This window comes from Promicromonospora xylanilytica, from assembly GCF_054782895.1.
In genome coordinates this window covers 284,661-338,512 of record NZ_BAAGRP010000075.1, presented here as the reverse complement: position 1 = coordinate 338,512, position 53,852 = coordinate 284,661, and the positions used below count along the sequence as shown (strand labels likewise).

The 53,852-nt window shown below is 71.7% G+C and carries 57 protein-coding genes (2 of these 57 cut by a window edge); 43 read left to right on the top strand and 14 right to left on the bottom strand.

Annotated elements, in window-relative coordinates; translation table 11 throughout:
• From rplO to rplQ, 11 genes are all read left to right on the top strand, one after another.
• Positions 1-48, top strand: partial view of a 50S ribosomal protein L15 gene (gene rplO, locus ACYVK7_RS25655; RefSeq protein ID WP_460890562.1) — the 3' portion only. It extends 405 nt beyond the left edge of the window; the window shows 48 of its 453 coding nt (coding positions 406-453); the start codon falls outside the window, past its left edge; it ends in the stop codon at positions 46-48.
• 213 nt (positions 49-261) lie between these two features.
• Positions 262-1,557, top strand: a complete 1,296-nt coding sequence (secY, locus tag ACYVK7_RS25650; RefSeq protein ID WP_460890561.1) for a preprotein translocase subunit SecY — start codon at positions 262-264, stop codon at positions 1,555-1,557.
• 80 nt (positions 1,558-1,637) lie between these two features.
• Positions 1,638-2,195 (top strand): adenylate kinase, encoded by a 558-nt coding sequence (locus ACYVK7_RS25645; RefSeq protein ID WP_460890625.1) that lies wholly within the window; start codon positions 1,638-1,640, stop codon positions 2,193-2,195.
• A gap of 3 nt (positions 2,196-2,198) precedes the next feature.
• Complete coding sequence (gene map / locus ACYVK7_RS25640; protein ID WP_460890560.1) at positions 2,199-3,086, top strand: type I methionyl aminopeptidase; 888 nt, start codon at positions 2,199-2,201, stop codon at positions 3,084-3,086.
• Between the two features lie 67 nt (positions 3,087-3,153).
• The gene (locus ACYVK7_RS25635) at positions 3,154-3,615 is read left to right on the top strand and encodes a hypothetical protein (RefSeq protein ID WP_460890559.1); all 462 of its coding nucleotides are present in this window, start codon (positions 3,154-3,156) and stop codon (positions 3,613-3,615) included.
• Between the two features lie 295 nt (positions 3,616-3,910).
• Complete coding sequence (gene infA, locus ACYVK7_RS25630; RefSeq protein WP_020016137.1) at positions 3,911-4,132, top strand: translation initiation factor IF-1; 222 nt, start codon at positions 3,911-3,913, stop codon at positions 4,130-4,132.
• Positions 4,133-4,261: 129 nt separating this feature from the next.
• A complete protein-coding gene (gene rpmJ / locus ACYVK7_RS25625; RefSeq protein WP_003956441.1) occupies positions 4,262-4,375 on the top strand; it encodes a 50S ribosomal protein L36 in 114 nt (37 codons plus the stop codon).
• 185 nt (positions 4,376-4,560) lie between these two features.
• Complete coding sequence (gene rpsM / locus ACYVK7_RS25620; RefSeq protein WP_253869160.1) at positions 4,561-4,935, top strand: 30S ribosomal protein S13; 375 nt, start codon at positions 4,561-4,563, stop codon at positions 4,933-4,935.
• 75 nt (positions 4,936-5,010) lie between these two features.
• Positions 5,011-5,415 carry a 30S ribosomal protein S11 gene (rpsK, locus tag ACYVK7_RS25615; RefSeq protein ID WP_460890558.1) on the top strand — a complete coding sequence of 135 codons (405 nt, stop codon included), beginning with the start codon at positions 5,011-5,013 and terminating at the stop codon, positions 5,413-5,415.
• Positions 5,416-5,600: 185 nt separating this feature from the next.
• On the top strand, positions 5,601-6,617 hold the full coding sequence (locus ACYVK7_RS25610; protein WP_116673607.1) for a DNA-directed RNA polymerase subunit alpha: 1,017 nt from the start codon (positions 5,601-5,603) through the stop codon (positions 6,615-6,617).
• Positions 6,618-6,672: 55 nt separating this feature from the next.
• Positions 6,673-7,203, top strand: coding sequence for a 50S ribosomal protein L17 (gene rplQ / locus ACYVK7_RS25605; RefSeq protein ID WP_460890557.1), 531 nt, complete (start codon positions 6,673-6,675; stop codon positions 7,201-7,203).
• An 87-nt stretch (positions 7,204-7,290) separates the two neighbouring features.
• Here the strand turns inward: rplQ and ACYVK7_RS25600 are convergent, their stop codons facing one another.
• Positions 7,291-8,049, bottom strand: coding sequence for an ROK family protein (locus tag ACYVK7_RS25600; protein ID WP_460890556.1), 759 nt, complete (start codon positions 8,047-8,049; stop codon positions 7,291-7,293).
• Between the two features lie 47 nt (positions 8,050-8,096).
• On the opposite strand from ACYVK7_RS25600, the gene ACYVK7_RS25595 reads away from it, so the two are divergent.
• On the top strand, positions 8,097-9,005 hold the full coding sequence (locus ACYVK7_RS25595) for a tRNA pseudouridine synthase A (protein ID WP_460890555.1): 909 nt from the start codon (positions 8,097-8,099) through the stop codon (positions 9,003-9,005).
• A 103-nt stretch (positions 9,006-9,108) separates the two neighbouring features.
• Here the strand turns inward: ACYVK7_RS25595 and ACYVK7_RS25590 are convergent, their stop codons facing one another.
• Positions 9,109-9,534 carry a DUF5709 domain-containing protein gene (locus ACYVK7_RS25590; RefSeq protein WP_460890554.1) on the bottom strand — a complete coding sequence of 142 codons (426 nt, stop codon included), beginning with the start codon at positions 9,532-9,534 and terminating at the stop codon, positions 9,109-9,111.
• A 280-nt stretch (positions 9,535-9,814) separates the two neighbouring features.
• Here ACYVK7_RS25590 and rplM point away from each other — a divergent pair, with 280 nt between their 5' ends.
• The 4 genes from rplM (at position 9,815) to ACYVK7_RS25570 (ending at position 13,203) form a co-directional block, all read left to right on the top strand.
• A complete protein-coding gene (gene rplM, locus ACYVK7_RS25585) occupies positions 9,815-10,264 on the top strand; it encodes a 50S ribosomal protein L13 (RefSeq protein ID WP_460890553.1) in 450 nt (149 codons plus the stop codon).
• Positions 10,265-10,307: 43 nt separating this feature from the next.
• Positions 10,308-10,793 carry a 30S ribosomal protein S9 gene (rpsI, locus tag ACYVK7_RS25580; RefSeq protein ID WP_460890552.1) on the top strand — a complete coding sequence of 162 codons (486 nt, stop codon included), beginning with the start codon at positions 10,308-10,310 and terminating at the stop codon, positions 10,791-10,793.
• A 124-nt stretch (positions 10,794-10,917) separates the two neighbouring features.
• Positions 10,918-12,282, top strand: coding sequence for a phosphoglucosamine mutase (glmM, locus tag ACYVK7_RS25575; RefSeq protein ID WP_460890551.1), 1,365 nt, complete (start codon positions 10,918-10,920; stop codon positions 12,280-12,282).
• Positions 12,283-12,513: 231 nt separating this feature from the next.
• The gene (locus ACYVK7_RS25570; RefSeq protein WP_460890550.1) at positions 12,514-13,203 is read left to right on the top strand and encodes a DedA family protein; all 690 of its coding nucleotides are present in this window, start codon (positions 12,514-12,516) and stop codon (positions 13,201-13,203) included.
• Between the two features lie 17 nt (positions 13,204-13,220).
• Here ACYVK7_RS25570 and coaA read toward each other — a convergent pair whose 3' ends face one another.
• Positions 13,221-14,216, bottom strand: a complete 996-nt coding sequence (gene coaA, locus ACYVK7_RS25565; RefSeq protein ID WP_460890549.1) for a type I pantothenate kinase — start codon at positions 14,214-14,216, stop codon at positions 13,221-13,223.
• 122 nt (positions 14,217-14,338) lie between these two features.
• Here coaA and glmS point away from each other — a divergent pair, with 122 nt between their 5' ends.
• The 4 genes from glmS to ACYVK7_RS25545 all read left to right on the top strand — a co-directional run bounded on the left by glmS (position 14,339) and on the right by ACYVK7_RS25545 (position 18,142).
• Positions 14,339-16,240, top strand: coding sequence for a glutamine--fructose-6-phosphate transaminase (isomerizing) (glmS, locus tag ACYVK7_RS25560; protein ID WP_460890548.1), 1,902 nt, complete (start codon positions 14,339-14,341; stop codon positions 16,238-16,240).
• A gap of 27 nt (positions 16,241-16,267) precedes the next feature.
• Entirely contained in the window at positions 16,268-16,624 is a 357-nt protein-coding gene (locus ACYVK7_RS25555) for a pyrophosphatase (protein ID WP_460890547.1), read from the top strand.
• A 26-nt stretch (positions 16,625-16,650) separates the two neighbouring features.
• Positions 16,651-17,499, top strand: a complete 849-nt coding sequence (locus ACYVK7_RS25550) for an alpha/beta fold hydrolase (protein ID WP_460890546.1) — start codon at positions 16,651-16,653, stop codon at positions 17,497-17,499.
• A 292-nt stretch (positions 17,500-17,791) separates the two neighbouring features.
• Positions 17,792-18,142: a holo-ACP synthase gene (locus ACYVK7_RS25545; protein WP_460890545.1), complete on the top strand. Its 351-nt coding sequence runs from the start codon at positions 17,792-17,794 to the stop codon at positions 18,140-18,142.
• Between the two features lie 18 nt (positions 18,143-18,160).
• Here ACYVK7_RS25545 and ACYVK7_RS25540 read toward each other — a convergent pair whose 3' ends face one another.
• Entirely contained in the window at positions 18,161-19,210 is a 1,050-nt protein-coding gene (locus tag ACYVK7_RS25540; RefSeq protein ID WP_460890544.1) for an LLM class F420-dependent oxidoreductase, read from the bottom strand.
• A 169-nt stretch (positions 19,211-19,379) separates the two neighbouring features.
• Between ACYVK7_RS25540 and ACYVK7_RS25535 the strand changes: the two genes are divergently transcribed.
• From ACYVK7_RS25535 to ACYVK7_RS25515, 5 genes are all read left to right on the top strand, one after another.
• Entirely contained in the window at positions 19,380-21,053 is a 1,674-nt protein-coding gene (locus ACYVK7_RS25535) for a bifunctional ADP-dependent NAD(P)H-hydrate dehydratase/NAD(P)H-hydrate epimerase (protein WP_460890543.1), read from the top strand.
• 33 nt (positions 21,054-21,086) lie between these two features.
• A complete protein-coding gene (locus tag ACYVK7_RS25530) occupies positions 21,087-21,551 on the top strand; it encodes a hemerythrin domain-containing protein (RefSeq protein WP_460890542.1) in 465 nt (154 codons plus the stop codon).
• A gap of 279 nt (positions 21,552-21,830) precedes the next feature.
• The gene (locus tag ACYVK7_RS25525) at positions 21,831-24,167 is read left to right on the top strand and encodes a helix-turn-helix domain-containing protein (RefSeq protein ID WP_460890541.1); all 2,337 of its coding nucleotides are present in this window, start codon (positions 21,831-21,833) and stop codon (positions 24,165-24,167) included.
• Positions 24,168-24,570: 403 nt separating this feature from the next.
• Positions 24,571-27,210 (top strand): choice-of-anchor G family protein, encoded by a 2,640-nt coding sequence (locus ACYVK7_RS25520; RefSeq protein ID WP_460890540.1) that lies wholly within the window; start codon positions 24,571-24,573, stop codon positions 27,208-27,210.
• Positions 27,211-27,336: 126 nt separating this feature from the next.
• Positions 27,337-28,701, top strand: a complete 1,365-nt coding sequence (locus ACYVK7_RS25515) for a copper amine oxidase (RefSeq protein ID WP_460890539.1) — start codon at positions 27,337-27,339, stop codon at positions 28,699-28,701.
• A 51-nt stretch (positions 28,702-28,752) separates the two neighbouring features.
• On the opposite strand, the gene ACYVK7_RS25510 is transcribed toward ACYVK7_RS25515, so the two are convergent.
• On the bottom strand, positions 28,753-29,511 hold the full coding sequence (locus ACYVK7_RS25510; protein WP_460890538.1) for a class I SAM-dependent methyltransferase: 759 nt from the start codon (positions 29,509-29,511) through the stop codon (positions 28,753-28,755).
• Positions 29,512-29,637: 126 nt separating this feature from the next.
• Here ACYVK7_RS25510 and ACYVK7_RS25505 point away from each other — a divergent pair, with 126 nt between their 5' ends.
• The 3 genes from ACYVK7_RS25505 to ACYVK7_RS25495 are packed head-to-tail and all read left to right on the top strand — an operon-like array spanning position 29,638 to position 32,712.
• On the top strand, positions 29,638-30,753 hold the full coding sequence (locus tag ACYVK7_RS25505) for a hypothetical protein (protein WP_460890537.1): 1,116 nt from the start codon (positions 29,638-29,640) through the stop codon (positions 30,751-30,753).
• 50 nt (positions 30,754-30,803) lie between these two features.
• The gene (locus tag ACYVK7_RS25500; protein WP_460890536.1) at positions 30,804-32,078 is read left to right on the top strand and encodes a sensor histidine kinase; all 1,275 of its coding nucleotides are present in this window, start codon (positions 30,804-30,806) and stop codon (positions 32,076-32,078) included.
• Positions 32,071-32,712 (top strand): response regulator, encoded by a 642-nt coding sequence (locus ACYVK7_RS25495; protein WP_460890535.1) that lies wholly within the window; start codon positions 32,071-32,073, stop codon positions 32,710-32,712. The genes ACYVK7_RS25500 and ACYVK7_RS25495 overlap by 8 nt, the downstream gene beginning before the upstream one ends.
• A 6-nt stretch (positions 32,713-32,718) precedes the next feature.
• Here ACYVK7_RS25495 and ACYVK7_RS25490 read toward each other — a convergent pair whose 3' ends face one another.
• Positions 32,719-33,192, bottom strand: a complete 474-nt coding sequence (locus ACYVK7_RS25490) for a GNAT family N-acetyltransferase (protein WP_460890534.1) — start codon at positions 33,190-33,192, stop codon at positions 32,719-32,721.
• A gap of 176 nt (positions 33,193-33,368) precedes the next feature.
• Between ACYVK7_RS25490 and ACYVK7_RS25485 the strand changes: the two genes are divergently transcribed.
• Positions 33,369-33,644: a hypothetical protein gene (locus ACYVK7_RS25485; RefSeq protein WP_460890533.1), complete on the top strand. Its 276-nt coding sequence runs from the start codon at positions 33,369-33,371 to the stop codon at positions 33,642-33,644.
• Positions 33,645-33,683: 39 nt separating this feature from the next.
• Here ACYVK7_RS25485 and ACYVK7_RS25480 read toward each other — a convergent pair whose 3' ends face one another.
• Complete coding sequence (locus ACYVK7_RS25480) at positions 33,684-34,166, bottom strand: glutathione peroxidase (RefSeq protein ID WP_460890532.1); 483 nt, start codon at positions 34,164-34,166, stop codon at positions 33,684-33,686.
• A 78-nt stretch (positions 34,167-34,244) separates the two neighbouring features.
• Between ACYVK7_RS25480 and ACYVK7_RS25475 the strand changes: the two genes are divergently transcribed.
• From ACYVK7_RS25475 to ACYVK7_RS25450, 6 genes are all read left to right on the top strand, one after another.
• On the top strand, positions 34,245-35,258 hold the full coding sequence (locus ACYVK7_RS25475) for a pseudouridine synthase (protein WP_460890531.1): 1,014 nt from the start codon (positions 34,245-34,247) through the stop codon (positions 35,256-35,258).
• Positions 35,259-35,314: 56 nt separating this feature from the next.
• Positions 35,315-36,550 carry an alanine racemase gene (gene alr, locus ACYVK7_RS25470; protein ID WP_460890530.1) on the top strand — a complete coding sequence of 412 codons (1,236 nt, stop codon included), beginning with the start codon at positions 35,315-35,317 and terminating at the stop codon, positions 36,548-36,550.
• A gap of 32 nt (positions 36,551-36,582) precedes the next feature.
• A complete protein-coding gene (gene tsaE / locus ACYVK7_RS25465) occupies positions 36,583-37,119 on the top strand; it encodes a tRNA (adenosine(37)-N6)-threonylcarbamoyltransferase complex ATPase subunit type 1 TsaE (protein ID WP_460890624.1) in 537 nt (178 codons plus the stop codon).
• Positions 37,120-37,187: 68 nt separating this feature from the next.
• Positions 37,188-37,913, top strand: coding sequence for a tRNA (adenosine(37)-N6)-threonylcarbamoyltransferase complex dimerization subunit type 1 TsaB (gene tsaB, locus ACYVK7_RS25460; RefSeq protein WP_460890529.1), 726 nt, complete (start codon positions 37,188-37,190; stop codon positions 37,911-37,913).
• Positions 37,910-38,455 (top strand): ribosomal protein S18-alanine N-acetyltransferase, encoded by a 546-nt coding sequence (gene rimI, locus ACYVK7_RS25455; protein ID WP_460890528.1) that lies wholly within the window; start codon positions 37,910-37,912, stop codon positions 38,453-38,455. Before tsaB ends, rimI begins: the two co-directional genes overlap by 4 nt.
• Entirely contained in the window at positions 38,452-39,309 is an 858-nt protein-coding gene (locus tag ACYVK7_RS25450; RefSeq protein WP_460890527.1) for a sulfurtransferase, read from the top strand. Before rimI ends, ACYVK7_RS25450 begins: the two co-directional genes overlap by 4 nt.
• 24 nt (positions 39,310-39,333) lie before the next feature.
• On the opposite strand, the gene ACYVK7_RS25445 is transcribed toward ACYVK7_RS25450, so the two are convergent.
• Positions 39,334-40,056, bottom strand: a complete 723-nt coding sequence (locus ACYVK7_RS25445; RefSeq protein ID WP_460890526.1) for a hypothetical protein — start codon at positions 40,054-40,056, stop codon at positions 39,334-39,336.
• 43 nt (positions 40,057-40,099) lie between these two features.
• Complete coding sequence (gene tsaD / locus ACYVK7_RS25440) at positions 40,100-41,143, bottom strand: tRNA (adenosine(37)-N6)-threonylcarbamoyltransferase complex transferase subunit TsaD (protein ID WP_460890525.1); 1,044 nt, start codon at positions 41,141-41,143, stop codon at positions 40,100-40,102.
• Positions 41,144-41,252: 109 nt separating this feature from the next.
• Between tsaD and ACYVK7_RS25435 the strand changes: the two genes are divergently transcribed.
• Positions 41,253-41,867 carry a malonic semialdehyde reductase gene (locus ACYVK7_RS25435; RefSeq protein ID WP_460890524.1) on the top strand — a complete coding sequence of 205 codons (615 nt, stop codon included), beginning with the start codon at positions 41,253-41,255 and terminating at the stop codon, positions 41,865-41,867.
• 11 nt (positions 41,868-41,878) lie between these two features.
• On the opposite strand, the gene ACYVK7_RS25430 is transcribed toward ACYVK7_RS25435, so the two are convergent.
• The gene (locus tag ACYVK7_RS25430) at positions 41,879-43,054 is read right to left on the bottom strand and encodes a glutamate--cysteine ligase (protein ID WP_460890523.1); all 1,176 of its coding nucleotides are present in this window, start codon (positions 43,052-43,054) and stop codon (positions 41,879-41,881) included.
• Positions 43,051-44,319 (bottom strand): class I SAM-dependent methyltransferase, encoded by a 1,269-nt coding sequence (locus ACYVK7_RS25425; RefSeq protein ID WP_460890522.1) that lies wholly within the window; start codon positions 44,317-44,319, stop codon positions 43,051-43,053. The genes ACYVK7_RS25430 and ACYVK7_RS25425 overlap by 4 nt, the downstream gene beginning before the upstream one ends.
• Before the next feature lie 333 nt (positions 44,320-44,652).
• On the opposite strand from ACYVK7_RS25425, the gene groES reads away from it, so the two are divergent.
• The gene (gene groES / locus ACYVK7_RS25420; RefSeq protein ID WP_253869104.1) at positions 44,653-44,949 is read left to right on the top strand and encodes a co-chaperone GroES; all 297 of its coding nucleotides are present in this window, start codon (positions 44,653-44,655) and stop codon (positions 44,947-44,949) included.
• Positions 44,950-45,101: 152 nt separating this feature from the next.
• Here groES and ACYVK7_RS25415 read toward each other — a convergent pair whose 3' ends face one another.
• Entirely contained in the window at positions 45,102-45,389 is a 288-nt protein-coding gene (locus ACYVK7_RS25415) for a WhiB family transcriptional regulator (protein ID WP_274993201.1), read from the bottom strand.
• Between the two features lie 189 nt (positions 45,390-45,578).
• Here ACYVK7_RS25415 and ACYVK7_RS25410 point away from each other — a divergent pair, with 189 nt between their 5' ends.
• Both ACYVK7_RS25410 and guaB read left to right on the top strand, forming a co-directional pair.
• The gene (locus tag ACYVK7_RS25410) at positions 45,579-46,808 is read left to right on the top strand and encodes a MerR family transcriptional regulator (RefSeq protein WP_460890521.1); all 1,230 of its coding nucleotides are present in this window, start codon (positions 45,579-45,581) and stop codon (positions 46,806-46,808) included.
• 67 nt (positions 46,809-46,875) lie between these two features.
• Entirely contained in the window at positions 46,876-48,390 is a 1,515-nt protein-coding gene (gene guaB, locus ACYVK7_RS25405; protein WP_460890520.1) for an IMP dehydrogenase, read from the top strand.
• Between the two features lie 79 nt (positions 48,391-48,469).
• On the opposite strand, the gene ACYVK7_RS25400 is transcribed toward guaB, so the two are convergent.
• The gene (locus ACYVK7_RS25400) at positions 48,470-49,192 is read right to left on the bottom strand and encodes an exonuclease domain-containing protein (protein ID WP_460890519.1); all 723 of its coding nucleotides are present in this window, start codon (positions 49,190-49,192) and stop codon (positions 48,470-48,472) included.
• Between the two features lie 171 nt (positions 49,193-49,363).
• Between ACYVK7_RS25400 and ACYVK7_RS25395 the strand changes: the two genes are divergently transcribed.
• The 4 genes from ACYVK7_RS25395 to ACYVK7_RS25380 all read left to right on the top strand — a co-directional run bounded on the left by ACYVK7_RS25395 (position 49,364) and on the right by ACYVK7_RS25380 (position 53,251).
• Positions 49,364-50,488 carry a GuaB3 family IMP dehydrogenase-related protein gene (locus tag ACYVK7_RS25395; RefSeq protein WP_460890518.1) on the top strand — a complete coding sequence of 375 codons (1,125 nt, stop codon included), beginning with the start codon at positions 49,364-49,366 and terminating at the stop codon, positions 50,486-50,488.
• Complete coding sequence (locus ACYVK7_RS25390) at positions 50,485-50,958, top strand: GNAT family acetyltransferase (RefSeq protein ID WP_460890517.1); 474 nt, start codon at positions 50,485-50,487, stop codon at positions 50,956-50,958. Before ACYVK7_RS25395 ends, ACYVK7_RS25390 begins: the two co-directional genes overlap by 4 nt.
• A gap of 117 nt (positions 50,959-51,075) precedes the next feature.
• The gene (locus ACYVK7_RS25385) at positions 51,076-52,710 is read left to right on the top strand and encodes a succinic semialdehyde dehydrogenase (protein WP_460890516.1); all 1,635 of its coding nucleotides are present in this window, start codon (positions 51,076-51,078) and stop codon (positions 52,708-52,710) included.
• Positions 52,711-52,768: 58 nt separating this feature from the next.
• A complete protein-coding gene (locus ACYVK7_RS25380; RefSeq protein WP_460890515.1) occupies positions 52,769-53,251 on the top strand; it encodes a hotdog fold domain-containing protein in 483 nt (160 codons plus the stop codon).
• A 19-nt stretch (positions 53,252-53,270) separates the two neighbouring features.
• Here the strand turns inward: ACYVK7_RS25380 and ACYVK7_RS25375 are convergent, their stop codons facing one another.
• A protein-coding gene (locus ACYVK7_RS25375) for a SanA/YdcF family protein (protein ID WP_460890514.1) crosses the window boundary here: on the bottom strand, positions 53,271-53,852 show its 3' portion. The gene runs 42 nt beyond the window's last position; 582 of the gene's 624 nt are visible here — the last part of the coding sequence; its start codon lies off the right edge, out of view; its stop codon occupies positions 53,271-53,273.

Sequence of the window (53,852 nt, the reverse complement as noted above, 5' to 3'; positions counted from 1 at the left end):
GCCAAGGAGAAGATCCTGGCGGCTGGCGGTACGGTTTCGGAGGCCTGAGACAGCTCCAGGGCCGGCGGCGCATGATGCGCGGCCGGCCCTGTGTGCTCTCTTGGGAAAATTAGGGGGCTCTCGTGGTCCGAGAGACCCCGTGAGCAACGTAGAATCCGACACGGTCCGGCTGCACCGTTGTGGTCTGGCCCACGTTCGACACACCTCGCCGGTGTCCTGCCGGCGACACGATATCCCGCAACGGCGGGCCAGGAGGATAGGGTGCTCAGCGCTTTCGGCCGGGCTTTCCGGACGCCAGACCTGCGGCGCAAGCTGCTGTTCACGATCGCGATCATGGCGATCTTCCGGCTCGGGTCGTTCATCCCGACTCCCGGTGTGGACTATGCGAACGTGCAGCAATGTATCGCCGGACAGGGTGACAACACGCTGCTCGGCCTGATCAACGTCTTCAGCGGCGGAGCTCTGCTGCAGCTGTCGGTCTTCGCCCTCGGGATCATGCCGTACATCACGGCGAGCATCATCGTGCAGCTGCTTCGCGTGGTGATCCCACGCTTCGAGGCGCTGCAGAAGGAGGGCCAGTCGGGTCAGACCAAGCTGACCCAGTACACGCGTTACCTCACCATCGGCCTCGCGATCCTGCAGTCCACCACCGTCATCACGACGGCGCGTCAGGGCCTGCTCTTCCAGGGCTGTGGTCTCGACGTCATCGCCGACGACAGCGTGCTGACCTCGATCCTCATGGTCATCACCATGACGGCGGGCACGGGCCTCGTGATGTGGCTCGGCGAGCTCATCACCGAGCGCGGCGTCGGCAACGGCATGTCGCTCCTGATCTTCACGTCGATCGCCGCGAGCTTCCCCACGTCGCTGTGGTCGATCGCCGGTGGCGCCAACGGCGTCGTCAACTTCACGGTCATGATCCTGGTCATCATCCTGGTGATCGGCCTCGTGGTCTTCGTCGAGCAGTCGCAGCGACGCATCCCCGTGCAGTACGCGAAGCGCATGGTGGGCCGCCGGATGTACGGCGGCACCAGCACGTACATCCCGATCAAGATCAACATGTCGGGTGTCATCCCGGTGATCTTCGCCGCCTCGATCCTCGCCGTGCCCGGTCTGCTCGCGCAGTTCGGGGACCAGGGGTCCGACTGGGTCGTCTGGATCTCCAACAACCTGGTCGAGCAGTCGTCGCCGCTCTACATCGCGGTGTACACGCTGATGATCATCTTCTTCTGCTTCTTCTACACCTCGATCACGTTCAACCCGGACGAGGTCGCGGACAACATGAAGAAGTACGGCGGCTTCATCCCCGGCATCCGCGCCGGCCGCCCCACGGCGGAGTACCTCGACTTCGTGATCACCCGGATCACCTCCGCCGGTTCCCTGTACCTCGCGCTCGTCGCGCTGATCCCGACGCTGGTGCTCGTCTTCCTTGGCGTCAGCACGAGCCTGCCCTTCGGCGGTGCCTCGATCCTCATCGTGGTCGGTGTCGGACTGGATACGGTCAAGCAGATCGATTCACAGCTGCAGCAGCGCCACTACGAAGGATTCCTCCGTTGAGCCAGACCCCCACCACCACCTCTCGCCGCGAGCTGCACGCTCATCCGGACTACGAGGGCCAGGTCACGCGCCTGGTCATCATGGGTCCGCAGGGCGCGGGGAAGGGTACGCAGGCTGCCCGCCTCGCCGACGTCTTCGGGATCGTGCCGATCTCGACGGGCGACATCTTCCGCGCGAACATCGCGGGGGAGACCGAGCTGGGCAAGCTTGCGCAGGAGTACACGAACAAAGGCGAGCTGGTCCCCGACGAGGTGACCAACGCGATGGTGAAGGACCGCCTCGCGGAGCCGGACGTCAAGCAGGGCTTCATCCTCGACGGGTACCCGCGCAACGCGGCCCAGGTCGCGGAGCTCGACCAGATCCTCGCCGACCTCGGCTGGGCACTGGACGGCGTGATCGAGCTGACGGCGGACCGTGCCGAGCTGCTCTCCCGCATCGCGAAGCGCGCTGAGGAAGAGGGCCGCGAGGACGACACCGAGGACGCGATCGCGCGCAGGCTCGACATCTACGCGGAGCAGACCGCCCCGCTGACGTCGGCGTACGCCGAGCGCAACCTGCTGGTCCAGGTCGACGGGCTCGGCGAGATCGCCGAGGTCACCGACCGCATCGTCGCCGCCCTCGCGGCCCAGCTGGGCTGAGGCGTGGTCTTCGGGCGGGAGCGGATCGAGTACAAGACACCGGACCAGGTGCGCCACATGCGGCGCGCCGGTCTGGTGGTCGCGGACACTCTCGCCGCGGTGCGGGCCGCGGCCCGGCCCGGTGTGACGACCGCGGACCTGGACGCGGTGGCCGCAGCGTCGATCGATGCGGCCGGTGCGGCGCCGTCGTTCCTCGGCTACCACGGGTTCACGGGCGTCATCTGCACGTCGGTCAACGACGAGGTCATCCACGGGATCCCGGGTAGCCGGGTGCTCGCGGCGGGTGACCTCGTCTCGATCGACTGCGGCGCGATCGTCGAGGGGTGGCACGGCGACTCGGCCGTATCGTTCGTGCTGGGCGCCGAGGGCGCCCTGGACCACAAGCTGCCCGACGACGACCTGGTCGCCGCGGGCGCTGACCTCGCCGACATCGCGCTCGTCCGGACGACGGAGGCCGCCATGTGGGCCGGCATCGCCGCCCTCGCGTCCGCGAAGCGGCTGAACGCCGTGGGGGAGGCCGTCGAGGCCGCCGTCGAGATGGCCGGGGAGTTCAACGGCGTCGAGTACGGCATCGTCGAGGACTACGTGGGGCACGGCATCGGCAGCGCCATGCATCAGCCGCCGGACGTGCACAACTACAAGACCTCGGCCGCCGGGGCACGGCTGCGCCACGGGATGTGCCTCGCGATCGAGCCGATGATCACCCGGGGCGGTGCCGAGACCAGCGTCCTGGAGGACGACTGGACGGTGGTGACCGTCGACGGGTCCCGCGCGGCGCACTGGGAGCACTCCACCGCGATCATGGAGGACGGCATCGTGGTGCTGACCGCGGTCGACGGGGGCGCCGAGCGCCTCGGCGTCTTCGGCGTGAAGCCGGTCGCGCTCGACTGAGGCTTTGCCGGCCCTGACTTTGAGGTCGGGGCTATTTAAGTCGGCGTCAGTTGGCTACGATCGGCACGTGACCGATGACGCGCACACCCCGCTCAGCGGCGCCGGCTCCCCGGAGCGCGGCGCGGAGACCAGGCCGCACGGCGGAACCGCCTACGCGGAACCCGAGCCCGCGGGAGACGGGCGCCCGGGGGAGTCCCGGGGTTCGCGCGCCGTGTCCGCGACGGGCCGTGGCCTGGGCCGGTTCGGGCGCTGGCTCGCCACGTGGGGTCGGCGCCTCGCACGGAGCCCCTTCCTGTGGGTCGGCATCGTCCTCGGGTTCGGCACGTCCCTCCTGCTGTGGGAGTCGGTCCTGCTGCTCGGGGTCGTGGTGTGGCTGTGCGGCGTCTGGCTCTGGAAGAGGCGCGCCACGCCGGTGCTCATCGCGCTCGGCCTGGGCACCGTGCTCGGCTGGCTGCCGATGCTCTTCTTCTTCGTGGGCAGCCTGCCGCACACGACGATCGGGCTGCCCGGGGTCGAGTACGACCTCTGAGGCGCGCCGCGTGGCGAGGCTCACGGCCGCGGGCGGCCGGCGCCGTCGTCCTGCGCTTTGATTGCTTTACGAAGTGACGTAGGCTAGACCGCTGGGTGTAGTCCGTTCAACGCCTCCAGTTCCTGACAGGGTGCCGATGGCGCCTGCCGGTCCCCGCGAGAGCGGGGCGCAGGCCGAGGCACACGAGGTAGGCGGCACACGGACACACACGACATCCACACCCGACTGTCGGTCTCGCAGGGATCCTGCGGTGCCGTGGGCGTGGAAGCAGTCACGACGAGAGTTAGCGGAGGATATGGCAAAGAAGGACGGTGTCATCGAGATCGAGGGCAGCGTGATCGAGGCTCTGCCGAACGCGATGTTCCGCGTGGAGCTGTCGAACGGTCACAAGGTTCTCGCGCACATCTCGGGAAAGATGCGTCAGCACTACATCCGGATCCTTCCCGAGGACCGCGTGGTGGTGGAGCTCAGCCCGTACGACCTGTCCCGAGGCCGGATCGTCTACCGCTACAAGTAGTCAGTCCCCGATCCGGGGCTACGTCGTCCACGGCCTGGCCGGGAGGTGACGTCGCCGCATGATCGACCACCCACGACACTGCTGCGTGCGGCACCGGGCGACCGGACGCACGTCGCGGAGGAAAATCCGATGAAGGTCAAGCCGAGCGTCAAGAAGATCTGCGACAAGTGCAAGGTGATCCGCCGGCACGGTCGCGTCATGGTGATCTGCGACAACCTGCGCCACAAGCAGCGCCAGGGCTGATCACAGACCTGGGCGACGCCCAGGTCGGTGGCTGAGGCCACCACCAGCGCACCACCTCGAACCTCGCCCGGCGGGCAACCGCGCAGGGAGGGGGGAACCCTCGGTCCGGAGGCCGGGGCCCGCGTGACACGCGGGATGGCGGTGCGGCAGACCTCCGACGAGCAGTACAAGGAGCCGGAAGGCACATGGCACGTCTTATCGGCGTCGACCTCCCCCGCGACAAGCGGCTTGAGGTTGCGCTCACTTACATCTTCGGTGTGGGTCGTACCCGCGCGAAGGAGACCCTGGCCGCCACGGGCATCAGCCCGGACGTCCGCGTGAAGGACCTCGGCGACGCCGAGCTCGTTGCGCTCCGCGACCACCTCGAGGGCAACTTCAAGCTCGAGGGTGACCTCCGCCGTGAGGTCGCGGCCGACATCCGTCGCAAGGTCGAGATCGGCACCTACCAGGGCATCCGCCACCGTCGCGGACTGCCGGTGCGTGGTCAGCGCACCAAGACCAACGCGCGTACCCGCAAGGGTCCCAAGCGCACCGTCGCGGGCAAGAAGAAGGCCCGCTGATAGCAGTCCGTGGAGCGGTCGGCTCACCGAGCTGAGACCGCCCCGGTCCGATCAGACCAGGAGATTACAGAACAGATGCCTCCCAAGACTCGCGCCACTGCTGGCCGCAAGCCCCGCCGCAAGGACAAGAAGAACGTCCCGCTCGGCCAGGCGCACATCAAGTCCACCTTCAACAACACGATCATCTCGATCACCGACCCGTCCGGTGCTGTGGTGTCGTGGGCGTCCGCCGGCCACGTCGGCTTCAAGGGCTCCCGCAAGTCCACCCCGTACGCCGCGCAGATGGCCGCCGAGTCGGCCGCGCGCCGCGCGCAGGAGCACGGCGTCAAGAAGGTCGACGTGTTCGTGAAGGGCCCGGGTTCCGGTCGTGAGACCGCGATCCGCTCCCTCCAGGCGACCGGCCTCGAGGTCGGCTCGATCCAGGACGTGACGCCCCAGGCGCACAACGGCTGCCGCCCCCCGAAGCGTCGCCGCGTCTGATACCTGTTGCGCCGCGGTGCGGCCGCCCGACCCCAGGGTCGCGGGACCGCACCGCGAGCGCGGCACTCGCTCACCGTTCGCGGTGAGCACCTTCGCCCGGACGGTGACAGAGATCCGCCCGGGCCGCGAGAGATCGCATGCCGTGATGCGTCATATAGCGGACGCACACTGAAAGGACACCCACAGTGCTCATCGCACAGCGCCCCACGCTGACCGAAGAGGTCATCTCGGAGAGCCGTTCCCGCTTCTCCATCGAGCCGCTCGAGCCTGGCTTCGGCTACACGCTCGGCAACTCGATGCGTCGCACCCTGCTGTCGTCCATCCCGGGCGCAGCCGTCACGTCCATCCGTATCGACGGTGTGCTGCACGAGTTCAGCACCGTGTCGGGCGTGAAGGAGGACGTCACCGAGATCATCCTCAACATCAAGAACCTCGTCGTCTCCTCGGAGAACGACGAGCCCGTCGTGATGTACCTGCGCAAGCAGGGCGCCGGCGTCGTGACCGCCGCGGACATCGTTCCGCCGGCGGGGGTCGAGGTCCACAACCCCGACCTGCACATCGCCACCCTCAACGACAAGGGCAAGCTCGAGATCGAGCTGACCGTCGAGCGGGGTCGTGGGTACGTGTCCGCCGCGCAGAACAAGCAGTTCGACGCGGAGATCGGGCGCATCCCGGTTGATTCGATCTACTCGCCGGTCCTCAAGGTCACGTACAAGGTCGAGGCCACCCGAGTCGAGCAGCGCACCGACTTCGACAAGCTCATCGTCGACGTCGAGACCAAGCAGGCGATCACGCCTCGCGACGCGCTCGCATCGGCTGGCAAGACCCTGGTCGAGCTGTTCGGCCTGGCACGTGAGCTGAACGTCGAGGCCGAGGGCATCGAGATCGGCCCGTCGCCGACGGACACCGCGCTGGCCGCGGACCTGGCGCTGCCGATCGAGGAGCTCAACCTCACCATCCGTTCGTACAACTGCCTCAAGCGCGAGGGCATCCACCAGGTGGGCGAGCTCGTGGCTCGCAGCGAGGCGGACCTGCTCGACATCCGCAACTTCGGTGCCAAGTCGATCACCGAGGTCAAGGAGAAGCTGGCCGAGCTCGGCCTCAGCCTCAAGGACTCGCCGCTGGACTTCGATCCGGCCGGCGCTTCGTACTTCGAGGGTAGCGACTCCGCGGCCTACAGCGGCGACGAGCAGTCGTACTGACGTCCCGCGTCCGGCCTAGGCCGGACGCGCGGAACCACTTTCAAGGAGACAAGTAATGCCTACCCCCACCAAGGGTCCGCGGCTCGGCGGTAGCCCGGCTCACGAGCGCCTGATCCTCGCGAACCTGTCGACCTCCCTCTTCGAGCACGGCCGCATCACGACCACGGAGACCAAGGCCAAGCGCCTGCGTCCCCTGGCTGAGCGTCTGATCACGTTCGCGAAGAAGGGCGACCTGTCCGCCCGTCGCCGCGTGCTGACCGTCGTGCGTGACAAGGGCGTGGTGCACACGCTGTTCACCGAGATCGCCCCGGCCATGGCCGAGCGCAACGGTGGCTACACGCGCATCACCAAGATCGGCACCCGCAAGGGCGACAACGCGCCGATGGCGGTCATCGAGCTCATCACCGAGCCCGTGAGCCCCAAGCAGGCCGTCGTCAAGGAGGCCACCAAGGCCGCAGAGAAGGCCGCTCCGGCTGCCGAGGCTCCGGTTGAGGACGCCCCCGCCGAGGACGTCACCGACGCCCCCGTCGAGGACGCCGCCGAGGCGACCGCGGACGAGACCCCCGAGGAGAAGAAGGAGGCCTGAGCCCCTTTCTCCCCTGCACGACGCCGGGCCGCACCTTCCGTACGGAGGGTGCGGCCCGGCGTCGTGCGTGGTGCTCGGCGGGCGGAGCTAGGACGGCGGGAGGTCCCAGGCTCTCGCGCCGCCCACGAGCGCGGCCGAGTTGGGGACGATGACGACGTCGTCGCCCAGGCGGGCGAGGGCCGACGGCGTGATGCAGCGGGCGTTCCCGCCGCCGATGTAGAGCCGGTCCCAGAGGAAGACGGGCCGCAGGCCCTCGACGACGGAGACGACGCGGCGCGACCACAGCCCGTCGCCGAGCCTGCGACGTTCGGGCTCGCCGATGTACTGGTCGTACGTGAGGCTGCGGCGGACCGGGGCGTGGGACCACTCCAGGTGCGGTGCGATGCGTCCGCCGTGGAACATGGCCGTCCCCAGCCCGGTGCCGAGGGTGATCACGAGCTCGAGACCCGACGCGGCGACGACGCCGGCGCCGTGCACCTCCGCGTCGTTCAGGACGAGCGCGGGCAGGCCGAGCCGCTGCGCGACCGCGGCGCGCATGTCGAAGCTGCGCCAGGCCTCCAGCAGGTCGGGCAGCACCCGCGAGCGGGGTCCCGACCGGGTGATGTAGTGCGGCGTGTGCACCACGACGCCGCTGCGGATCATGCCCGGCAGACCGACCGTGACGCGCGAGGCCGCCGGCAGGTCGGTGGCGATCTTCGCGATCGTGTCGACGAGCAGCTCGGGCGGGAGCGGGTACGGCGTCGGGACGCGGACGGGCGAGGCGTGGGCCGTGCCGGAGGTGTCGAGGACTGCCGCCTTGATCCCGCCGCCGCCGCAGTCGACGGCCAGCGTGAGGGTGTCTGCCATGACGTCACTGTACGAACCCACGGGCCCGGATCGGGGAGGATGGCTTCGTGAACGAGTTCATCAGGGCCCGCCTCGACCTCGCCTACGACGGAAGCGGATTCGCCGGCTGGGCACGCCAGCCGGGTCTGCGCACCGTGGAGGGATGTCTCGAGGAGGGCCTCGCCCGCGTCCTGCGCAGCGAGCAGCTCGGCACACCGACGCCCCGGTTCACCGTCGCCGGCCGTACCGACTCCGGCGTCCACGCGCGAGGTCAGGTGGCCCACGTCGACATCGAGGCGGGAGCCTGGGCGGCGCTGCCCGGACGGTCCGGACGCTCCAGCAGGACGCCGGCGGAGGCACTGGTCTCCCGGCTGACGGGCGTGCTGCCCACCGACGTCGTCGTGCGCTCCGCCGCACCGGCGCCGCCCGGGTTCGACGCGCGCTTCTCCGCGTTGCGCCGCCGCTACACCTACCGGATCGCGGATGCCCCCGAGCTGCGTGACCCGCTGCGCCGCAAGCACGTCCTGTGGTCACGCAAGCCGCTCGACGTCGCCGCGATGGACGACGCCGTGCGCCCGCTCACGGGGGTGCGCGACTTCGCCTCGTACTGCAAGCCGCGGCCCGGTGCGACGACCATCCGCGAGCTGCAGCGCATCGCCTGGGAGCGGCCTACCGAGGGGCCGGACGCCGGGCTCGCGATCGCGCACGTGGTGGCCGACGCGTTCTGCCACAACATGGTGCGCGCGCTGGTCGGCGCGTCGATCGCGGTGGGGGAGGGGCGCCGCCCGGTGAGCTGGCCCGCGGACCTCCTGGCGAGCCGGCGCCGGGACGCCGGTGTGTTCGTGGTGCCGCCGGAAGGACTGTGCCTCGAGGAGATCACGTTCCCGCCGGACGAGGAGCTCGCAACGCGGGCCGACGCCGTCCGCGCGAAGCGCATGGACGAGGACGTCTGGCAAGAGCCCACCCTGCCGAGGTAGTCCTCTGGCGAGGTAGTCGCGTAGCGAGGTAGTCACCCAGCGCGCGCCGGGTGACTACCTCGCCAAAGGACTACCTCGCCAAAGGACTACCTCGGCACGGGGGTCACGGCTCCTCGACCCAGTGCACCGCTGCCTCCTCGGCGCTCGCCCCCGCACCGTCGATGCCCGCGTCGGTGCCGTACACGTCGTTCTGGCGGTTGCCGTCCTCGCGCGCGTAGCTGCCGGGGTCGGCGTCAGGGTCGGAGACGAGCCGGCCCGCGCGTGACGTGTCGGCCCGGTCGAGGGGGTCGGCCTCCCAGACGTCCGGCTCCTCCTCGCGCAGGCGCTGGTCCATCGGCTCGCCGTGCCGCTCCTCCCACGAGGTCTCGCCCCAGTGGTTCTTCCTGGGGCGGTCCGGAGGCGAGTAGCCCTCGTCGAGCTGGTCCTTGGTGCCCCGGCTGAGGAGCGTGTCCTCGGCGGGGAGCTGGTCGGTGTCGCCCTCAGCGAGCCCGTCCGGTCCTGGCATGGTGGCTGGGGTTTCCTCGGTCATGTACCTACCGTGGCACCTGTTCGGCGCGTACGCCACAGGCGACGTGTCGAAGATCATGGCGGTCGACGAGGATCGGGACCCGCTTCGCTTTGACCCCTGGGGAAGCCGCCAGGTACTCTGATGAGTCGTTGTGCTTTGTCACGACGTCCTGCGTCTGCACCGAGCCCACTCGTGTGCCGACGAACGGCCCGGACGTCATTCTGACCCCCGCGCACAACGATCTGACTCATCGGGCGCCGCTTCTCGCCCGACGACACCGAAAACGAAAAGGTTACGAACCGTGCGTACGTACACCCCCAAGCCCGGCGACGTCCAGCGTGACTGGTATGTCATCGACGCGACCGACGTCGTCCTGGGCCGCCTGGCAAGCCAGGTCGCCACACTGTTGCGCGGGAAGCACAAGCCGACCTTCGCCCCGCACGTCGACGGTGGTGACTTCGTCATCATCATCAACGCGGACAAGGTCGCGCTGAGCGGCAACAAGCGCGAGACCAAGATGGCTTACCGCCACTCGGGTTACCCGGGCGGCCTCACTGCCACCCCGTACGGCGAGTTCCTGGACAGCAAGCCGGAACGCGCCATCGAGAAGGCCGTGCGCGGCATGATCCCCAAGACCTCGCTCGGTCGGACGCAGATGACCCACCTGAAGGTCTACGCAGGCTCTGAGCACCCGCACACGGCGCAGCAGGCCAAGCCGTTCGAGATCACCCAGGTTTCGCAGCAGGCCTGAGGCCGCTGCCGGATCGCAACGCGAAGGACGCGAGGACACCACAGTGGCCGAGACCACCGTCGACATCGAGCAGGGCGCCGAGACGCCCAGCAACTACACCACCGAGACGGCTGCGCCCGCAACGCGCGGCTCGTCCATCACCGCCCCGGCTCAGGCCCTCGGGCGCCGCAAGGAGGCCGTGGCGCGCGTGCGCCTCGTGCCCGGCACCGGCACCTGGAAGATCAACGGCCGCACCCTCGAGGAGTACTTCCCGAACAAGGTGCACCAGCAGCTGGTCAACAGCCCGCTGAACCTGGTCGAGGTCGAGGGCCGGTTCGACGTCATCGCCCGTATCACGGGTGGCGGCACGTCGGGCCAGGCCGGCGCTCTGCGCCTGGGCATCGCCCGCGCGCTGAACGAGATCGACCAGGACGCGAACCGCGCCGAGCTCAAGAAGGCCGGCTTCCTCCGGCGTGACGACCGCAAGGTCGAGCGCAAGAAGGCCGGTCTCAAGAAGGCCCGCAAGGCTCCGCAGTACAGCAAGCGCTGATCTCAGCGCGTGGCTGGGTGGCCCCGCCGAACAGTGTCGACACTGTTCAGCGGGGCCATCTGCATTTCAAGCAAGCGCCGGAGGCCCACTACGGTGGGACCCGAACGATCTGAGGAGAACCGGCATGGGCAGGCTGTTCGGCACCGACGGAGTTCGGGGCCTCGCCAACAAGGACATCACGGCGGAGCTGGCGCTGGAGCTGGGCGCCGCCGCCGCGCGGGTGCTCACCGCACAGGGTGAGCTGCTGGGGCAGCGGCCGCGCGCGGTGGTCGGTCGAGATACGAGGGCCTCCGGGGAGTTCCTCGCGGGCGCCGTGGCGGCAGGCCTCGCCTCGGCCGGCGTGGACGTGGTGATGCTCAACGTGCTGCCCACGCCCGCCCTGGCCTACCTCGTGACGGAGCTGGAGGCCGACCTGGGCGTCATGGTCTCCGCCTCGCACAACCCGATGCCCGACAACGGCATCAAGTTCTTCGCCCGCGGCGGGCTCAAGCTCGACGACGCCGTCGAGGACGCCATCCAGGCCACGCTCGGCGACGAGTGGGAGCGCCCCACCGGCGCGGACGTCGGACGCATCCGTACCGACGGGCAGGCCGCCGCGGAGCGCTACGTGCGGCACCTGACCGACAGCGTCGGGACGACCCCCGACCACCGGCCGCTCGAAGGCCTGCGCATCGCCCTCGACTGCGCCAACGGCGCCGCGAGCGAGGTGGGCCCGGACGCGCTGCGTGCGGCAGGTGCCGACGTCGTGGTGATGAACGCCAGCCCGGACGGCCGGAACATCAACGAGAAGTGCGGTTCCACCCACCCGGAGCAGCTCCAGGCCGTCGTCGTGGCGTCCGAGGCGGACTTCGGCGTGGCGTTCGACGGCGACGCCGACCGCTGCCTCGCCGTCGACCACACCGGTGCCATCGTGGACGGCGACCAGATCCTCGGGATCCTCGCCACCGCGCTCCAGGAGGAGGGCCGCCTGCCTGGGGACACCCTCGTGGTGACCGTGATGAGCAACCTCGGCCTGATCCTGGCGATGCGGGAGCGTGGCATCACCACGGTGCAGACCGCCGTCGGCGACCGGTACGTGCTCGAGGAGATGCGTGCCAAGGGCTTCGGCCTCGGTGGCGAGCAGTCCGGCCACATCATCCTGGCCGACCACGCCACGACGGGGGACGGCGTGCTCTCGGCGCTGCACCTCGCCGCACGGGTCAAGGCGTCCGGCAAGCGCCTGGCCGACCTCGCGGGCGAGATCGAGCGCCTCCCGCAGACCCTCGTCAACGTGCGGGGCGTGGACAAGTCCCGGGCCGGTAGCGACGAGGGCGTGCAGTCGGCCGTCGCCGACGCGACGGCGCGCCTCGGGGACACCGGGCGGGTGCTCCTGCGCCAGTCCGGCACGGAGCCGCTCGTGCGGGTGATGGTCGAGGCCCCGGCCCAGGACGAGGCGGACAAGGTGGCGGAGGACCTCGCCGCCGTCGTGCGGGAGCGGCTCGCGCTCTAGCGTCGTGGCCGCGCCGGCGGGCGGCGCGAGCCGGTGTGTGGTGGCGGGCAGGGCAGGCGTGAACGCTCCGTGAATCCTTGGGAAGCGGGGTTCTTCCAGGGGGACCCCTGATGCCTTTCAGGGGTCCCCCTTGCGTAGGCTTGCGGCAGGCGCTGACAAGTGCCGTCCTCCGCCCCCGGGCGCCGCCCTGAACTGTCGCAGGGTGAGCCCGACCGAGACTCTCGAGGTCCCGTGCTCGAACTCATCTCCACAGTCCTGAGCGCCACCGAGGCATGGATCCTCGCGATGGCGGCTTCGCCGTGGATCTACCCGGCGATGTTCGCGTTCGCGACCATCGACGGCTTCTTCCCGCCGCTGCCCAGCGAGTCCGTCGTGATCACGCTGGCCGTGTCGGCACACACCACAGGCACACCGTGGATGTGGCTGGTGCTCCTGACCGCCGCCGCAGGGGCTTGGGTGGGGGACCAGATCGCCTACCAGATCGGGCACCTGATCGGCACCGAGCGCGTGCCGTTCCTGCGGGGACCGCGCGGACGCCGGGCCGTGGCCTGGGCGGAGCGGGCGCTGACCCGCCGTGGGGCGTCGTTCATCCTGGCGGCGCGCTACGTGCCGATCGGCCGGGTCGCCGTGAACATGACGGCGGGCGCCGTCGCGTACCCGCGGCGCCGGTTCATGGTCATCGCCGCCATCGCGGCGGTCATGTGGGCGTTCTACTCGGCGGGGATCGGCCTGGTCGCGGCGCAGTGGCTCGGCCACGACCCGCTGCTCGCGATCGGTATCGGCGTGGTGCTGGGCGTCGCGATGGGCTTCGTCGTCGACAAGGTGGTCGGCTGGTTCTCGCGCCGCCACCTCGACGACGAGCCGGACGACGCCGAGGCGGACACGGCCAGGGTGACCGTCCCGCCGTCGGACGTGGACTGAGCCCTGGCGGGGACGGCTCAGAGCTTGCGGAGCCGGACCCGTTGCACCGCGTGGTCCGAGCCCTTGGTCAGCACGAGGGTCGCCCGGCCGCGGGTAGGAATGATGTTCCGCTCGAGGTTGGGCGCGTTGATCGACTCCCAGATCTTCAGGGCACGCTCCGTCGCCTCCTGGTCGGAGAGCGACGCGTACCTCCGGAAGTACGAGTCCGGCTTGGTGAAGGCCGTACGGCGCAGCTCGAGGAACCGGTCCACGTACCACTGCCGGATGTTCCGCGTGCGAGCGTCCACGTAGATCGAGAAGTCGAAGAAGTCGCTCACCGCGACGGTCGACTCGTCGACGGCCGACGGGCGGGCCGGCTGCAGCACGTTGAGGCCCTCGACGATGAGTACGTCCGGCTTGCGGACCACCATCTCCTGGCCCGGCACGATGTCGTAAGTCACGTGCGAGTACACGGGCGCCCGGACCTCGGGCCGGCCGGCCTTGATCCGGGAGAGGAACCGGATCAGCGCACGCCGGTCGTACGACTCGGGGAAGCCCTTGCGCTCCATCAGGCCGCGCCGTTCGAGCTCGGCGTTCGGGTAGAGGAACCCGTCCGTGGTGATGAGCTCGACGCGCGGCGTCTCCGGCCAGCGGGCGAGCATCTCGCGCAGGACGCGCGCCGTCGTCGACTTGCCGACGGCGACCGAGCCGGCGACCCCGATGACGTACGGCGTGCGGGGCGGGTCCTCGTGCAAGAAGGTCGACGTCGCGTCGTGCAGGCCGCCCGTCGCCATCACGTACAGGTTGAGCAGGCGTGACAGGGGCCGGTAGATCGCGTCGACCTCGGCCAGGTCGATGGGGTCGCCGAGGCCCCGCAGACGCTCGACGTCCTCGTCGGTCAGCGGCAGGGGAGTGGAGGCCGACAGGCGGCTCCAGGCCGCACGGTCGAGATCCACGTAGGGCGAGGACGGGGCGAGGGCCAGCAGGTGCTCGCCGTGCTCCGTCGTCGGGAACTGGGAAACCACCTGCAGCATTGTGCACCAACCGGCGGCGGGAATCGCTACCGGCCCCGGCGGGGCGCCGCGCGGATGTGCGGGAGCCGGGCCTGTGAGCCCGGTCATGGGGGCAGGTCAGCAGGCTCGCTAGACTCGCCCGCATGTGTGGGATTGTGGGTTACACGGGAACTGTCGCGACTACCGCGGACGGCAACGCGTCAGGTGCCGCCGCGCCGTCGGGCATGCCCCTCGCCGTGGCCATCGAAGGGCTGCGCCGGCTGGAGTACCGCGGGTACGACTCGGCGGGCGTCGCCCTCGTCGCGCCGGGCCTCGACGGTATCGCCTGGGCCAAGAAGTCGGGCAAGCTCGCCAACCTGATCGAGGCGCTCGACGAGGATCCGCTGCCCGAGGCCACCGCGGCGATCGGCCACACCCGCTGGGCCACGCACGGCGGCCCCACGGACGCGAACGCTCACCCGCACCTGGCCGACGGCGACCGGCTCGCCGTGATCCACAACGGCATCGTCGAGAACTTCGCCCAGCTCAAGGCCGAGCTGCTGGCCGACGGCGTGACGTTCCGTTCGGAGACGGACACCGAGGTGGCCGCCCACCTCGTGGCCAAGGCGTACCGCGAGACGGGCGACCTGACCGAGGCCATGACGGCTGTCGCCGGCCGCCTGCACGGCACGTTCACGCTGCTCGCCGTCCACGCGGACGCGCCGGAGACCGTGGTGGGCGCGCGGCACGACTCGCCGCTCGTGGTGGGCCTCGGCGAGGGGGAGAACTTCCTCGGGTCCGACGTCGCCGCGTTCATCGCGCACACCAAGGAGGCCCTCGAGCTGGGCCAGGACCAGGTCGTGACCATCACGCCGACGTCCGTGGCCGTGACCGACTTCGACGGCAAGCCCGCCGAGGCCAAGCGCTACACCGTGGACTGGGACGCGGCCGCCGCGGAGAAGGGCGGCTTCGACTCCTTCATGGACAAGGAGATCCACGACCAGCCGCAGGCCGTCGCCGACACGCTGCTCGGCCGTACCGACGCCTCCGGCGCGCTCGTGCTGGACGACCTGCGCATCGACGAGTCGGTGCTGCGCGCCGTGAACAAGATCATCGTCGTGGCCTGCGGCACCGCCGCGTACTCCGGGCACGTCGCCAAGTACGCGATCGAGCACTGGTGCCGTATCCCCGTCGAGGTCGAGCTGGCGCACGAGTTCCGTTACCGCGACCCGATCGTCGACGAGCGCACGCTCGTCGTGGCCGTGACCCAGTCCGGCGAGACCATGGACACCCTGATGGCCGTGCGCCACGCGCGCGAGCAGGGTGCCAAGGTGATCTCGATCGTCAACACCCACGGGTCGACCATCCCCCGCGAGTCCGATGCCGTGCTGTACACGCACGCCGGGCCCGAGATCGCCGTGGCCTCCACCAAGGCGTTCCTCGCGCAGATCACGGCCGCCTACGTGCTGGGTCTGTACCTGGCGCAGCTGCGCGGCAACAAGTTCCCCGACGAGATCGCGATCCTGCTCGACGAGCTGCGCGACATGCCCCGCAAGATCCAGACGGTCATCGAGCGCGGCGAGTACGTGCGCGCGACCGCCCGGTCGATGGAGAAGTCCGACAAGGTGCTGTTCCTCGGGCGGCATGTCGGGTTCCCGGTGGCGCTGGAGGGTGCGCTCAAGCTCAAGGAGCTCGCGTACATCCACGCGGAGGGCTTCGCGGCCGGCGAGCTCAAGCACGGCCCGATCGCGCTGATCGACGAGGGGCAGCCCGTGTTCGTGGTGGTCCCCTCGCCGCGTGGGCGCGACTCGCTGCACTCCAAGGTGGTCTCCAACATCCAGGAGATCCGGGCGCGCGGCGCGCGCACCCTCGTGATCGCGGAGGACGGCGACGACGCGGTGCGCCCGTACGCTGACGAGATCTTCTGGATCCCGCAGGCGCCCACGCTGCTCCAGCCGCTGCTGGCCGTCGTGCCGCTGCAGATCTTCGCGATGGCGCTGGCGACCGCGAAGGGCCTCGACGTGGACCAGCCGCGCAACCTCGCCAAGTCCGTGACGGTGGAGTAGCCGCCCGGTTGTGGCACGCTCGGCGGCGTGGACCTCGAGAACCTCATCGACGACGTCGAGATCATCAGCCGCGTCTACGCACGGCTGCACGACGTCGAGCGCACCGACGACTGGCTCGTGCTGAAGCTGCACGAGGAGGTCGGGGAGCTCACCCAGGCGTACCTCAACCTCTCGGGTCGCTCGCGCGACCGCGGGCTGTCGGACGACGAGACGCGCGACGCGTTCCGCGGCGAGGTGGCCGACGCGCTGGCGCAGCTGCTGCTCGTGGCGCGGCGGTTCGACGTGGACCTGCCCGAGGAGCTGGAGCGCAAGTGGTTCCGCTGGCGGCACCTGGTCCAGCCGGAGGACACGGTCGGCCTCCGGGATGTCGGAGGCTCGGACTAGCCTCTGGGCTGACGAGAGGGGCGTACATGGCGTACGTGGAGGTCGACGGTGTCCAGGTGCACTACGTGGAGCACGGCGCGGACGAGCCGGGGGCGGGCACGGTGGTGCTGGTGCACGGGTTCTCCGTGGACCACCGCATCATGACCGGCGCTTTCGAGCCGGTCTTCACCGGGCGGACGGGCTGGCGCCGCGTCTACGTGGACCTGCCGGGGATGGGGCGCACGTCGGCACCCGACGTCGCCGGCACCGACGACGTCTTCCGCATCCTGCGCGGCGCCGTCCAGGCGCTGGTGCCGGAGGGGCCGTACGTCGTGGTCGGCCAGTCCTACGGGGGCTACCTGGCACGGGGTCTCGTCGCCGCCGACCCGGCCCGGGTGGCCGGGCTGGCCACCGTGGTCACCGTGGTCGAACCCCGGCACGAGCTGCGGCACCTCCCGGAGCGGCAGGTGCTGGTCCGGGAGCCGGGTCTGGCCGAGCGGGTCGGTGCCGAGGCGGTTGACGCGGAGGAGGTCCTCGTGGTCCAGACCGAGGAGACGTGGGCGGCGGCCCGGCAGCACGTGGATCCCGGCCTGGCGGCGGCCGACCCGGTGGTGATCGCCCGGATCGAGGAGAGCTACGCGGGCACCTTCGCCGTCGAGCCGGCGCCCTATGACGGGCCGGTGCTCGTCCTGGTCGGGCGGCAGGACTCGGTCACCGGCTACCGCGACGCCTGGGACCTGGTCGAGCACTACCCGCGCGCGACCTTCGCCGTGCTCGACCGCGCGGGGCACGCGCTGAACATCGAGCAGCGCGGGCTGTTCGAGTCGTTGGTGGGCGAGTGGCTGGACCGGGTCGAGGAACGGCCCGGCGCTCGGCGGCAGGGGCCGAGCAGCTAGGCCCCGGGGCTGGGCGGCGTCGTCAGCCCGAGATGGCGACGAACACGAGCAGGCTGACGATCGCCGCGATCACGACGCCGAAGATGACGACCATGAGCACGGGGAAGGGAAGCTTGTCGTCGTCCTCGGGCATGGCAGCCTCCTCAGCATGAAAGATGACGCCTTGCCGGTACGATGCAGGCGCCACCTTTACTTCAATATTACTGGAACAGAGTGCCTCAAAACGGGCACCCGATGCAAGGCGAGAGTGCGCGCGCGCAGGTGGCGGCGCCGTCGACCGTAGGCTGAGTCAATGATCATCGGGACGGGCATCGACGTGGTCGACGTGAACCGGTTCATGGAGACGCTCGACCGCACGCCCCGGCTGCGCGACAGGCTGTTCACGGAGGCCGAGCGCGACCTGCCGCCGTCGTCCCTGGCGGCGAGGTTCGCGGCGAAGGAGGCCATCGCCAAGTCGCTGGGCGCCCCAGGGAACCTCCGCTGGCACGACGTCACGGTGCACCGCACGGTGGGCGGGCCGCCCCGGATCGACGCGAGCGGCACTGTCGCCGCCCGCGCCGCCGAGCTCGGCGTGCGCACCTGGCACATCACGATCTCGCACGACGCCGGGATCGCGTCCGCCATGGTGATCGCGGAGGGGTGAGCTCCTGGGGTCCGGCGGTTACTGGAGCTCTGGGATGACCTGCTTCTCGAAGAGCTCGAGACCCGACTGGTCGTAGGCGGCCTCCTGGAAGTACGTGATCGCGTACTCCAGGCCGCGTGCCCGCATGTCCTGCAGCCGTTCGACGATCTGCTCGGGCGTGCCGACCAGAAGCCCGGCTCGCCAGGTGTTCATCTCGTGGTCGGCCTTCTCGGGCGCCGACCTGCGCAGGTGCGCCTCGATCCAGGCCAGGCGGTCGGCGACGTCGGCCTCGGACTCACCGATCACCACGTTGTAGTCGGCCGACCGGGTGATCTCGCCGAAGTCCCGGCCCACATCCTGGCAGTGCGCCTCCAGCACACGCGACTTGTGCGCGAAACCCTCGGGCGAGCCGTCGAAGTTCGTGTACTGGGCGTGCTGCGCGGCGATGCGCAGCGTCTTCTTCTCGCCGCCACCGGCGATCCAGAGCGGGATCGACGGCACCTCGGCGCCGCCGTCCCCCACCGGCAGCTGCTGCAGCGGCTGCGGGTAGCAGAGCGCACCGTCGACCTGGTAGTGCTTGCCCTCGAACGTGCCGGACGATCCGGTGCGCCACATGCTGGACATGATCTGCACGCCCTCGTCGAGCGCGCGCAGGCGGTCGCCCGCTGACGGGAAGCCGTGGCCGTAGGCGCGCCACTCGTGCTCGTACCAGCCTGCTCCGATGCCCATCTCGACGCGGCCGCCGGACACGGTGTCGACGGTCGAGGCGATCTTGGCGAGGTGAGCCGGGTTGCGGTACGCCATGCAGGTGCACATCTGGCCCAGGCGGATGCGCTGGGTCGCCGCGGCGAACGCCGCCATCAGGGTCCAGGCCTCGTGCGTAGCCTCCGTGGTGACCTGCGGCACGGTGTGGAAGTGGTCGTAGACCCACGCGGAGGACCAGGCGAACTCGCCCCCGGGGACGGCCTCTCCGGCAGCCTGGTTCTCCGCACGGTGGACAAGGGACAGCATGGTGGCCCACTGGTCGGCGGGCGCGATGTCGACCAGGTCGAGGCGCCAGCCCTGCGGGATGAAGAGTCCGAATCGCATGGCCCGACCTTATGCCGACCAGGTTCCGAGCGGGAGGGACGGTCCACAATGGCGGGTTTTGGTACCTCGGACGGTGGGGACGCGGCACTATAGGACTGTGAAAGACGCGTGGAGTTCCGACGAGGTACGAAAGGCCGAAGAGCCACTGATCGCAGCCGGCGAGCCGCTCATGGCCCGAGCGGCGTACGGGCTGGCTCAGACGGTGCTCAGAGAGGTGGCGGTGCGCGCCGCCGACGGACGCTCGCCGGACCGCCGGCCCGGACGCCCCGGGACCGCCCGGCTGCGCGGCAGCCTCGGTTCCGACGGACTCCCTGGCACGGCACGGGTCCGGCCCCGCCGGGCGGCGGCACGGGGAGACGTGCGTGGCGCGCACGCGCTCCTGCTCGTGGGTCCCGGCAACAACGGCGGGGACACCCTGTTCGCCGGTGCGCGCCTCGCGCGGCGCGGCATGACGGTCACCGCGGTCCTGGCATCCACGCGGGCGCACGAGGAAGGCCTCGCCGCGTTCCGGACGGCCGGCGGCAAGGTGCTGACGCTCGCCGACATCCGGGTCCCCACGGTGGTGCGCGCCGCTCTCGCCGCCGACGTCATCCTCGACGGTTTGGTCGGCGTGGGCGCTCGGGGTGCGCTGCGCCCGCCGGCCGGCGGGCTCGTGCGCACGCTCGCGGAAGCCCGCGAGACGGCAGGCGAGCAGTGGCCGTACACCGTCGCCGTGGACATCCCGAGCGGGATCGGGGTGGACGACGGTGCCGTGCTCGGCCCGGTCCTGCCCGCCGACCGCACGGTCACGTTCGGCGCGCTCAAGCCGGGCCTGGTCCTGCCTCCCGCTGCGCACCTCGCCGGAGAGGTCGAGCTCGTGGACGTCGGCTTCCCCGCCGTCGCGGACGGTGAGGGGTGGTCGGGGTCGGTCTGGGGCGTGACGACGGGCCGGCACGCGATGACCGGCACGGACCCCGCGGGCCGGGTGCGGCGCCTGGAGCCGGCCGACGTGGCCGCGCTGTGGCCCATCCCGGGCCCGCACGACCACAAGTACACGCGAGGCGTCGTCGGGGTGATCGCCGGGACGAGCACCTACCCGGGCGCCGCGGTCCTCGCGACGTCGGGTGCCGTGCTCGCCGGACCCGGCATGGTGCGCTACCTGGGCCCCGAGGCGGTCGGCACCCGAGTGCTGCTGGCCCGACCCGAGGTCGTCGTGGCGGGCGGTCGCGTGCAGGCCTGGGTCCTCGGACCCGGGGTACCGGCGGTCGACCCGGAATCCGGGCCCGACGGCGACGGCCAGGCCCGCAGGATCTTCGGGGCGCTCGCGGCCGTGACCGGTGTGCTGTCCGAGGATGTCACCGGCGGCAAGATGCCCGCCGTCATCGACGCGGGCGCGCTCACCATGCTGGAGCACCGGCTGCCGGCCTGGGCGGTGCTGACGCCGCACGCCGGTGAGCTCGCCGAGCTGCTGCAGGGCCTGGGGCACGACGTGGACCGGGCTGCCGTCGAGGCACAACCGCTGCGCTGGGTCCGGACGGCACACCAGGCGACTGGCGCCACGGTGCTGCTCAAGGGTGCCATCACCGTGGTGGCAGGGCCCGGTGACGTCTACACGCAGGCCGATGCGCCGGCCTGGGCGGCCACGGCCGGCACGGGTGACGTGCTCGCCGGGATCCTCGGGACGCTGCTCGCCGGCCGCTCGGCCGACGTCGTCGAGGACGAGACGCTCGCGGCCCGGCTCGCGGCCGCCGCCGTGCTGGTGCACGGTCGCGCCGCGGCCCGTGCGTCCGCGGGCGGTCCCGTGGCAGCGCTGGAGATCGCCCGGGCGGTCCCGGCCGTCCTCGCCGAGCTGTTGGGCGCCTGACGGCGGCAGCTCGGGCTGGGTAGGGTGGCGGCGATGAGTCAACGCGTCGTCGCCTGGGGCCAGGAGCTGCGAGAGGTCCACCGGCGGCTGCGTGACGCACTTGCCCTGGCCCGGTCCGCCGTCGACGGCGGCGCGACCGGGCCGACGGCGGCGCGTGACCTCCAGCTCTACTGCGTGGGCTTCTGTGCGGCGCTGACCGGCCACCACCGCAGCGAGGACGCGACGCTCTTCGACGTCGTGCTGGCGGCAGAGCCAGGCCTGGCGCCCGTGGTCGCCGACCTGAAGCGGGACCACTCGATGCTGGACCACCTGCTGGGCGATCTGGAGCGTGCCGCGAGGTCCGGTTCCGGCCGCGACGAGCTGACGCGGCACCTCGACGGCATCGAGGCCGTGATGGAGACGCATTTCCGGTACGAGGAGAAGAAGCTCGTCGGTGTGCTCGACGGTGCGGACCGGCCGGAGTCGGACAGACGGGAATTGCTCGGCCCGCTCGCGTGATGTCTGATTCTCCCCAAATGAGTATTCTCCCGGCTTTCGCGTGCGCGATTTTCTCGCACCCGCCCGAGATGCGCCAAGTAGAGCCGTAATATCCCGTACCACAGCCACGCCCTGCACGATTCATCTCTTGTCATAGACTCCTGAGGCGCTACTGATAAATGTTCATGTAAGTGGCGAATTGGGGTATGCGTGCCATCAAGTTACGGGCCTTCCATGGCGGTGCCTTCGGCAGTGCCGACGGCATGGTCGAGCCAGGCAGGCAGCAGGGGGAGAGACCTCGTGGTCCACGGGCGTGATCGAGAGCTGCGGGTCATCGGCCACTTCGCGACCGATCTGGACCCGACGGTCCTGGTCGTGCGCGGGCTGAGCGGCATCGGCAAGACCGCGACGGTGCTCCAGGCACTGAAGCAGGTCGGAGCCGGATCGTCCGCGGTCCGGGTGGTGCGGCCGTGCTCGCCACGACCCTCGGCCCACGACCTGGACAACAACCGCCGTATCGACCTGTCCGCCTGGTCGGTCCCTGACCACGAGGGGCACGACGCCGGCTTCGACGCCACAGGCTTCCTGCGCGCGGTCTCGGTCTGGGCCGGAGACAGCGGGCCGGGGCCGCGCGTCCTGTTCATCGACGACGTGGGCGTGCTGACCGCGGAGCGTGCGCGCTGGCTCCAGCACCTCGCCGACGAGGCGTACGGCCAGGACTGGCGCGTGATCGCCGCGGTGCGGAGCATCGCCGTCGAGCAGCTCTCCGACGACGTGGAGGTGCTCGAGCTGGGCCCGCTCGACCGGATGTCGCTGCGGCGCGTGCTCGACATGGAGCTCAGCGTCCCGGTGGCGGCCGACGTGGTCGAGCACCTGCGGTGGTGGAGCGCCGGCAATCCCCGGCTCGCCCTCGAGCTCGCGGGCTCCCTGAGCGCCGCCGAGCTGGGCGGGGACGTCGCGTGGACCGGGCCGGAGAGTGTCGGGTCGGCGGCCCGGCGGGCGTACCGCGCGCTGCTGGCCGGGCTCGACCCGGCGACGATGACGGCGCTCGCGACCGCCACCCTCGGTGGCGCGTCGGTGGTGCGCAGGGACGACCGTGCGACCGTGCGGCACCCGCTGCTCGCGCTGCTGTGCCGGGAGGCGCGCGGGGCCGACGGCGACGGACGGGAGGCCCCGCCGGTGGACCTCGTGGACCGCACCGCCGTGCCGGACACGGCGCGGAGGGTCCTGGACGGGCTGCACCTGGACGAGCTGCCCGGGCGGGCCTGGGCAACCGTGGCGGCGGTGCCGGACGCTCGACTGGCCGCGCGTGCGGTAGGGGTGTCCCTGATGGCCGGCCGCGTCTGGCGGGACCACGGTGGCGGCCCGCTGGTGCCGCAGGGCGTGGGGCCCGAGTGGACGGACCACCTGTGGTGGAGCGATCCGTCGGGTACCGGCGCCGCAGCGCGCGCCGCGGGCGCGCGGGTCGCCGAGGCCCTGCTGCACCTCGAGGACGCCGGAGACCTCGAGGACCCCGCGGCGCTCCGGGCGGACCTGCGGCTGATCGGTCCGACGCCCGGTCAGGACTGGGTGGGCGTCGACCTCCAGGTGCGCGCCCTCCTGCTGCTGGGCGACGTGGTCGGAGCGCGCGGCCTGCTGGCCGACCACTCCGGCGCGACGCCGGGCCGCACGGTGGCGGAGATCGTCGCTCGTGACCTCGCGGCGGCGCGGGTCGCCGCGTTCGACGGACGGTCCGCCGATGTGCGCGCGCACCTCGCGCACGCGGCGGAGCTGCGTCCGTCGGTCGACGGGTGGCTGCCTGCCCGCGGCATGCGTGCCGCCGCGGACGCCGTGGTCGAGGGGACCGTGCCGGCGAGCACGATGCCCGCCCAGGCGGGCAGCTGGTCGGCGCGGGTGCTCGGCGAGTACGCGGCGGACCTGGGTGCCGCGCACCTTGTCGTCGGGCAGGCCGAAGGGGCCGTGGCGCTGCTGACCATCGCGCTCGAGCACTGTGGCTGGCCGTACCGGGGACGGGTGCAGGTGCGCTGCGACCTCGTGGAGGCCGTGATGGCATCGACGCCGCCCGGCAACGTCGGGCCGCGGGCCCAGCGGCTGCTGGACCCGCCACTCGCTCCGGAGGAGCTGTCGGCCCCCGATGTCGCGGCCGCCTGCTCCCGGCTCCATGCGCTGCTGGCTGACGACGGGGTGCCTTCGGCGGCGTTCGAGGCCGCCCTGCACACGCCGCCGGCGCCCATGTCGCCCTGGCAGCGCGCGCGCATGCTGGTCGCGTACGGCCGGTACGCCGTGACCCGTGGTGGTCGCGCGACGGGCGAGGCGATGCTCGACGAGGCCAGGACTCTCGTGCGGCTGGCCGGGATGTCGGGCTGGCTGCGCGGCATCGACGTGTTTCTCGCCGAGGCGGACGCGAACGGTGGCACCGGGCCCGAGTGGGAGGTGCTCGGCGGCCACGAGCGGGAGATGGTGCGGCTCGCGGTGCACGGCGCGACGAACTCACAGATCGCACAGGCGACGTTCGTGTCGGAGCGGACCGTCGTGAACCGGCTGCGCCGCGCGTACGCCACGCTCGGCATCCGGGACCGGAGGGACCTCGTGCGGCTCGCCGAGACCCGTCCGCCCGCTTGGCTCGCCGGCGGCTGACGCGCAAGTCGAGCGCAGGTTTTTCACCCGCTAATGCCGATGCCTTTCACCCGGCATTTCGGACTACCTTCACTTCTTTCCGGCAGTGTGCGTGCCGGTGCCTTTGTCGCGCCCCCGAACGCGCCGAACGCACGGCTGGTTGCGTTGGTTTGCGTCAGCGCACGATTGCGGCCCTGCCTGGCAGGTCCCTGAGAACCACTGTTCGCTAAAGGCCGGGCACCGGTGTGTCATACGCCCCGCCCCAACCGATCCGGACGTGATCACGTACCGATCCGGACGCTTTTCTTGAAGCGTGAATATGGAGGAGTGAGTTCTCTTGAACCGAACGCAAGTACCGTCCCGACGCCGGAGGGGAAGCGTCCCGTGGCGCCGGTCCCTGGCGACGGCCGCGGCAACAGCAGTCGTGGTCACGACCACCGGGCTGCCCGCGGTCGCAGTGGACAACTACCCGGAGGAGCCGTCCGAGGCCGCCGCGAGCGTCCTTGACTCGACGCTCTTCCAGGAGGCGCTGCTCGCAGCCGCCTACTCGGATGCCGGCTCTGTCTCGAACCCCGGTCCCAACGAGGGCAACCTCAACGTCGAGCTGCTCGGCTCGGAGCTCGTCCGCATCGGTGACGTCGAGGTTCCCCTCGACGAGATCCTTGACTTCGGTCAGCTCGGTGCGCTGGCCAGCAAGAGCGAGGCGTCGTCCCCGGTCGACGCGCACGCGGTCTCCGGGCTGCTCGGCGCGGACGGCGGCATCACGCTGGACGGCGAGACCGAGGACTTCGGCAAGGCGTCCGTCGACGTCCTGTCGGTCGCGCGCCTGCTGGGCGTGGACAGCCTGACGGACGAGATCGTCGACCAGCTCCTGCTGGAGGTCGGTGCCGGTGCCGCAGAGGTGCGCGCCGAGGACGGCGTGATCCTGGACCAGGACGGTGTGGGTGGCCTCGGCCAGTACCGCGTCGCCGACCTGGACCTGTCGCTGCACTCGCCGGTCATCGAGGACGCTGCCGCGTCCATCAACGACATCGGTGGCTCGATCGACACCGCCGTCGAGGACCTCGTCAACACGAACCTGGACGACAGCGCCCTGACCGGCCTCTTCGACGCGGTCCCGGGTGTTCCGACGCCCTCGATCACCGTCGACAGCAACATGCAGGGCACGCTGTTCGACTCCGTCACGGCGGAGCCGATCACCTCGGCCAACCAGCTCATCACCATCGACCTGTCGACGGGTGAGCTCCAGGTGCACCTCGACCAGCTCATCGACAACCCGGACGGGAGCGAGCAGGGCCTCAACGGTCTGCCGCCGAACACCGAGCTCATCGACGACACGACCTACCCGCTCATCGCGGAGACCGTGCACGAGCTCATGGAGGAAGTCACCAACATCCTCCTCGGCGCGATCGAGGACTCCCTCGACGCCGTGACGGTCAACCTCGCCTTCTACGAGGAGGGCCCGCTGGGCACCCTCGACGTGTCGTGGTCGATCCCGCTCACCTCCGCGGTGGACGGCAACTTCCCCGAGGCCGTGGACAACAGCACGGGCGGCATGGCGCCGGTCGCGACCGTTCTGGTCAACACCATCAACACGCTGGGCCCGGCAGTCTCCGAGCTCCTCGCGCCGGTGTACGACCTGGTGATCAGCGACGAGGGCGACGAGATCTTCGAGCTGCTGATCAACGACCTCAAGACGGGCGCCATCACGGAGCCGATCCGCGAGCTGCTCTCGCCGGTCTTCGACGTCCTCGCCGAGGTCCTCTCGATCACGATCAACCGCCAGGTGTCGGAGAGCTCCGAGGTCACCCCGACCTCGACGGCGGCGGCCGAGGTCGTCACCTCGTTCGACCTGAACGCGCTCAGCATCGCGCTGCTGCCGGCCAACGAGGTCGCACGGATCAACCTCGGCAACGCGGCGGTCCGCATCTCGCCCGGTGGCGACGGTGGCAACCCCGGTGAGATCGACCCGTCGATCTCGGTGGACCCCGTCACGGTCGCTCCCGGCCAGTCGACCATCGCGACGGGCGTGGGCTACACGCCTGACTCGACCGCGACCGTTCAGCTGACCGACCCCGACGGCAACCCGGTGGGCGACGCCATCCCGGTCGACACCGACTCGGAGGGTGGCTTCAGTGTCCCGGTCCCGGTTCCGGCTGACGCCGAGCTCGGCATCTACCCGGTCGTGGGTACGGACGACACCACCGGTCAGGACGCTGAGGCTCCGCTGGCAGTGGTCGCAGGCTCCGACATCTGCGCCATGGACCCGACCCTGACCGTCGAGCCGGGCGCTGCCTACCCGGGCGACACCGTCTCGGTCGTGGGGCAGGGCTTCCCGGCCGGCGTCCCGGTCGTCGTGCAGCTGCGCGACGCCGAGGGCAACCCGGTCGGCGACCCGATCACGGTCATCCCGGACGAGGCCTGTGGCTTCATCACGGACCTGACGGTTCCTGAGGACGCAGAGCCCGGCGACCACGTCGTCGAGGCCGAGCCCGAGGACGGCAGCCCGGGCGCCGAGGCGCCGCTCGAGATCCTGACGCCGGGCACGAACCCCCCGGGTGAGGAGTGCACGGACCCGACCATCGTCGCTGACCCGGCCGCGGTCGAGGCAGGCGCCGAGGTCATGGTCACGGGCACCGGCTTCCCGGCCGGCGCCAACGTCACCGTCCAGCTCAAGGACACCCAGGGCAACAACATCGGTGACCCGGTCACCGTGAAGGTTGACGAGGACTGCGGGTTCACGACCCCGATCACGGTTCCCGAGGGGACCCCGCCGGGTGTCATCATCGTCGACGCTCAGCCGGACGACGGCAGCGAGGGCGCTCAGGTGCCGATCATCGTCATCGGTGGTTCGACCGGTGGCGGCTCGGGTGACGGCGACGACTCCGGCGCCGGCGCGGGCGACAACGGTGCCGGTGACGGCGACCTCGCCGCGACGGGCGCGAACGTGACGGCCCTCATCGCCGCCATGGTGCTGCTCCTGGGCGCCGGTGCGGTCATGATCAAGCGTCGTCGCGAGATCAGCCAGGCCTTCGCCTCGGCGATGGGCAAGCTGTCGAACTGAGTCACTGACTCAAGGAGCAAGTGTCTGACGCAGTAAGACCGGCCCGGTGCGACGTCGTCGCACCGGGCCGGTCCTGTACGCCGACGGTCCGCACGCGGCCCTCGGCTCGAGATCAAAGGGGGAGCCGTGCCTGACGTGTCGCCGAGACGTGGGGTGGTAGCGGCGATCGTGGCGGCGGGGGCCATCGTCGCACTCGTCGTGGCCGCGATCCTGGTGGTGGAGCAAGCACTGCCCGCGGCACCGGTGCCGCGGGGGGACGAGTCGGCGTCGTCCGGCGCCGTGGACCTGAGGTGCCCGCAGAACGAACCGATCACGCAGGAGCTGCTCAGCGGTTCCACGTGGACCATGTGCTGGCGGGTCGACCCCGACCGCGGGCTGGTGCTCGAGGACGTGCACTTCGCCCCCACCGGGCGCGAGCCGGTGCAGGTGCTGGCCGCGCTGTCCATCGGGCAGCTGGAGGTCCCCTACGACACCGGCCTGCGCAACACCGAGGACATCACCACCCAGGGCTTCGGCGGCCGGCAGATGATGACGCTGACCGAGACCGAGTGCCTGGGTGAACGCATCGAGACCTACGTGCCGAAGATCGGCGACGGGTCGATGGGCGGCGGCGGTGAGCGGCGCCCCGTGCTCTGCCAGGAGGTGGTCGACGGCGGTATCGCGTACCGCAGCAGCGACAGCGCGGGGACCGAGGTGGCGCGGCGCACGGACCTCCGGCTCGCGACGATCTCGAAGGTGGGCTGGTACGAGTACGTCAGCCAGTACACGTTCGGCAGCGACGGCACCATCCGGTCCGACCTCGGCGCGACCGGTGACCTGTCGCCCGAGGACTACGGCGACGACCCGGCCCACGGCTGGCCGGTCGGCCCCGGGGACTCGGACTACGCCACGAGCCACTCGCACAACGCCGTCTGGCGGGTGCACTGGGCGCTCGGCGGGCAGGGCGGCCAGGTCGTGGAGCAGTACGACGCCGCGCCGACCGGCGAGCAGGGCCCGCGGTCCCCGCTCGTCGAGGGCGGTCTCACCCGGATCCCGCGCGAGGGTACCGCCGAGGCCGCGGACCGGCGCTGGTGGCGGGTCATGAACCCCGACGTGCTCAACGAGGACGGGCACGAGATCTCCTACCAGGTGGAGGTCGGCGCGACGACGCCGTTCGAGTTCACGAAGGACCACCGCCACGACGACAGCGACCAGGCGGGCTACACCGTCGCGTTCACCGAGGCGGACGACTGCCAGCTCTTCGCCACCGCGAACAAGGAGGGCCTGTGCGGTTCGGGGGTGCTCGACTTCGCGCAGGACGAGGAGAAGCTGTCCGACGTCGTCACGTGGGTCGCCGTCGGGTTCCACCACGTGGCCCGTGACGAGGACCAGAGCCCCATGGAGATGCACTGGCAGGGCTTCACCCTGACGCCCCGCGACCTGACGGCGCAGCGCGTCGACGTGCCGCAGGCCCGCGAGGACGTGAACGGGAAGCCGGCCGAACGGCCCTGACCCGGCCGCTGACCCGGCCGCTGACCCGGCCGCCGGCCCGGCCCCACGTGCTCACGCCTTCCGCGCCTCCACGAGCGTGCGGCGGCTGTGGCAGACGAACGAGCCGTGCTCCGCGATGTGCTCCCGGAGCGCCCGCAGCCGGTCGTCGTACCGCTCGACCGAGAAGTCGGGCACGGTCCACAGGACCTTGCGCAGAAAGTGCACCACCGCCGCCAGGTCGAAGAACTCCACCCGCGTCAGGGCGTCCTGGAGCCGCACCAGGTCGAGGCCCACTGCGGCGACCCGCGCGCGAACCTCGTCCAGGTACTCGGCGTCGCGGTTCGCCTGCGGCCCCATCAGGAACTCGTACAGGGCACGGTTCGAACCCGCCCCGACCTCCTGGACCAGCAGGGTGCCGGCAGGGGCCAGCACGCGCGCGGCCTCGGCGTACGGGAACGAGACCGGGTGGCGGCTCATGACGAGGTCGAACGTGCGGTCGGGGTAGGGCAGCGCGGTGCGGCCGTCCACGAGCGCCACCTCGCCGCCGAACGGGCGCAGGGCCGCCGAGGCGAGCTCGTGGTTGGGTGCCCAGCCCTCAGTGGCCCGCGCCGTGGCGGGCACGCGGTCCGCCAGCCCGAGTGCCTCGGCGAAGACCTCGCCTCCACCCGTGTCGACGTCGAGCACCGCGCCGGCCCGGCCCAGACGCTCGCCGCACAGCCGCACGTAGCCCCAGCCCGGACGCTCCTCGGTGGCCCGTCCCGCGAACCAGGAGAAGTCCCAGCCGTCGGTCGGGACCGCCAGCCCCTCGGCGATCTCCTCGTCGAACGTCATGCCCGCGAAACTAACCCCGAGGATCCCCCGGCCACCAGCCGATATCCCCCGGCCGGGGGAGGGGGGCGGCACCCACGGAACGGGAGTGTGAAGGCATACCGCACGACCGACCGAGAGGGAACCGTCATGCAACGTCTCACCCGCGCCACGCTCGCCGGCGCCACCGTCGCGAGCGGCGCCACCGCGCTGCTCGGCCTCGCCTGGATGCTCGGGCTCTGGCCCAACCCCTACGCAGACCCCGTCTCGGCGCTCCTCGCGCAGCTCGCGGGGCAGGACGTCGCCACGACCACGCACGTCGTCATCGCCCTGACCGGCGTCGCGGCAGGGATCGCAGGGCTCGCCGGAGCCCTGGGCGCCCGGGGCCGCATCGGGGCCGGTGTGCTCCAGCTGGTCGTGTTCGGGGTGCTGCTGCAGGGCACCGGCCCCCTGTCGACCATGGGCTACCTCGTCGCGATGGCCATGCCCGTCGCGGTCGTGGTCATGCTCGTCCAGCTGGTGCGGCACTACCGGGTGGCCCGCTGGACGGTCGGGGTGCCCGGCCTGCTGGCGCTCGGCGTCGGCGGCTTCCTGGGTCGTGACGCCCTCGCCGGGCTGGTGGCGGGGATCCTCACGGGCTTCGCTGCTCAGGGGGCCTCGGTCCTCGTCACGCTGCTCGTCCTCGTGCTCGGCATGCTGTGGGCCGTCGTCGGCGTCCAGGCGCTGTCCGGCAGGTCCACCCTGGAACGTGCCACCGCCTGGGTCGTCAGGCACCGCCGCGCGATCACGATCGTCGCCGCCACCGGACCGCTGCCCTACGCCCTGATCCGGCTCACCTGGTTCACGCCGTGGCCGCAGCTCGGCTTCCCCGACATGGACCTGTCCACCCGGATCTGGGGGCTCACGCTGTCCAGCGCCGCCTGGCTCGGCTTCTTTCTCACCCTCGGCCTGATCCGGCCCTGGGGTGAGGTGTTCCCGCGGTGGATGCCGGGCCTCGCCGGACGTCGCGTGCCGATCGCGGCGGCTGCCCTGCCAGGGGGCCTGATCGCCGTGACCCTGATCTTCTCCGCCGTCCCCATGTTTCTCCTGGCGCGCGGGCAGAGCATCGGCGACCAGATCCTCGGTGCCATCGCCTTCCCGTGCTGGTACTGGGGCCCGGCCCTGGCGCTCGCCGTCTGGGGCTACGTGGCCCACCGGCTCCGGTCCGAGCGGGCGGCCCGGCCGGACGCCGACGAGACGGCCCTCGACCGGGCAACGGCCGTGTGACACGTCGCGTGACCTGGCGGACAGACCCCGCGACCGGAGAGGATGACGGCATGCAGGCGACCACGCGGTACCTCGCCCGGCGGTTCGCCTGGCACATGCTGGGTGCGGCGATCGGGCTGGCCCTGGTCCTGCTCGTCTTCAGCCTGCTGAACATCGCGGTCGGGGGACCGCCGGCCTGGTTGACGGCGGTCGTGACCGTAGCGGCCGCCGTCGGCCTCGGGCTCGTACCCGGCGCCCGGGAGCTGGAGGTCACGGCGGCCCGTGCGCTGCTCGACGTGGCCGACGAGCTGGTCGTCCCGGCGGAGCCCCGGCCCGCGCACCGGTTCCGGACCGCCGGCTGGGTGGCGGGGCACCTGGCCTCGGGACTCCTCGTGGCGGCAGGCCTGTTCGCGGGCATCCCGATGGCGGTGATGATCGGTGTCGAGGCGATCGCGGGGGAGTCGCTCCGGTCCGGGGACTCGTTCTACACGGGGATCCCGCTGCCGACCGGCCCGCTGGAGGTCACGCTGCGGCTCGTCGTGTGCGCCGTCTTCGCGCTGCTGGCCCTCGTGGCCACCTGGCCGTTGGGCGCCGCCGCGTCGGCGCTCGCCGGCCGGGTGCTCGGGCCCACGCCCCACGACCGCATGGAGACCGCCCTCGCCCGTGCCCGCCGGGAGGCCGAGCACACCCGTCTCGCGCGGGAGCTGCACGACGGGATCGGCCACGCGCTCACCGTGGTCAGCGTCCAGGCCGCGGCCGGGCGACGGGTCGTCGCGGCCAACCCCGACGCGGCGGCCGAGGCCCTTGCCGCCATCGAGGACACGGCGCGGTCGGCGCTCACCGAGCTCGACCAGCTCCTCGCCGTCCTCCGGGACGGCGCCGACGAGACGTCCCCCGTCGCGCTGGCCCCCGCGCTGGGGGACGTCGTCGCCGCCCACCGCAGGGCGGGACTGGACCTGGCCGCGCGGATCGACCTGCCCGCCGACCTGCCGGCCCTGCTGGGACGGACCGTGCAGCGGATCGTCACGGAGGCCCTCACCAACGCCCACCGGCACGGCGCCCCGGGGCCGGTCGAGCTCACCGTGGGGCACGACGCCGACGGGGTGCGGATCGAGGTCCTGAACCCGGTCCGTGCCGGCGCGGGCCCCGGCCGGCGTCCGTCCGGGGGCCGCGGCCTGTCCGGCGTCCGGGAGCGGGTGGCCCTGTTCGGCGGCACCGCGGAGGCGGGTCGCGACGGCGACCGCTGGGTGCTTCGTGCGACGCTGCCCTGCGCGCCTCTGCACGCTGCCGAGCGGGGCGGCGAGCGCGTCACTGCCAGAACCAACCGGAAGGACCCAGATGCCTGACACCCCGGTCCGGGTGCTCGTCGCCGACGACGAGCCGCTCGTCCGCAGCGGCCTGCGCCTCATCCTGGACGCCGAGCCCGACCTGCAGGTGGTCGGTGAGGCCGGTGACGGTGCCGAGGCGGTCGAGCTGGCACGCACGCTGCGCCCGGACGTCGTCTGCATGGACGTGCGGATGCCCGGGGTGGACGGCCTGCGCGCGACCGAGCTGGTGCTGCGGCTGCCGGACCCACCACGCGTGCTCGTGGTGACGACGTTCGAGCACGACGGCTACGTGCTCGACGCACTGCTGGTGGGGGCCTCCGGGTTCCTGCTCAAGCGCGCGGGGGCCGACGAGATGGTGCAGGCGGTCCGGACCGTCGCCGTCGGGCAGAGCCTGTTGTACCCGGAGGCGTTGCGCGACCTGGTCCGGTCGCGTCCGCGCGCCGTGGCGGGGGCGCCGGTGCTGACGCCGCGCGAACGGGAGGTGCTGGGCCTCGTCGCGCAGGGCATGACGAACGCGGAGATCGCGACGGCGCTCGTGGTCGGCGTCGAGACGGTGCGCACCCACGTGGCGTCGGTGCTCGCCAAGCTGGGGGCACGGGACCGGACCCAGGCGGTGGTGCTCGGGTACCGGGCGGGACTGGTCGACCTGTAGCCGGGTTCAGTCCCTGGGGAGGACCATCTCCACCTGGTCGGGGAACGGCGGGAACTCCGACGCCTGCGTGCGGCCCGTGCGGCGCCAGCCCAGGTGCTCGTAGAAGCCGATGGCCTGGTCGTTGTCGGAGAGGCACCACAGGCGCGGGTCGTCCATCTCGGCGACGGCCGCGTTCATCGCCGCACGCGCGAGGCCGGCTCCCCAGCGGGACGGGTGCACGGCCAGGTGCCGCAGCAGCCGTTCGTCGTGGGCGACGAAGCACGCGAGGCGCGCGGTGTCGCCCTCGTCGTCCAGCACGAGGACACGGACGCCCGGCTCGACGAGGGCGGCCTCCCACTTGGCCCGGACCTCCTCGGTCGGGAACGGGTACATGCCGGGCGGGAAGATGTGGCCGAGGGCCGCGACCCCGGCAGCGCGCTCGACGTCGAGGAGCGCCTGCGCGTCCTCGGGCGTCGCCTGCCGAAAGCGGTACGGATCCATGCCGTCCAGCGTAGGGCCGGTGCGTGCCCCGGGCACCACCACTGAGATTTGCCGAGGGGTGGATCGGGCTGGAACGGGTCGCCAGGAACTCGTGCGCAACATTTTCGCGAAGTGCTGTGACCTCTGGGTGCTTCGAGCGTCAAGGCTGCATGACAGATACAGCGTTCAGTGCAGTGATGTCCCGCCTCTCAACACTCGACACGCTCTCGTTGCGCGTCAGTCAGGACTGGCTCGCGTTCGGCCTTGACCGGGTGGACGTGCTGGTCATCGACATTCTGACCGTCAGCGAGCTCACGGCCCTGCCGCTCGTGCGCAAGCACCAGCTCGTCGCCGAGGAGCCGGACCCCGACCGGGAGCTGGGCCTGACCAGGGTCTGGGTCGGCTGGCTGGGTGACGCCTCGGACGTGGTGCCGGTCGCGATGCGGCTCACGCTGGCGGCCGGAGACAGCTGAGCCGGTGGCCGCCCCCGGACGGCCGTCCCCCGCGCGGCCTCAGCGCGGGAGGTGCGCCTCGATCTCGTCGACGATGGCCGGATCGTCCGGCACCGTCCTCGGCGAGTACCTGCGCACGTCACCGCCGGGCAGGACCAGGAACTTCTCGAAGTTCCAGCGGATCTTGCCCGAGTGGCCCCCCGCGTCCTCCGTCTTCTTCAGCTCTTCGTAGAGCGGGTGAGCGTGCCGGCCGTTCAGCCTGACCTTGTCGAGCACGGGGAACGTGACGCCGTACGTCATGGAGCAGAACTCGGCGATCTTCTCGTTCGAGCTCAGCTCCTGCAGGAACTGGTTGCTGGGAAAGCCCAGGACCGTGAAGCCACGGTCCTGGTACTTCTTCTGCAGCTTCTCCAGGGTCTCGTACTGGGGCGCCAGGCCGCACCGCGAGGCCACGTTCACCACGAGCGCGACGTCGTCCTTGTGCTCGGCCAGCGAGATCTCGGTGCCGTCCATCGTGTGGAAGGGGATGTCGTAGAGGGTCACCGCTCCATCCTCCACCTGTTGCCCACCCGGTGGAACCCTCCGGCCACCGGTAGCGCGCGTGTCGGTTAGGTTGACGACGTGCGTACGCCCGGCCCCGCGAAGCATCGCCCCCCGCTGCCCGTGCGGGACGGCCTGAACCCCACCCGGCTCGTTCTGCCGCACGACGCCGAGGCGGTCGCGCGGTTCCCCCACGCGCTCGACTACCTCCTGGACCGGTTCCGCGACGACGCGGCACGCCTGCTCGAGAAGGTCGCCCTCGGCGAGGTCGTCACCGGCCACGGTGAGCCCCTCACCCCGAGCACGCCGTACGAGCCGCGCGGGTTCCTCTACCTGTACCGCGACCCGCCCACCCACGAGGACACGATCCCGTTCGAGCCCGAGGTGCTGCACCGCGACAAGGACCTGCTGGTCGTGGACAAGCCCCACTTCCTCGCCACGATGCCGCGCGGCCGCTGGGTACGGCAGACCGCCCTCGTGCGCCTGCGGGTGGCCCTCGACCTGCCGGAGCTCTCCCCGGCGCACCGGCTCGACCGCGGGACGGCCGGCGTGCTCGTCCTCACCGTGCGCCCCGAGGTACGCGGCGCGTACCAGGAGGCGTTCGCCCGCCGCGAGGTGCGCAAGGTCTACGAGGCGGTGGCGCCGCTCGCGGCACCGGACGCCGCCGTGCCCGACGCCGCCCGGGTCGCCGCGGGCGAGCCCGTCACCCTCCGCAGCCGCATCGTGAAGCGGCGCGGCGTCACCCGCGCGGAGGAGGTACCCGGCGAACCGAACGCCGAGTCGCTGGTCACGCGCACCGCCGCCGACCCCGCACGAGGCCTCGGCCTCTACCGCCTGGAACCCCGCACCGGCAAGACCCACCAGCTCCGCCTGCACATGGCGTCGCTCGGGCTGCCGATCCTGCACGACCCGTTCTGGCCGGAGCTCCGCGACACCGACCCCGACGACTTCGACCGCCCCCTGCAGCTCCTGGCCCGGTCCCTCGAGCTCACCGACCCGCTGTCCGGGCGCCCGCGCCGCTTCGAGTCGCGGCGCACGCTCAGCGAATGGGCCAGTCGGACACCCCCGGACGTGTCAGACGCACAGGTCACCTGAGTGACCTGTGCGTCTGACACGTCCACCGCGGTCGGACAGGTGCAAGAATCGGTGCGATGAGCACCATCCGCGACTATCCCGCCCGCGCGGTCGTCGACCTGGACGCGATCCGCGACAACGTGCGCGCCCTGCGGTCGACCGCGTCGACCGCGCAGGTCATGGCCGTCGTCAAGGCCGACGCGTACGGCCACGGCCTGGCACCCGCCGCACGGGCGGCGCTCGCGGGCGGTGCCACCTGGCTCGGCACGGCGCACGGCAGCGAGGCGCTGGCCGTCCGCGCCGCCGTCGGCCCGGAGCCCCGCGTCCTGACCTGGCTCTACGCGCCCGGCGCACCGTTCGCCGACCTGGTCGGGAACGACGTGGACATCGCCGTCGCGGCACCCTGGGCGCTGGACGAGGTGGCCGACGGCGCCCGCGCCGCCGGCCGGGCCGCACGCGTGCACCTCAAGGTCGACACCGGGCTGGGCCGCAACGGGATCACCCCGGAGGACCTGCCCGCGGTCCTCGACCGGGCCTCGACGCTCCAGGCGGACGGCGCGCTCACCGTCGTCGGGCTCATGTCGCACTTCGCGCTCGCGGACGAGCCCGACGACCCGTCGGTGAAGATGCAGACCCACGCCTTCGAGGACGCGGTCCGCGTCGTCGAGGCAGCCGGGATGCCCCTCGAGGTGCGGCACATCGCCAACTCCGCGGCGACCCTCACCAACCCGGCCGCGCACTACGACCTGGTCCGTCCGGGGATCGCGGTCTACGGGCTCTCGCCCGTCCCGCACCTGGGCGCTCCGGGCGACTACGGGCTGCGTCCCGCGATGACGCTGGAGGCCCGGCTCGCCACGGTCAAACGGGTGGCCGCGGGCCACGGCGTCTCGTACGGCCACTTCTACACGACCACGCAGGACACCGTGCTCGGCGTGATCCCGCTCGGGTACGGCGACGGCATACCGCGGCACGCGTCGGGCGGCACGCTCGGCCCGGGCGGCCCCGTCCTGGTGGGCGGCGGCGTGGACGACGTCGCGGCACCCGATGCGGGCCTCGGCGCCGCCCGCGTGCTGCGGGTCGCCGGACGGGTGTGCATGGACCAGGTGGTGCTCGACCTCGGCCCGTACGCACCGGAGCAGGCCGGTGACGTGGTCACGCTGTTCGGCGCGTCGGACGGGCTCGCCCGTGCCGGAGCGCCCAACGCCGAGGACTGGGCACAGGCGGCAGGAACCATCAGCTACGAGATCGTGACGCGCCTCGGCGCGCGCGTGCCGCGCGTGTACGCGGGTACGGCAGGAAGGGAGACCGCGTGAGCGGGGCAGCAGGAGAACGGGGCGACATCGCGATGTCCGAGGTAGTGACGCTGGAGCTGCCCGACGCCGAGACGACGCGCGCGCTGGGCGCCGCCCTCGCCGAGGAGCTGCGCGCCGGGGACCTGGTGATCCTCACGGGGGACCTCGGCGCCGGAAAGACGACCCTGACCCAGGGGATCGGCGCGGCGCTCAACATCCGTGGCCAGGTCGCGTCGCCCACGTTCATCGTGGCGCGCGAGCACCCGGCGCTGCCCCGCGCCGACGGGACGCGCGGCCCCGGCCTCGTGCACGTCGACGCCTACCGGCTCGGTGGGCTGGGTGAGCTCGACGCGCTCGACCTCGACTCGTCCCTCGACGACTCCGTCACCGTCGTCGAGTGGGGTCGCGGCCTGGCGGAGGCGCTCGCCGACGACCGGCTGGAGATCGACCTGGAGCGCCCGCGCGGCGCGCCGTCGTTCGACCCGGGGGTGGCCACGGAGGAGGACCCGGAGGCCGGGACCCGCAAGGCGAGGATCCGCGCCGTCGGCCAGCGCTGGGCCGGCGTCGACCTGGGTGGTCTGCTCGGCTGAGGCCGCGACCGCGCAGGATCCGGCGCCGACCGGCCGGGGGGCGGCGGCCGGCGTAATACCCTGGTCGTGTGGCCGTTCTTGCTCTCGATACCTCAGCAGCAGTCGCCGTCTCCCTCGTCGACGATGCCGGCGCGCGCCTCGCGTCCCGTGCCTCGGACGAGCGTCGCCGGCACGCCGAGTCCCTCGCACCCCTCATCGAGGAGGTCCTCGCCGAGGCGGGGATCGAGCCCGGCGGTTTGACCGCCGTCGTCGCCGGAACGGGGCCTGCCCCGTTCACCGGTCTGCGTGTCGGTCTGGTCACCGCGCGCACGCTCGCGCTCACCCTCGGCATCCCGGTGCTCGGGGTGCCGAGCCTCGACGCGATGGCCGTGCAGGCCATCAGCGACCTCGGGCTCAGGCCGGGCACGGAGATCCTCGCGACGTCCGACGCGCGCCGCAAGGAGGTCTACTGGGCGCGGTACCGGGTGGTCGCGCTCGAGGGGCCCCACGGTTTCCCCGTCGCGGAGCGGCTCGCGGGACCCGACGTCGACCGGGCGGGGTTCGTCGCGCAGGCGCAGCTCGTCCCGTCCGAGACCGAGGGCGGGCCGCTGCCGGTGGTGATCGGCGAGGGTGCGATGCTCTACCCCGAGTTCCTGCCCGTCGCCGAAGACGCGCCGCTGGTGCCCGACGCGACGGTGCTGGCCCGGCTGGCGCTCGTCCGCCGCGCCGCCGGCGAGGAGCAGCCGTCCGAGCCGCTGTACCTCCGGCGGCCGGACGTGCACGAACCGGCACGGGCGACCGGGGGTGTCGCGTGATCACCGAGGTGCGGATCCGTCCGCTGCGCAACGCCGACTTCGACCGCGTGCTGGAGCTGGAGCGGCAGCTCTTCGGCAGGGGCTCCTGGACGTACGGGATGCTCGCCGACGAGCTCGCGGGGCTCGGCCGCTGGTACATCGTGGCGGAGCCGGAGCGGCTCGACCGGGCCGGCGAGCAGCCCGTCGTGGGCTACGCGGGCCTGTGGTTCGACGGCGACGTCACGCAGATCATGACGATCGGCGTGGACCCTGCCGTCCAGCGGCACGGTGTGGGCAGGCAGCTCATGGCCGCGCTGATCGAGCGCTCGCGCAAGGTCAAGGCAGGCGCGGTGCTGCTGGAGGTGCGGGTCGACAACGCCGCGGCGATCGAGATGTACCGGGAGCTCGGGTTCGAGGTGCTCGGCGTGCGCAAGCGGTACTACCAGCCGGAGAACATCGACGCGTTCACGATGCGGCTCGACCTGGCCGCTGCCGCGGAGGCGGTCGAGGACGCGCCGGCCACCCCGGACGACCCGGACGACGAGGCGGGGGACGCGGCGTGAGGGAACGAGTGCTGGTCGACGCGACCACGCTGGCGGCCGACCTGCGGGTCGGCGGGGGAGCCGACCCGGCCGAGGGGCGGCCCGTCGTGCTCGACGTCCGCTGGGCGCTCGGCATGACCGACGGTCACGACCAGTACCGTGCGGGCCACCTTCCCGGTGCCGTGTACGTGGACCTGGAGACGGAGCTCGCCGCTGCGGCCGCGCCGTCCGCCGGGCGCCACCCGCTGCCGTCGACGTCGGCGTTCCAGGAGGCCGCACGCCGCTGGGGCGTCTCGACGGGCTCTCGCGTCGTGGTCTACGACTCCGTGGGCGGCACCTCCGCCGCGCGGGCGTGGTGGCTGCTGCGCTACTTCGGCGTGGAGCAGGTGCGCATCCTCGACGGCGGGCTCGCCGCCTGGACCGCGGCGGGGCACGCTACGGAGACCGGGGACGTGACGCCCGAGCCGGGCGACGTCGTCGTGCGGCCGGGTGGCATGCCCGTGCTGGACGCCGACGAGGCCGCGGCCCTGGCCGACGGCGAGGGCGTGCTCCTCGACGCCCGTGCCGCCGAGCGCTACCGCGGCGAGGTGGAGCCGGTGGACCCGCGGGCCGGCCACATCCCCGGGGCGGCCAGCGCGCCGACCACCGACAACCTGGCGGCGGACGGCAGGTTCCTGTCGACGGCCGACCTGCGGCGCCGGTTCGCGGACCTGGGGGTCTCGACCGGCTCGACCGGTGTGTACTGCGGTTCGGGGGTCACCGCGTCGCACGAGGTGGCCGCGCTCGCCGTGGCGGGTGTGGACGCCGCCCTGTACCCGGGATCCTGGTCGCAGTGGTCGAACGACCCGGCGCGCGAGGTCGCGACCGGGGCGTGAGCGGGTCCGGCGCGCCGGCCGGGCTCATGGCACGGCGCGCTGCTCGCTGAGCACGGTGATCTTCTGCCACACCTTGCGGGACATGCTCATGGTGAGCGTCTCGATGGTGGACACCGTGCTCAGCACGATCTCGTCCTGCGACTCCTCGGCGCACAGGGCCGCCGCCTTGCCCACGATGGAGAGCAGCTCGGTGCAGTACTCCAGGTAGTACTCGATCTGTTCCGGCGTGAGGTCGACGTCATTGCCGTCGCCGCTGCTCGCGAACGCGTCCCGCAGGCTCTCGGGCTCCTTGGTGAGCTGGTGCATGTCGATGATGTGCGCGAGCGACCGCAGGCGGTGCAGCTTGGCCAGCAGGTCGGTGCGCTGGACGCGCTCAGGGACGGAGTGCAGCACCACGACCGCGATCGCGACGAAGACCAGGTCGTTGACCGCGCTCTCGATGAGCGGGAGCCAGTCCAGCCCGTTGTCCGGCGCCTCGGTGAACGCCGCCTCGACGGCGAACCCGAACGCCACCAGCGCGACCAGGACCACCACGCCGATCAGGGTGCGGGACCCGGCCCGGACGAGGCGGCTGCGCCGTCGCGTCCCCGCCGAGGTGTCGGCCACCTGCTCGGTCAGCGCGGCGAGCTCCTGCGCCACCCGCTGGATACCGCGGCCGGGGAACCGGGCGCCGATGCGTTCGCACAGGCGGTGGGCCGTCTCGATGACGGGGACCGCCTCGAGCTTCTCCAGCGCTCTCGCAGGCACGGGAGGCAGCGTAGAGCCCTCGGCGGGTGCGAGGGAACGCCGCTCAGACGGTGATCGTGGTGAGCGGCATCGACGAGTCCACCGGGATGTCCAGGTTGCTCGGGGCGACCCCGGCACGTACGACGGCGGAGCCCAGCGCCGCGATCATCGCGCCGTTGTCGGTGCAGTACCGGATCGGCGGGATGCGTAGGTCGATCCCGGCCTCGGCGCACCGCTTGGCCGCCATCTCGCGCAGCTGGCTGTTCGCCGAGAACCCGCCGCCGATCACCAGCGTGTCGACGCCGTGCCTGTGGCACGCGGCGATCGTCTTGGCGGTGAGCACGTCGGCGACGGCCTCGGCGAACGACGCGGCGACATCGTTCACCGGGATCGTCTGCCCGGCGTCGGTGCGCGCCTCGACCCAGCGCGCCACGGCCGTCTTGAGTCCCGAGAAGGAGAAGTCGTAGGCGTGCTTGGCCTGGTCCTTCGCCGCGGTGAGGCCGCGCGGGAACCGGATGGCCGTCGGGTCGCCCTCACGGGCGAGCCGGTCGATGTGCGGGCCGCCGGGGTAGGGGAGGCCCAGCAGGCGGCCGACCTTGTCGAAGGCCTCTCCCGCGGCGTCGTCGAGGGTGGAGCCGAGCTCCGTCACGTCGGTCGCGATGTCGTTCACCATCAGCAGGGAGCTGTGACCGCCGCTCACCACGAGCGCCATCGCCCGCTCCGGCAGGGGTCCGTCCACGAGCTGGTCCACGCACGCGTGACCGATCACGTGGTTCACCCCGTACAGCGGCTTGTTCAGCCCGATCGACAGTGCCTTGGCGGCGGACGCCCCGATGGTGAGCGGCCCCACGAGGCCGGGCCCCGCGGTGACGGCCACGGCGTCGACCTCGGACAGGTCGACGTCGGCCTCGCCGAGCGCACGCTGGATCGTGGGGATCATCGCCTCGAGGTGGGCACGGCTGGCGACCTCGGGGATGATCCCACCGTAGCGCGCGTGCTCTTCCATCGAGCTGGCGACCGCGTCGACCAGCAGCTCGTTTCCGCGGACCAGTGCGACTCCGGTCTCGTCGCAGGAGGTCTCGATACCGAGGACCAGGGGTTCTGCCATGGGCTCCAGCCTAGTTGGTCGGGACGGTACGACGGATGCGGGCCGGCCTGTGGCAGGTCTCATAGTTGAATCTGGAACGATCGCTGGGGGCGATCGTGTTGCAGGGGGCATGACTGAGACGCTCGAGGCCGTCGGCCTCGCCATCGACGACGTGACCGCCGACCGGCTCTTCCGCACGGCGCGCACCGTGACGACGTTCGCCGAGTCGGACGTGACCGACGAACAGCTCGCCGCCGTCTACGACCTCATCAAGTGGGGCCCCACCGCGATGAACGTCAGCCCGCTGCGCGTGCTGGTCGTCCGTACCCCGGAGGCGCGGCAGCGGCTCGTGGCCAACATGCCGGAGGGCAACCAGGAACGCGTGGCGAACGCGCCGGTCACCCTGGTGCTCGCCTACGACCCCGAGTTCCACGAGCGCCTCGACGTGCTGGTCCCGCACATGCCGGGCGCACGCGAGATCTTCGCGGGCGACGACGCAGCGCGCGCCGACGCCGCACGTACCAACGCCCTGCTGCAGGCCGGCTACCTGCTCGTCGGCCTGCGTGCCGCGGGTCTGGCCGCCGGCCCGATGCACGGGGCCTACGACGGCATCGACGCCGAGTTCTTCGGCGAGAACTGCTGGAAGGGCTTCCTCGTGGTCAACGTGAGCGCGGCGGAGGGCGCGGACACGACGCGCCCGCGCGCCCCGCGCCTGTCGTTCTCGGACGTCGCCACCACCATCTGAGCCCGGCCGGGTCACGCGGGCAGGGGGTGGCCCTGGCGCATCTCCTCCACCATCGCCCGGACGACCGGCACCAGGTCGCCACCGTGCGCCGCGGCGACCGCCTGCTGCCGGCGGTAGGACGCCCCCGAGCGGACGATGTCCCGGACCCCGGCGAGCTCCGCCGCGCAGCCGAGCCGGTGCGCGACGGGTTCCAGCTCGACCAGCAGCTTGGCGATGGCGTCGACGACCGGCCCCTGGTTCCCCTCGGCGTCGAGGATCACCGTCGCGTCGAGGCCGTAGCGCGCCGAGCGGAACTTGTTCTCCTGGACGAACCAGGGCGGCAGCACCGGCAGGGCACGGCCCTGGTCCAGCTGCGTGGACAGGTGCTCGACGAGGCAGTGCACGACGGCGGCCAGGGTGAGCGCCTCCGACAGGTTGGTCGGACCGTCGCACACCCGCACCTCCAGCGTGCCGAAGGTCGGCGACGGCCGCACGTCCCAGTGCACCTCGTTGAAGGCCTCGACCGCGCCGACGTGGACCATGTCGCCCGCGTACGCCTCGAGCTCCTGCCAGGTCTCGAACGCGACCGGCAGGCCGGAGCTGGGGATCTGCTGGAACAGGAGCGACCGGTTGGACGCGTAGCCCGTGTGCTCGCCCGCCCAGTAGGGCGACCCGGCCGACAGCGCCTGCAGGTGCGGAAAGTAGGTCAGCATCGCGCGCATCAGCGGGAGCGCCTTGTCGCGGTGCTCGATGCCGACGTGGACGTGCAGCCCCCAGATGATCAGCTGGGCGCCCCAGATCCCCGTGCGCTCCATGATGCGGTTGTAGCGCTCCTTGTCGCCGACCTCCTGGTCGGCGGCCCGGGCGAACGGATGCGTCCCGCCCCCCATGAGGTCGAGGCCGAGCCGGTCGGTCGCCGTCCGGACGCGGTCGAGGGCGTGGCTCAGGTCCGCGCCCGCGCCCGCGACGGTGCGGCACACGCCGGTGACCAGCTCGACCGTGTTCTTCATGAACTCGCCGGTCACGTGCGGGGCGTAGCCCGACGATCCGGGCCGAGGCTCCTCGACGTCGTGCGCCAGGGCCTCGAGCACGGCTGGTCCGGCCTGGGAGAGGTCGGCGGTGCTGGAGTCGACCAGACCGATCTCCCACTCGAGGCCCACGGTGGAGCGTGGGGACGCGCCGAAACCGAGCCGCGCCGGCGAGCTCATACGGGTCCCAGCGGTTCGACGAGCAGTATCTGTTGGTTACCTGCCACGCGTGTGAGCACGATCGTCGCCTCCTCGGTACCGGTGAGCACGAGCTGCTTGCGAAGTTGTTCAGGCACCACGGCGGTGCCTCGCTTCTTGATCGTGATGCGGCCGACGTCTCGCGCCCGCAGGTAGGACTTGAGCCGCTTCAGGCCGAACGGCATCGTGTCGAGCACCCGGTAGCCGGTGGCGATCGGGGCCTGGGCGCCGACGGAGTCCGTGGGGCGCGACGGCGGCAGCTCGGCGGGGCTGTCGGTGGTGACGTAGGCGATGGTCGGGTCGACGAGCCGCCCGCCCAGCTCTGCCGCCGCCTGGCCGACGAGGCCGGCACGGATGACCGCCCCGTCGGGTTCGTAGAGGTACTGACCCACCTCGCCCACGTCCGGTACGACGTCGGAGCCCCGTACCGTGCGGCTCAGGGTGTGGTCCTTCCCGTCGTCGTCGGTGAACGTGCGCAGCACGAGCGCTGAACGGCCTGGGCCGTCGAGCGCGAGCGGGCCGAACCAGATCCCCGCCTCGACCACGTCGCCGCCCACGGAGACCCACTGGGTCTCCGCGTCGTCGGGCAGCCCCTCGTGCGGGATGCCCGGGCCGACCTTGATGCCGACCGCGGCCACCGTCTCGCGCAGGGCCCAGACAGCGTCGAGCGGCGGCTCGTAGGCCCGGGGGTCGAACACCCGGCGGCTCCGTGCGCCCGAGCCGCCGCTCACCCGGCGTGCCGGGTCGGCGTAGACACCCTCGACACCCTCGGCGCGCAGGTCGAGCGCGAGCCCGTCGGCATGCCGCACGTCCGCCTCGGGGAAGTGGCGCAGGTTCCACCGCGCGATGGCGGCGGTGCACTCGTCGAGGTCGGTCGCGACCACGCGGAGGCCGGTCCCGGCGAAGGCGAGCGAGTCCGCGCCGATGCCGCAGGTCAGGTCGGCGAGCGCGGTGACGCCGGCGTCGAGGTAGCGCCGGGCGTGCAGGGCCGCGACCAGGAGCCGGGTGGCCTGCTCCAGCCCGTCCGCCGTGAACAGCATGCCGTCGGCGAAGTCGCCGAACTTGGTCCGCGCCTTGGCGCGCAGCCTGGACTGGGTCACGACGGCCGCCGCGAGGTCCGGCGCTACGCCGTTCTCACGCAGCGTCGTCACGGTCTTCATGGCGTGTCGCTCGTCGTAGGGCGGAAGAGCACCTAGCAGTGCCCAGCCGTCGGGGCTGAGCAGTTTGCTCAGAATCGCCGCATCCATGGGAAGATCTTTCCACGTTTGGCCTGGCGGTGACGAGCGGCTCGACGCAACCTTTTCGTCGGGATGGCGAGTTTTCGGTGTAGCGGCGGCGCGGTGGCCCCGCGGGATGTGAGCAGGTCCACCCGATTGGCACTCGCCTTGACCGAGTGCTAGCGCCGACCTAGATTTGGGGTGTTCACCGCCACGGGACCCCGTTCAACGGGCCCGCGGAGGAGAACCCAGACGTTCATGCCCGCCGGCACCCGCGACGACGGCGGACGGTCGAACGTTCGAGCCACTTACGTCCATCACGCAGCTGATCTCTCGATCCGCTCACGAAAGAGGAGGTCCGACGTGTCGGTCCCCATCAAGCCGCTCGAGGACCGGATCGTCGTCAAGGCTCTCGAAGCCGAGACCACGACCGCTTCCGGCCTGGTCATCCCGGACACCGCCAAGGAGAAGCCCCAGGAGGGCGAGGTTCTGGCCGTTGGTCAGGGCCGCATCGACGACAACGGCAACCGTGTGCCGCTGGACGTCGCTGTCGGTGACAAGGTGATCTACTCCAAGTACGGCGGCACCGAGGTCAAGTACGCGGGTGAGGAGTACCTGGTGCTCTCGGCTCGCGACGTCCTCGCCGTGGTCGTGAGCTGACCCCAGCCCACGCCAGCTAGAAGAACGAGAGCCCCGCACCGGACGGTGCGGGGCTCTCGTCTGCCCGGGCTGAATCGGTCGTCCGGCGACGGTGCGTGCAGCGGCGCTGCTGCAGGACCGGAGGGCGACCAGCCGGCGGGCCAAGAAGTTGTTCAGGCGGAGACGGACTTGCCGGCCAGGATGGCCGAGCGCTCGTCCTCGCTGAGCCCGCCCCACACGCCGTACGGCTCACGGACGCGGAGCGACTGCTCGCGGCACTGCATCATCACGGGGCAGGAGCGGCAGATGGCCTTCGCCGCCTCCGCACGCCTGCGGCGCGTCGACCCGCGCTCGCCCTCGGGGTGGAAGAACAGGGTGTCGTCCGCGTCGCGGCACGAGCCCTGGTACTGCCATTCCCACAGTTCCATCACCGGACCGGGAAGCCTCGAGATCTCCGTCATGCCGAACAACCTACAAGTTGTGCAGAAGTTGTTCAAGGGGCAGTTTCTCCGATTGTGCGTCGAATCGGGTCAGGCAAGCGCGTCAGGCCTGACCGGTTTTGTTCCGTTCTGAGTTGGATTCCACCGAGATCGGCGGCACGCCGGGTTTCGCAGTGGCGCGGAGAGGTCCAGGTCGGCAGAATCGAGTCCATGACTTCTTCGCGGCCTGCCCAGAGCTCGGGCGGGTCACGTACATCCAGCCCCGGACTGGCAGTCGCTGCCGTAGCCAGACGCCTCGGGGTCGCGCCAGCCACCCTGCGCACGTGGGACCGCCGGTACGGGCTCGGACCATCGGGCCGCACGGCCGGGTCCCACCGCCGCTACACGCCGGACGACGTCGCACGGCTCCTCGTGATGCGCCGCCTGACGCTCGAGGGTGTCGCACCCGTGGACGCCGCGCGGGCCGCGGTCGAGGCAGGGGAGGCCGAGCTCGAGGTCGCCAGCCGGACGGCTCCCGCGCTGCCCGCCGTGCAGGTCGAGGGCGACCCGGACGCCGAGGAACCCGAGTTCGCCGAGACGTTCCTCGGCACCGTCGAGGCACCGGCCGCGACCGATGGCGGAGCCGCCGGCACGTCCGGCGATCCCGGGACCGCCGCGTCGTCGGACGGCGACCCGGGGGAGGAACCACGCGGTCGAGCCCGCCTGCGGGCGCTGCCCGGCGGCGCGACCGGCGGCGACGCCCCCGCGCCGGCCGGCCCGCGGGCGACGGCGTCCCGGGCACCGACGTCCGGCAGGGTCTCCGCGCTGGTCGACGCGGCGCTCGCGTACAGCAGGACCGCCTGCGACAACCTGCTCGCCCTCGGTCCCGAGGGAGACCCGGCCACGTGGTGGACCGAGCTGGTGGAGCCGGCGTGGCTGCGCCTGTCGGAGCGCACCGTCCTCGCCGGCCCCGGTGAGATGCCCGAGGTGGTGCTGGCGACGGCCGCGCTGCGCGCGCTGCGCCACTACACCGAGGAGTTCGAGCGCATGATGGTCGAGGCGGGCGGCCCGCCGGCCAACCACCCGAGCCGGATGCGCAAGATCGTCCTGGTCTTCGCCGCGCCCGACGAGGTGGTGCCGCTGTCCGCGCACGCGCTCGCCGCGGCGCTCGCCGCGCAGGGCTCGATGGCGCGGATCGTCACCGGCCCGGCGAGCACCCACCGCTCGGTCGAGCTGGTCACCATGGTCCGCCCGACGGCGGTCGTGCTGGCCACCACGCAGACCAAGCCGGACCTCGACGTCGTGCACGCGGTGAACGAGAGCTATCCGGAGCTGCCGATCTTCGTGGGCCTGCGGGCGGACGCCGCCGCGACGGACCTGCCGTTCGGACCCACGGTGCAGCGGGTCCGTTCGTTCACCGGGCTGCTGCACGAGGTGCTGGCCGTCATCAAGGCGAGGTGACGCACGCCTCGGGCGGGCCGGTCCGCCTGGCCAGGATGCGTGGCCGCTCGGGTCGTAGACTTGCTGCATGACGGACCAGACCTCGCCGGCGGACCCGTTCGGGTTTCTCGGGCTCACCTATGACGACGTCCTGCTGCAGCCGGGTTACTCCGACCTGGCGCCGTCGGACATCGACACGACGTCTCGCCTGACGCGCGAGATCTCGCTCAAGATCCCGCTGCTGTCAGCGGCCATGGACACGGTCACCGAGTCGGCCATGGCCATCGCCATGGCCCGCCAGGGTGGCCTCGGTGTGCTGCACCGCAACCTCTCGATCGAGGACCAGGCCTACCAGGTCGACCTCGTGAAGCGGACCCAGACCGGCATCATCACCAACCCCGTCACGATCGGCCCGGACGCCACGCTCGAGGAGCTCGACACCCTCGCGGGCCAGTTCCGGATCTCGGGTTTCCCCGTGGTCGACGCCGGCAACAAGCTCATCGGCATGGTGACCAACCGCGACCTGCGCTTCACGCCCGTCGCCGAGTGGGCCACCACCAAGGTGGACGAGGTCATGACGCCACAGCCCCTGATCACGGGGCCGTCGACCATATCGCGGGACGACGCGACGCTGCTGCTGCGCAAGCACAAGCTGGAGCGCCTGCCGCTGATCGACCCCGACGGCCGCATCACCGGGCTCATCACCGTCAAGGACTTCGTGAAGTCCGAGCAGTTCCCCGACTCGTCCAAGGACAGCCAGGGCCGACTCATGGTCGGTGCCGCGATCGGCTACTTCGGTGACGCGTGGCAGCGGGCCACCGAGCTGATCGAGGCCGGGGTGGACGTGCTCGTCGCCGACACCGCGCACGGCAACGTCCGCATGCTGATCGACATGGTCAAGCGGCTCAAGACCGACCCGGCCACCAAGGACGTCCAGGTGATCGGCGGGAACGTGGCCACCCGTCAGGGTGCGCAGGCGTTCGTCGACGCGGGCGCCGACGCCGTGAAGGTCGGCGTCGGACCGGGCTCGATCTGCACCACCCGTGTCGTGACCGGTGTCGGCGTACCGCAGATCACCGCCGTCTACGAGGCCTCGCTCGCCTGCAAGCCGGCCGGCGTGCCGGTCATCGCCGACGGCGGCCTCAAGCACTCCGGTGAGATCGGCAAGGCCATCGTGGCCGGTGCCGACAGCGTGATGCTGGGCTCGCTCTTCGCGGGCTGCGAGGAGACGCCGGGCGACCTCGTGCTCGTGAACGGCAAGCAGTTCAAGACCTACCGCGGCATGGGCTCGATGGGCGCCATGTCCTCGCGTGGGAAGAAGTCCTACTCCAAGGACCGGTACTTCCAGGCCGAGGTCACGAGCGACGACAAGATCGTGCCCGAGGGCATCGAGGGTCAGGTCGCCTACAAGGGGCCGCTGGCCACCGTGGCTCACCAGCTCATCGGCGGACTGCACCAGACCATGTTCTACACCGGCGCGCGGACCGTCCCGGAGCTGCAGGCTAACGGCAAGTTCATCCGCATCACGTCGGCGTCGCTCAAGGAGAGCCACCCGCACGACGTGCAGATGACGGTCGAGTCGCCGAACTACAGCGGCTTCTGATACCCAGTTCTCGACCTGTCAGACCCACAGATCACTCGGGTGACCTGTGGGTCTGACACGTTGCCGGGCGTCGGACAGGTCAGTCGCCCACCGTGCGGTGCACCGGCCACACCCCCGACGCACCAGGGCCGTCCAGACCCTGCTCGCGGCGCCACTCGTTGAAGCTCACCGCCCACTGGCGGTGCGCACCGATCTGTTGCTGGTGCAGGTCGGCCAGGGGCATGCGCGCCAGCTGGGGGAACCGGCGGGCCAGCGCCTCCAGCACGTCGAGGGTGGCGAGGACGTCCACCTCGGCGGTGTGCAGGTCGCCGTCGGACGTGACTCCGTACCACTGCGACAGGTCACCGAGGCGGCGCTTGCCCACGCGGTACCGGTCCAGCCAGCGGTCGATGACGAGCGGGTCCACCACCGGCTCCACGGGGTGGCCCAGGCGCTGCGGGAGGGTCTTGAGCCCGTGGCGCAGGAGCTCCGAGTCGAGCAGGGAGAGGTCGAAGGCCGCGTTGTAGGCGACGACGGGCACGCCGTCGGCCAGATGGCCGGCGAGGTCGGCCGCGATCTCCTCGAGCGCCTCCAGCGGCGGGACGCCGTGAGTGCGTGCGTGCTCCGTCGAGATGCCGTGGATCGCCGACGCCTCCGCCGGGATCTCCACCCCCGGGTCCATCAGCCAGGTGCGGACCTCCGTGCCCACCCCTGGCGTACGCAGCACCAGGGCCGCGGTGACGATGCGGTCGCCCGCGACGTCCACCCCCGTCGTCTCCGTGTCGAAGCCCAGCAGCGGCCCGTCGATCCAGGTCTCGTTCATGGTGTCCTCCCTGCTCGTCCGGGTTTTTGTGGCCATGCGCCTCGCTCGGTACGGCCGCCCGGTGCGTCCAGGGAGAACCTTGCCACCGGTCACCGACACTGTGGTCTGCCCCACCCCGCACATCACGGGAACCTGCGCGCCGCACCAGGTCCGATGGGTAGGCTTGGCAGGGTGAGCAACGAGATCGAGATCGGACGCGGCAAGCGCGGGCGGCGCGCCTATTCCTTCGACGACATCGCGGTGGTGCCGTCCCGGCGTACGCGCGACCCGAAGGACGTCTCGGTGGGTTGGCAGATCGACGCCTACCACTTCGACCTGCCGATCGTCGCGGCCCCGATGGACTCGGTGATGAGCCCGGCCAGCGCGGTGGCGCTCGGCCGGTTCGGTGGTCTCGGCGTGCTCGACCTCGAGGGCCTCTGGACGCGCTACGAGTCGCCCGAGCCGCTGCTGGAGGAGATCGCGGCGCTGCCCGGCGACGAGGCGACGCGCCGCATGCAGGCGATCTACTCGGAGCCCATCAAGCCGGAGCTCATCACGCAGCGTCTCAAGGAGATCCGGGCCGCCGGCGTCACGGTCGCCGGTGCGCTCACCCCGCAGCGCACGCAGGAGTTCTACAAGACCGTGGTCGACGCGGGCGTCGACCTGTTCATCATCCGCGGCACCACGGTCTCGGCGGAGCACGTGTCGGGCAACGCCGAGCCGCTCAACCTCAAGCGGTTCATCTACGAGCTGGACGTGCCGGTCGTCGTCGGCGGGGCCTCCACCTACACCGCCGCGCTGCACCTGATGCGCACGGGCGCCGCGGGTGTGCTGGTCGGGTTCGGCGGCGGCGCCGCCCACACCACCCGCGTCAGCCTGGGCATCCACGCCCCCATGGCCACCTCGATGGCCGACGTCGCGGCCGCCCGACGGGACTACCTGGACGAGTCCGGCGGCCGCTACGTGCACGTCATCGCCGACGGCGGCGTGGGCCACTCCGGCGACATCGTCAAGGCCGTGGCCTGCGGCGCGGACGCCGTGATGCTCGGCGCGGCACTCGCGCGCGCGGCCGAGGCGCCGGGCCAGGGCTTCCACTGGGGGCCGGAGGCCCACCACCCGCAGCTGCCCCGCGGCGAGCGGGTCGAGGTGGGCACGGTCGGCACCCTCGAGGAGATCCTCTTCGGCCCGGGCAAGCAGGCCGACGGCACCCTGAACCTCGTGGGCGCGCTGCGGCGCGCCATGGCGACCACCGGCTACTCCGACCTCAAGGAGTTCCAGCGGGTCGAGGTCGTCGTGTCCCCGTACCAGCCGCGATGAGCGAGCTGCCCGAGCCGCTCGCCCCGGTCCTCGCCGCGGCGCCCGCCGCGGACGGCGAGTTCGTGGAGATCGCCGACGCCGACGTCGAGCAGGTCGTCGAGCTGTGGAAGACCTGCGAGCTGACCCGCCCCTGGAACGACCCCTACGTCGATATCGCCGACGCTCGCGCGGGCGACGGCTCGACGGTCCTGGTCGCGCGGGCCGACGGCCGGGTGGCCGCCACCGCGATGGCCGGCCACGACGGGCATCGCGGTTGGCTCTACTACGTGGCGGTCGCGCCGGAGCTGCGGAGCACGGGCCTCGGCCGGGCGGCAGTGGTCGCCGCCGAGGCGTGGCTCGTCGCCCGCGGTGCGCGCAAGATCCAGCTCATGGTGCGGACCACCAACGAGGACGCGCGCGGCTTCTACGGCCGGATGGGTTACACCGATCAGGAGTGCACGGTTCTGGGGCGCTGGATCGACGCCGACTGAGGGCGCGTCGGGCGAGGTGAGCGTGCCGCGACGGGCTCGCTGACCAACCCGGCATGAAAGTTAGTTTCACACATCTATCAATACGTGGTGCAGGGTTTTGCGCGTAGGGTGGCCGCCATGATCGACGACGCAGCAGCCGACGCAGCGGCTAGTGGTGCGGTCGGCGGCGTGCTCGACCCGGAGCACCCGCAGGGGACCTTTGTCCTTGAGCCAGGGGTGATGGCCCCGCTCGTGGCTCGGATCGCGACCTCCGAGGGATCGGGTACGCACAGGTCCATGTGCCCCTTCACGGGCGCTCCGCTCGTGACGTTCCCGGTATCTTCCGGTGAGGACGTCGCCGCGTGCGTCGTCCGGGCCCGAGTGGCGCAGCGAAGTTGGGCGCGCCTGCCGGTACGGGACCGGGCCGGAGTCCTGCAGCGGCTCGGCCGGATCGTCCTGGAGCGGCAGTCCGAGGCGCTCGACCTGATCCAGCTCGAGACCGGCAAGTCGCGCCGCGCGGCCTTCGAGGAGATCGCGGACATCGCGCAGGTCGCCCGGCACTACGCCGTGCGCGGCGAGCGCTACCTCTCGTCCCGCCGGGCGCTCGGCATGGTCCCGCTGCTCGCGGGCGTGCAGGTGCATCGCAGGCCGGTCGGCGTGGTGGGAGCGATCTCGCCGTGGAACTACCCGCTGGTGCTCGCGCTCTCCGAGGCGCTGCCCGCGCTGCTGGCCGGCAACGCGGTGGTGCTCAAGCCCGACCCTCAGACCACCCTCACCGCGCTCTGGGCCGCCGAGGCCCTGGACGACGCGGGCCTGCCCGCCGGCCTGTTCCAGGTGGTCGCCGGCGGGCCGGAGGCCGGCGAGGCGCTGATCGAGCACGTGGACCACATCGCGTTCACCGGTTCGACGGCGACGGGCCGCAAGGTCGCGGCGCGCGCGGGCGAGCGCCTGATCGGTGCCACGCTCGAGCTCGGCGGCAAGAACGCGCTCTACGTGACCGACGACGTCGATGTCGACGCCGCCGTCCCCGGCATCGTGCGCGCCTGCTTCTCGAACGCCGGCCAGCTCTGTGTGTCCATCGAGCGCCTGGTGGTGCACGAGGCGGTCGCGGAGGAGTTCGTCGCCAAGTTCGTCCGCGCCGTGCGGAGCCTTCGGCTGGGTCCGGCCCTCGACTACTCGGCCGAGGTGGGCTCGCTCACCTCCGCGGCGCAGCTCGACAAGGTGACGGCCCATGTGGACGACGCCCTGGCACGCGGTGCCCGGGTGCTCGCCGGCGGGGTGCACCGCGCCGACGTCGGCCCGTACTTCTATGCGCCGACAGTGCTGGACGACGTGCCGGCGCAGGCGGTGGTCACGCGCGAGGAGACGTTCGGGCCGGTCGTCACGATCACGCGTGTCGACTGCGACGAGGACGCCGTCGCCGTCATGAACGACACCGAGTACGGGCTGCACTCCGCGGTGTGGTCCCGGGACGTCGGACGGGCGCGCCGGGTGGGTGCGCGGGTCGAGACGGGCTCGGTGGCGATCAACGACGGGTACACGATGACCTGGGGTTCCGTCTCGGCGCCGCTCGGCGGCTGGAAGGCCTCCGGGCTGGGCGGGCGGCACGGGGCGGCGTCGATCGACGGGCTCACCCGACAGCAGACCGTCGTGACCGCCCGGGGTGCCCGGTTCGGCGCCACGCTCGACAGTCTCTACGGCCTCGGCGGGGACACCCCGAGCCGGGTCCTCACCACCGCGCTGGAGGCGATGCGCAAGCTGCGCATGGCGTGAACCGGTGGCGCGGCGCAGGAAGTGAACGGCCTTCACCGGGCCGGGTACGCTCACCCGCATGACGACGCAGCTCCACGCCTTCTGGAAGTCCGCCACCACCCTGCCGGTCATCGGTGGGCTGCTCGGCAAGCGGATCTTCACGGCGGCCTACACCTTCAAGGCCCCGTACTTCGGCAGCATCGCCCCGCGCGTGGTCGACATGCGGCCGAACTACGGCGAGGTGGTGGTGCCCAACCGGCGTCGCAACCGGAACCACATCGGCACGGTGCACGCCATCGCGGTCTGCAACGGGCTCGAGATGGCCATGGGCTCGCTCGCCGAGGCGACCGTGCCCGACGACAAGCGCTGGCTGCCCAAGGGCATGGAGGTCGCGTACCTCGCGAAGTCGACCGGTGACGTGACCTGCGTGGCCGAGACCGACCAGGCCCAGTGGGACGGCGACGACCGGAACCTGCCGGTGCGCGTGCGCGGTGTCCTGGCCGACGGGACGGTGGTGGTCGAGGGCACGATTCACCTGTGGGTCACGCCCAAGAAGAAGTGACCGGCTCCGACCTGTCAGGTCAGCGGGGGCGGCGGCGGGCCAGGGAGCGGACAGCGGCCTTCCAGCTCGCCGGCAGCTCGCGCACGTGCCACCACGCCGCCTGCGCCGGCACCGCGGTCGCGGCGCTCACGCCGATCCCGACCGCGTCGAGCCCGGCCTCCACGCAGGAGTAGAGCGTGCGGCGCAGGTGGTAGTCCTGCGTCACGACGACGGCGGTGCGCACGCCGAACAGGTCGTAGGCGCGCCGGCACGTGGCCGTGGTGTTGAAGCCCTGCCGGTCCAGCACTATCGCGTGGTCCGGGACACCGAGGTCGTTGTCCAGGAGCCAGCCGCGCATGGAGCCCGGCTCGTCGTAGCGGGTGCCGTCCGGGTTGTCGTGCGCGTCGCCGCTCAGGATGACCGTCGGCGCGATACCGGCACGGTAGAGCTCCGCGCCGGCCTCGACACGTCGGCGCAGGTACGTGGACGGCGTCCCGTCGGAGCGGAGTCCCGCACCGAGCACGATGACGGCGTCGGCCTTCTCGATCTCGCTGTGGTCGTTCCGCACGCGGGTGTGCCCGGTGGCCTGCACCGCGGCGACGGGGACGATGAAGGCGACGGC

Excerpts from the sequence above, each read along its gene's own strand:
- ACYVK7_RS25425 (WP_460890522.1), bottom strand. The coding sequence starts at position 44,319 with ATGGATGCGGCGATTCTGAGCAAACTGCTCAGCCCCGACGGCTGGGCA.
- rplQ (WP_460890557.1), top strand. The coding sequence starts at position 6,673 with ATGCCTACCCCCACCAAGGGTCCGCGGCTCGGCGGTAGCCCGGCTCAC.
- ACYVK7_RS25415 (WP_274993201.1), bottom strand. The coding sequence starts at position 45,389 with ATGACGGAGATCTCGAGGCTTCCCGGTCCGGTGATGGAACTGTGGGAA.
- ACYVK7_RS25485 (WP_460890533.1), top strand. The coding sequence starts at position 33,369 with ATGTCCCGCCTCTCAACACTCGACACGCTCTCGTTGCGCGTCAGTCAG.
- rpsK (WP_460890558.1), top strand. The coding sequence starts at position 5,011 with ATGCCTCCCAAGACTCGCGCCACTGCTGGCCGCAAGCCCCGCCGCAAG.
- ACYVK7_RS25530 (WP_460890542.1), top strand. The coding sequence starts at position 21,087 with ATGAGTCAACGCGTCGTCGCCTGGGGCCAGGAGCTGCGAGAGGTCCAC.
- guaB (WP_460890520.1), top strand. The coding sequence starts at position 46,876 with ATGACGGACCAGACCTCGCCGGCGGACCCGTTCGGGTTTCTCGGGCTC.
- ACYVK7_RS25390 (WP_460890517.1), top strand. The coding sequence starts at position 50,485 with ATGAGCGAGCTGCCCGAGCCGCTCGCCCCGGTCCTCGCCGCGGCGCCC.
- ACYVK7_RS25545 (WP_460890545.1), top strand. The coding sequence starts at position 17,792 with ATGATCATCGGGACGGGCATCGACGTGGTCGACGTGAACCGGTTCATG.
- ACYVK7_RS25385 (WP_460890516.1), top strand. The coding sequence starts at position 51,076 with ATGATCGACGACGCAGCAGCCGACGCAGCGGCTAGTGGTGCGGTCGGC.
- ACYVK7_RS25380 (WP_460890515.1), top strand. The coding sequence starts at position 52,769 with ATGACGACGCAGCTCCACGCCTTCTGGAAGTCCGCCACCACCCTGCCG.
- ACYVK7_RS25410 (WP_460890521.1), top strand. The coding sequence starts at position 45,579 with ATGACTTCTTCGCGGCCTGCCCAGAGCTCGGGCGGGTCACGTACATCC.
- ACYVK7_RS25540 (WP_460890544.1), bottom strand. The coding sequence starts at position 19,210 with ATGCGATTCGGACTCTTCATCCCGCAGGGCTGGCGCCTCGACCTGGTC.
- ACYVK7_RS25510 (WP_460890538.1), bottom strand. The coding sequence starts at position 29,511 with ATGACGTTCGACGAGGAGATCGCCGAGGGGCTGGCGGTCCCGACCGAC.
- alr (WP_460890530.1), top strand. The coding sequence starts at position 35,315 with ATGAGCACCATCCGCGACTATCCCGCCCGCGCGGTCGTCGACCTGGAC.
- ACYVK7_RS25590 (WP_460890554.1), bottom strand. The coding sequence starts at position 9,534 with ATGACCGAGGAAACCCCAGCCACCATGCCAGGACCGGACGGGCTCGCT.
- ACYVK7_RS25430 (WP_460890523.1), bottom strand. The coding sequence starts at position 43,054 with ATGAGCTCGCCGGCGCGGCTCGGTTTCGGCGCGTCCCCACGCTCCACC.
- infA (WP_020016137.1), top strand. The coding sequence starts at position 3,911 with ATGGCAAAGAAGGACGGTGTCATCGAGATCGAGGGCAGCGTGATCGAG.
- tsaE (WP_460890624.1), top strand. The coding sequence starts at position 36,583 with ATGTCCGAGGTAGTGACGCTGGAGCTGCCCGACGCCGAGACGACGCGC.
- ACYVK7_RS25490 (WP_460890534.1), bottom strand. The coding sequence starts at position 33,192 with ATGGATCCGTACCGCTTTCGGCAGGCGACGCCCGAGGACGCGCAGGCG.
- ACYVK7_RS25645 (WP_460890625.1), top strand. The coding sequence starts at position 1,638 with ATGGGTCCGCAGGGCGCGGGGAAGGGTACGCAGGCTGCCCGCCTCGCC.
- glmM (WP_460890551.1), top strand. The coding sequence starts at position 10,918 with ATGGGCAGGCTGTTCGGCACCGACGGAGTTCGGGGCCTCGCCAACAAG.
- ACYVK7_RS25505 (WP_460890537.1), top strand. The coding sequence starts at position 29,638 with ATGCAACGTCTCACCCGCGCCACGCTCGCCGGCGCCACCGTCGCGAGC.
- ACYVK7_RS25550 (WP_460890546.1), top strand. The coding sequence starts at position 16,651 with ATGGCGTACGTGGAGGTCGACGGTGTCCAGGTGCACTACGTGGAGCAC.
- rpsM (WP_253869160.1), top strand. The coding sequence starts at position 4,561 with ATGGCACGTCTTATCGGCGTCGACCTCCCCCGCGACAAGCGGCTTGAG.
- ACYVK7_RS25600 (WP_460890556.1), bottom strand. The coding sequence starts at position 8,049 with ATGGCAGACACCCTCACGCTGGCCGTCGACTGCGGCGGCGGCGGGATC.
- ACYVK7_RS25495 (WP_460890535.1), top strand. The coding sequence starts at position 32,071 with ATGCCTGACACCCCGGTCCGGGTGCTCGTCGCCGACGACGAGCCGCTC.
- ACYVK7_RS25400 (WP_460890519.1), bottom strand. The coding sequence starts at position 49,192 with ATGAACGAGACCTGGATCGACGGGCCGCTGCTGGGCTTCGACACGGAG.
- ACYVK7_RS25535 (WP_460890543.1), top strand. The coding sequence starts at position 19,380 with ATGGCCCGAGCGGCGTACGGGCTGGCTCAGACGGTGCTCAGAGAGGTG.
- ACYVK7_RS25500 (WP_460890536.1), top strand. The coding sequence starts at position 30,804 with ATGCAGGCGACCACGCGGTACCTCGCCCGGCGGTTCGCCTGGCACATG.
- rpmJ (WP_003956441.1), top strand. The coding sequence starts at position 4,262 with ATGAAGGTCAAGCCGAGCGTCAAGAAGATCTGCGACAAGTGCAAGGTG.
- coaA (WP_460890549.1), bottom strand. The coding sequence starts at position 14,216 with ATGCTGCAGGTGGTTTCCCAGTTCCCGACGACGGAGCACGGCGAGCAC.
- glmS (WP_460890548.1), top strand. The coding sequence starts at position 14,339 with ATGTGTGGGATTGTGGGTTACACGGGAACTGTCGCGACTACCGCGGAC.
- tsaD (WP_460890525.1), bottom strand. The coding sequence starts at position 41,143 with ATGGCAGAACCCCTGGTCCTCGGTATCGAGACCTCCTGCGACGAGACC.
- ACYVK7_RS25435 (WP_460890524.1), top strand. The coding sequence starts at position 41,253 with ATGACTGAGACGCTCGAGGCCGTCGGCCTCGCCATCGACGACGTGACC.